The sequence below is a fragment of the Kitasatospora sp. NPDC085879 genome (assembly GCF_040686255.1).
GTDB lineage: Bacteria > Actinomycetota > Actinomycetes > Streptomycetales > Streptomycetaceae > Kitasatospora.
The window spans coordinates 1-54193 of record NZ_JBFBJZ010000028.1 but is presented as its reverse complement, the minus strand read 5'-3'; the positions used below and the strand labels follow the sequence as shown (position 1 = coordinate 54193).

The following is a 54193-nucleotide window of genomic DNA, read 5'->3' as shown; positions in this document are numbered from 1 at the left end:
CTCCTCGGGCACCGGCCCGCTTCCCGCTCCGTCGTGAGGCGGCGTCTTCCCGGCGGTGCCGGCGAGGCAGCCGGCCGTCAGCACCGGCGACGAGACAAGGCCGGCCAGCACGGCACGCCGCGACCACATAACCACCTGGCCACCACCGATCGGACAGGGAACCCGTTCGACGGACGCACTGTCCTGGCGCCGTCGGCAGGCGTCGGTCGAATCCGACGAGGAGTCCGAAGCTAACATCCGTCGACGCCGTAGGACGTGGTCGGACAGGGCGGTGGCGCAGCTTTCGCGGTAGACCACCCGTTCGTACGAGTGTGCGGCGGAGACCGCGGTGGAGAGAGGGCCGGGACCGGCGACGCCGGGCGCCGCGGTCGAGGTTCCGACAGCGGCGCCCGGCGTCCTGACCAGAGGTCAGGGGAGGTAGTACATCGGGTTCGGGATCTTGTACGTCTTGCCGGAGTGGCCGCCGGACAGGTCGCTGTACTGGTCGCCGAAGTTGGCCACGATCTGGTACCCGAGGCTCTCGATGTGCGCGCGGGTGCCGGACTTGTACTCGATCGTGGTGCAGGTCGAGCCGCAGGCCAGGTACGCCGGCGGGTTCTCCTTGTTCTTCAGGTACAGGTGCGTGGCGTCCGCGGTCGGGAAGCCCACGGCGGACAGGTTGGCCGCGGTGTACGAGCGCTGGGACTCCGGCCGGCCGGTGACGAAGAAGACGGTGTAGCCCTGCTGCTCGGCCCACTTCGCCAGGGTGTTCATGCCGAAGACGGCAGGCATGGTCTTGGTGGCGATGTACTGGGCGTTGCTCGCCGGGCTGTAGACGAACGTCGTCTCCAGCTCGTAGTTGTACGTCGACAGCGAGGTGTCGTCGACGTCGAGCACGATCGCCTTCTTCTTGCCCTTGTCGTGGCGGGCGCGGTTCTGCAGGTACTGCTTGGCGTCCTTCTGTATCCCGGCGACCTGCTTGGCGTAGTTGCCGGTCGCCGACGGCCAGTGCTCGCCCTGCGCGTCGACGGTGTCGCCGTAGTACGCCTTGATGTCGTTGACCTCGTCGGTCATGTTGGTGATCTGACGGTCGCTCCGCGGAGCCTTGGAGTCGGCGACCGCGAAGCCGCCGCCCGCGACCGCACCGCCGACGACCACGCCGACGGCGAGGGTGGCGAGGGTCTTCGAGCGGTTCCCGAGGGTCTTCCTGACCATGTGGTTCTGCCCTTTCTACCGCCGGGAGGGGCGAACGCGAGTCGTTCCACCTGCCCGGCGCGCACGATGCGGGGATGAACGTACGGGCGGGTAACCAGGCAGGTCAAGCAAACTCTACGCGCAATGTCTACGCGCGATGCGCGCGGGCCGTGCGCCACTGCCCGTGGGCCCCGCGCGCCGGCATCCGCATGCTTCCGCTTCGTCAACTCGCCACCGCTGCCATGACGCCTGACGGCGATTCGGCGACGCCCGCCGACCTGCCGCGCCGGCCGCGACCGAATGTGACGCACCACCAGGCCAGAGGGTTCAGCGGGTCGACGGCAGCCGACGCACGGGACCGTCCTGCCGCTCCGGCCCTGCCCTGAACGGCAGCCGGGCACTCCGCCGCCGCGACACAGCGAGGGAGGGCCGGGCTACCGCGTTCAGCCGTTGCGTGCCGCCTCCGGGCCGGTGATCCGCCGCAGCAGTGGCAGCGTGGAGGCGATGATTCCGAGCGAGGCCGCCAACCCCAGTGCCACCAGCGCGAAGTACACTGCGCCGGGCGACACCAGCGCATAGTGCATCTGGGACTTCAGGAACAGGTGCGCCGCCAGCAGACCCGTCCCCGTCGCCACCCCCGCCACCACCAGCAGCGGCAGCGCACTCTCCAGCGCCACCACCGAGCGCAGCACACCCAGCGGAGCCCCGCCGAGCCGCAGCAGCGCGAACGGCCGCCTGCGGTCCGACAGCCCCGCCACCACACTCACCGCCAGACTGCAGCCCGCGATCGGCAGGGTGGTCAGGATGACCACGTTCGCCAGCTGCCGGAAGCCGGCCAACTGCCGCTGCTGGTCACTGCCCCAGTCCTTCACCATCCGCGACTCGTGGTCCGGGAAGGCCCGGTCGAGCACCGTCCGCACCCGCTCCGTCGCCGCCGTCGAGCCGTCGGTCGTCACGTACACCATCTGCACGGGCAGCGCGGCCAGTTGCGCCGACGAGACGGGGGCAGCCGGCCACTTCCGGGTGGCCGCCGTCTGCAGGTCGACGAACTGGTACATCGGCACGGCCGCGACCTCTGCCGCCGGCGCGCAACCACCCACCACCGGGGCGCTCGCCAGCTCCGAGCAGAGCACCAGGCCCGGCGCCCACGGGCGCGGGTCCGTCGGATCGGCCGCCACCCGGGCCGGGTTGGCGTGCACCACCACTGCGCCGCGGTACCCGGGCACGGCCTTCAGCTGGGTGAGCACCGCCTCCGGCACCCGGTCCGTCATCGGCGGATCGTCCAGCAGCGCACCGTGCTGCACCGCCGCGCGCGTCTGCGGATCGCCGCTCAGCACACCGCGGTTGGCATTGATCGTGCCGATGATCCCGACCGTCGCACTGGTCACGAAGAGCGCCAGCACCAGGCCGCTCACCGACCGGAAGCCCGCCTTCGGATCGTCCGCCAGCCGCCGCACCGCGATCAGCGAGGCAGGACGCGAGGTGCGCCGCGCCACCAGCCGTGCCGCGGCCATCGTCAGCCACGGTCCGGCCACCACCAGGCCCAGCATCACCAGCACGAACCCGGAGAGGTACGCCCAGGTCTGGCCGTCCGTCGTATCCGGCCGCCGGTCCACGAACCAGGCCAGCTCGCCGATTCCCGCCGCCAGCGGCACGAGCCGCCACACCCTTGGCGGGCGCGGCGTCACCCGCCGGCTGACCCCCAGCGGCGACACCGACACCCGGCGAAGCGCCAGTCGCGCTGCCGCCGCCGCCGCGACCGGCACGCCCAGAGCCACCGTGAGCATCTGCACCGCATGCAGGGTCAGATCCCCTGCGAAATACCGGTCGCCGGTGAACGGCACCTGCGCCACCAGTGGTCTGAGCAGCGCGAACAGTCCGAAGCCGGCCGCCGTGCCCGCCACCGCCGCCAGCGTCGACTCAACCGCCGAGATCAGGGCCACCTGGCCGGGAGTGGCGCCCACCAGCCGCATCGCCGCGAACCGCTGCTCGCGGCGGGCCGCCGACAGCCGCGTCGCCGTCCCGATGAACACCAGCACCGGGAAGATCAGCGCACCGGCCACCACGGAGAGGATCAGCGTCATCGCGTCGCCGCGCACCCCCATGCCCGGGCAGTCGTTGTCGCACTTCGCCGGCAGGGCGTCCGCGATCGTCGTCACCGCCCGGGCACCCGGGGCGGTCCGGACCTGTTCCGCCGGGCGGCCCACCACCGCGATCAGCGAGTCCGGCGAGGGCAGCGCGGCATCGCCCAGCACCCCGGCGAGCCTGCCGGGGAAACGGTCGCCGAGCTCCGCCGCCGGGACGTCCGCGACGAGCTTCGCCAGGGCGGGCGAGGCGTAGTACTCCCCGGGCGCCGGTAGGGCGGCCATGCCCGGTGGCACCGGCGAGGTCGGACCGGTCGCGGCCACGTCCACCTCGAAGATCGGCTTGCCGTCGTAGTGGTCGTCGTGCGCCCGCCACCACAGTGGGTCGACCGGGGCGGTCGCCGTCCGGGCCGCCGCACCGGTGTTCCACCACAACTGCCGTTCGTTGGACGCGTCCACCGCGTTGATCCCGGCCAGCGTCGACAGCAGCAGCGCCACGCCGACCGCCACCGCCGCCGCGATCGAGACCAGCCTGGCCAGCGCCTCCCGTCCGCCGCTCACCGAGAGCCGCAGCGCCAGCGCGATCACGACGCGATCCGATCCACCGACAGCGAGGTCACCCGGCCGTCGCGGACGATCGCCTCCCGGTGCGCGTACGCCGCCACCCGCGGCTCGTGCGTCACCAGCACCACCGTGGTGCCCTGTTCGCGCGCCGCACCCACCATCAGCTCCATCACCTGCTCGCCGGTCAACGAGTCCAGCGCACCCGTCGGCTCGTCCGCGAACAGCACCCGCGGACGGGTCACCAGGCCGCGCGCCAGCGCCACCCGCTGTGCCTGGCCGCCGGACAGCTCTCCGGACCTGCGCCGCTCCAGCCCGTCCAGGCCGAGCCGGGCGAACCACGGCCGGGCCTCCGCGAGCGCTGCCGCACGGCGGGTGCCGCTCAGCAGCATCGGCAGCGCGACGTTCTCCTCGGCGGTCAACTCGGGGACGAGCTGGCCGAACTGGAAGACGAAGCCGAACCGGTCCCGGCGCAGCGCGCTGCGCTCGGACTCGCCGAGGCGATCGATCCGCCGGCCGTCGAAGAGGACCTCGCCGGAGTCCGGTGTGAGGATGCCGGCCAGGCAGTGCAGGAGCGTGGACTTGCCGGAGCCGCTCGGCCCCATCACGGCGAGCACCTCGCCCGCGCCGACCGTCAGGTCCGCGCCGCGCAGCGCCGGGGTCTCGCCGAAGGCGAGGGTCACCCCGCGTGCCTCGATCAGTGCGCCCGTCATGACCGCACCGCCTCGGCGATCGCGTCCAGCCGGGCCACCGTCAGGTCGATCCAGCGCAGGTCGGCCTCCAGCCGGAACAGGCCGTGGTCGGCCAGCAGGGTGTCCAGGAGGGCGCCGGTGCGGCGCAGTTCGGTGAGTTCGCGCATCCGCTGCATGTGTGCGGCCCGCTGTGTGTCGAGGTACCGCCCGGCATCGCGGCCGAGCATCAGCGCCAGTACGACCTTGGTGAACAGCACCGTCTGCAGGGTGGGTTCGGGAGCGACCGGCTCCGCCAGCCAGGTCTCGAACTCGGTCACCCCGGCCTCGGTGATGACATACCGCTTGCGCTCCGGCCCGCCACCCGGTTCGGCCTCGCCGGCCACCACCTTGCCGTCCCGCGCGAGCCGGCTGAGCGTCGCGTACACCTGGCCGTACGGCAGCGGCTTGTCCCGCCCGAACAGCGTGTCGTAGTCGCGCTTGAGGTCGTATCCATGGCTGGGCTCTCGCTCCAGCAGCCCGAGAAGGGTCAGAGGAACACTCATGAGCTGACCATACATCAGGCGTATACATCGAGTGTATACATCGAGAGGATTTTCGGGTCGGCCGGGCCTGGGAACGGTGGGCGGTCAGTTGCCGGGGGTGGTCGAGCCCGGGGTGTCCGGCGAGGTCCCGGTAGGTGCCGGGCGAGTTCGCAGCCGTGCGGGGGCGGCGCCGGCGTCCGGGCGTTGCCTCCGGCGATCCTCGAGGCTGCTGCGGATCATGTAGATGAGGACCAGCGGCCAGCCGACGGCTGCGGCGCAGGACAGGATCGTGCCGAGGATCATGCAGCCGCGGTCCGTCAATGGGTTGTCCGCGGCGGCGAGGCCCTTGGCCGTGCCGGCCGCGACGGCGGGACGAGCCGTCTGCGGGACGAGCAGCCGCCAGGTCACCAGCCCGATCCGCCATTCGTCGAGCTCCGGCGCGGCGGGCCGCGCGAGCGGGAGATCAGGAGGTCGTGTCGCCGTTCCCGGAGGCGAAGAGCGGCCCGCCGCGTCAGGCGACCACGTGGCCCGCTGCCCGGAGGGCGGCCTGCGCGGCGGACACGCATCCGCTGGGCACCAGGACGATGTCGGCGTGGAAGGTCGACGTGACGAAGACCGGGATATCGCCGGCGGCCAGCGGCGTGAGCAGGGCGGCGAGCATGCCCGGCACGTCGACCGCATGGGCGGTGTCGCCGCCGTAGAGCGCGGACCAGCGATCGGCTTCCTCGGGCCGAGCGGGGCGGATGACGGTCAGGCCCTCCGGGGCGCGGACCACGGCGAGCCACTGGCCGTCGGGCAGCGGGGCGCCGTCGCCCAGGTGCTCGATGACGTACTCGCCGGGCAGGAGGCGGAGGTGCTGGGAAACGGCGGAGACCATCCGGGCAGGATGCCACGTGTCCCCGTCCTGCGTGCCCCGGGGGTGAGACCGGCGAGAGGGGCGGCGGCGTCCGTTGGTCGGCGACCCTTGCGGCCTGTCCGATGCAGAGTAATGATGATTACATGATTACGTCAGAGCAGGAGGCCCTGCGCGGCTGGTTCACCGGCCGGCTGCCGGAAGGGCTGTTCAGTGAGCTGGTCGAGATCGCCGTGGACCGGGAGGAGATCACGGTGGTCGGGCGCATCCCGCCGCCCGAGTTGGCGGACGGGGTGTCGGAGGGCGAGCGGGAGGCGGCGGTGGAGGGGCGGATCGCCGAGTTCCGGGAGCGGACCCGGGAGGCGCGGATGACCGTCGCGCGCGAGGCCGAGCGGCGGTACGGGCGCAAAGTCTCGTGGGGGGCCGAGTGCGACGGCGTCCGCGGGATGTTCACCACGGTGTCGGCGCCGGTGATGACCCGGCTCCGGCAGCCCGAACGGCAGGTGCTGGACACCCTCGTCGAGGCCGGGGTGGCCCGCAGCCGCAGCGACGCGCTGGCCTGGTGCGTCCGACTCGTCCAGCGGCACTCCGAGACCTGGCTGGACGAACTCCGCGAGTCGCTGGAGAACGTCCGGCGGCTGCGGGCCCAGGGGCCCGACGCCTGAGCGGCGTTCAGCGCGCGGCCGGCGCGTCCGCCACCCCCGCCCCCGGCACGACCGGGCCCTCCCAGAACTTCGAGAGTGCCCCCTCCTTGAACGGGCTCGGGCTCACGCTCAACTCCCCGGCGAACGGCCGGTCCAGGACGAGCACCAGCAGCAGACTGAAGCCGATCAGCGCCGCCACCGAGCCCACGAACAGCAGCTGGATCCGCCGACTGCGGATGCCGTACAGGAAGGTCAGCGGCAGGATCACCACCGCACCCCCGTACACCAGCACCTGCAGCAGCACCGGCAGTTGCTGGCCGCTCTGGGTGATCCTGGCCCGGCGCTGGCCGGCCACCTGGCCGATGCTCTCCACCGCCTGGTCGTAGAAGGTCTGCTCGGAGTGCGTGTCCGGCTGGTAGGCCTGCAGCGCCTGGTAGACGGCCTCCAGCTTGGCGGCGGTGCGGTTGTAGTCGCCCTCGCCCGCCCGCATCAGCGGCCACTGCTGCTCGACCACGGCATGCACGTACCCGTCGACCGCCCGGTTCACCTGATCGCGCTGCCCCGGCGGGAAGGCCTGCGCGTCCCGGACGATCTGGGCGGCGGCGGTGGCCTCCGTGGCCACCACGGTCTCGGCGCTCTCCAGCTGCGTCCAGAGCGTGACGATGACGAAGGCGAGGATCACGCCGTAGATGGCGCCGAACATGCTGAGCACCACGCCCACCATGTCGTTGTGGTCACCGCTGGCGGTCTGCGGGTAGCGGCGCCGGGTCAGCGCGCTGCCGAGCAGCGCGACGACCACGACACCGCCGACCACGATCGCCGCCAGGGTGAAGGTCGACACATTGTTGAGCAGCCAGACCTCCACCGTCAGACTCCCGCGGCGGCGACCGGCCGGGAGATCACGGCGATCCGGTTGTAGGTGTTGACCACGCTGGCGGCCCAGGCGACCAGGGCCGCCTCCTGCTCGGTCAGGACGGCGCGGGCCGCCCGGTGTAGCGCCCGGCCGTTGATCTGTGAGCAGCGCAGCCGGACGAGTTCCAGCAGCACAGGCTCCAGCCCGGCCGCAGCGGCGGTCTCCTCGACGGCGCCGTGCAGCGCGTTCACGGCGGCGAAGGCCTGCGGTGCGAGGCCGATCAGCGGGAGCGGCGAGGGTGATTCGGTCACGGACCGAGCGTATGCGCCGGAAGGGGCGGAAAAGGTGCCGGACCGTCAGCGATCACTCGCGCGGGGCGCTTTCCCTGGACGTTGACCGTGTCCCCGATTCGGGGTTCGGAGGCGTGATTTCGGCTTCGGGCGAGGAGATGGAGCGTCAACGAAGTGTGTTCCCGGTCCGATCTGCCGTGTGTGTGCGATCGGTCGCTCACCGTGCGGGTGCTCTGACGTTCCGCGGCCGCGCCGATCTCGTGCCGGCAGCCCGTGCGAGACACCCCTTGGAGATCTCCGAGATGACCACTTCCGTGCAGCTCGACCGCACCCAGAAGCGCTTCGACCGCTGGGACGTGAACGGCGACGGCCGGATCGGCCGTGCCGACTGGGACGCCGAGGCCAAGCGCATCCTCAAGGCCTTCGGTGAGGCGCCCGCCTCCCCGGACCGCCTGCGCGACCGACACTGAGACGGCCGCGTGCGGTGCCCCCGGCCGGGCCCGCGCGCAGCGCCGCCAGAAGGCCGGTCGCGGCCAGCACCCCGGCGGCCACGGAGCCGAAGTCCACGCCCAGCGCCACGGGCCGGCCGTTCCGGCGGCCGTGCACCTGCATCAGGCCGCACGCCGCCCGGACGTCCGCCTCGCCGTGCAGCGGCAGTGCCACCGGCCCGGCCCAGGAGATCCGGCCCTCGATCCGGTGCGGCCCCGTGCCGAGCGCGAGGGCGCCCCCGGGCAGCCGCTCGGGGCGGTGGCCCAGGGCGCGCAGGTGGGTGGCTGCCACGTCGAGGACGACGGCCGGTGGAGCCGCCGTCTCCGGGGCGGCCGTCGTGCTGCTCACGGGCGCCGGCCGTGCACGGTGTGCACCAGGTTGGAGCAGGCCCGGAAGTCCGGGTGCGCCAGGACCTCGCGCAGCTCGGCGAGTTCGGCGTCGGTCAGGCCGGCGCGCAGCAGCGGCTCGCGCAGGTGGCGGGTGGTGTGGATCTGCAGCCGCAGCCCGGGGGAGCCGGGCGTCAGCGCGGTGACGTACGGCACCGCCTCGACGTCCGTGAAGCCGGCCCGGCGCAGGGCGGCCGCGCACTCGCGCCCCCAGCCCTGGTGTGAGCCGCGCTCCCGGAACGCCTGGAGCTTGGCCCGCTGGAAGCGCTCGAACAGCTCCTTGGCGCGCGCGTCGGGGGCTAGCAGCACCGGCGCGTACTCGGCGTCGAACTCCACCAGGTGCAGCACCCCGCCGGGCCGCAGCGCAGCCAGCAGACGGTGCAGCACCTCCTCCCGCTCCGGCAGGTGGGAGAGCACCAGCCGGACGTGGATCAGGTCGAACCCGGCCTCCGGCAGCGGGTCGTGGAGGATGTCGTGGCGCTGCACGACGAGGTTCGGCCGCTCCGGGACCGGCAGCGGCGCGAGGTCGGTGGCGAGCACCCGGCCGGCGGGGCCGACCCGGTCGGCCAGCCAGACGGCGATGCTGCCGGCGCCGGTACCGACGTCCAGGCAGTGCAGGCCGGGGCGGACACCGGCGCCGACCAGCCGCTCGATGCTGATCGGGTCGAGCCACTCCGCCAGGCAGCGGTGCTGCTCGGCGGCATGCTCGCTCCTGTTGTCGAACAGGTAGGCGGGGGCGAGGGTCATCGGTGGATCTCCGGTGGAGTCGCGAGCCGGTGGGGACTCAGAGCACGGTGGCCGGCCGGTCGCCCGCGTGGGCGAGCACTCGGTGGGCGGCCGGCCGCCCCGAGCGGACGGCGCCCTCACTGCTCGGGCGCAGCATCACCCAGTCCCCGGCATAGTCGACGGCCCGGGTGGGCCGGGCGAGGAAGGCGGCGCGCTCCCGGACGGCGGCACGCGCCGCCTGCGGCGGCGCGTGCCGGAAGCGGTCCACGAAGGTCCGTACGGTGGCGGCCCGCAGGCCGGGCAGGAACCGCTCGGCCTCGGCGCAGGCGATCTCCACCACCCGCTCGTCCGGCGTGTCCAGCAGCTCCGGGCTCGTCCACGGGGAGACGAACACGCCGGCCAGGCCGCAGCCTTCGGGGACCCGGCCGCGGGCCTTGAGGTGGTCGAGGATGACGCCGGTGCAGACCAGGCTCTCACCGGCCGGCACGGACATCGCGTAGCCGGCCAGTCCGGCGTACGCCCGCCAGGCGATCGGCGGTGACTTCGGTGCGGCCGGTGCGGCGGCGTGCTCCACGGGATCGCTGTCCTCTCAACGGCGGCCGGAGCCCGGGACGAATGGCCGCGGGAGACCGCAGAATCGGGCCGACCGCGCTGACGGTGCGCCAATCCGCAGCGGCGGACGAGAAGTCGGCGATCTCCATGATGACATATGGTGACCGTTCGGATGCATTTCTATGATGAGAGCAGAAAATGGGCCGGTGCCGCCCCGGCGGCGGCCAGGCGATCCGGAATGCTCGCACAATCATTCTTTCCTTCGATCCGGACCCGCAGGTGTCACGGGATCGGATCCATCGGCATCGTGCGTACGCAATGGCGTCCCGTGGCGGCATCGGATGATCACTCGACCGGCTCAGGGATCTCATATTCGGTCGACCGGCGCGACGACCCCTCCGGAGCTCCGCCACGGGGTGCGCCAGGATCTGATGGGTCGTCATATTGCTCACCGGGTAGGGGGAGTCGGCAGGATCCACATGGGCGCAAGCGAACTCTTTGCGTGGAGAGGGGCGATCATGGCGCAGGCCGTCCGCTTCGAGGACGTCGTCGAAGCGAAGCGTCATCTGCTGGACGATCCGGTCAGGCACCGGCAGGCCGTCGAGCGGGCCAATGAACGGGCCGTCCGGCAGGGCCTGGTCGCACCGCCCCCGGCACGGCTCCTCACCGGGGACGTGGTGTCGCTGGCCGGGTACCAGACCGGGTTCCGGAACCAGGGCGCGCGGGGGACGTGCTACGCGTTCGCCGCCTGCGCCGGGATGGAGGCCGCGTACAAGCGGAAGTACGGCGTCGACCTCGACCTCTCCGAGCAGTTCGCCTTCCACCTCAACAAGGCGGGGGAGCTGTACTCCGACTACGAGACCTCCACCGTGGCACACGAGAACAACAGCTCCTACTGGGGATTCCAGGGCTGTTCCGACCTGGTCGACAAGCTCGCCCGGTCGGCCGTCCCCGCCGAGTCCGCGGCCCCGTACCTCGACGGCCCGGCCATGGACGCGCTGCACACCGGCACCCCGGCGAGCGGCAGCCTCGACTGGGGTTCGACACAGGAGCAGCTGGACGCCTTCGAGTTCGCCGAGGGCCACGTGCCCACCGCCGCGCGGCACGCCGCCCGCTACCGGGTGACCGGCTTCGCCGCACTGCCCGGCTCGCCGACGCCCGCGCAGGTCGAAGCGGTGATCGCCGGCGGCCACGAGGTGGTCGCCGACGTCCCGGGGCACTGCCTGCTGCTGATCGGCTTCGACCGCACCCGCCGGGTGTACACCGCCAAGAACTCCTGGGGCGAGGGCCGGTTCATCGAGCTGTCCTACGACTCGGCGGACTGGCGGATCCTCGGCGGCCGCTACATCACCGACGTCGCCGCCGTCGACGCCGCCCCGCAGACCGAGGCCTTCTGGACGGGCCGCTGGCAGATGGACCACGACGGCTGGCGGGGCGAACTCGTCCTGCGCCGCACCACCGACTACCGCCGGCCGCCCGGCGAGCCCACCAAGCTGGGCAGCTACTACCGGGACGGCCGGCGCTTCGACGTCAACGGCGCCACCGTCCAGGGCGGCCAGGGCCTGCACTTCTGGATCGCCGACACCACGGCCAGGGTCCGGCCGGGCGCACAGCGGGGCCAGGAGTTCCAGGCCTATGTGTTCTCCCGGGACCAGCGGAACGCGGCCGGCACCACCACCTTGAGCGGCATGCCCTTCGGGGTGAGCCTCTCCCGCTCCGCCCTGCCCGGCACGCCCACCCGCGGATTCACCGCGGCGGACTGGATCGGCCGATGGGCGACGAACCACGACGGCTGGCACGGCACCCTGGCCATCACCTCCGTCGCACCGTTCTCCGCGCGCTACGCGGCACCGGACGGCCGGGTGCTCGACGTGGCCGGCGGGCCGGACGCCGCCCTGCCGCACGTCCTGCGCATCGGCATCCCGTTCGACGCCGGCAGCCCCCAGCAGTTCCAACTGTTCGCCCACACCTGGGAGAAGGACGTCTTCTCCGGCCTCACCCAGTGGGGCCCGTGGAACTTCGGCGCTCAGGGGCACCGCCTCTGACACCCTGCCCGGCGTCCCCGCCCGGTCCGGGCCGGTTCGGGCCCGGCTCGGTGCCGGCCGGGTTCGCTCGGGTTCGCCGGGGTCCGGCCGGGTGACACGCGGTCGTGAGCGATCGGCGGTCGGGGGCAACGGGCCCCCGGCCGCGTACGGTCGTTCCGGACGGACCCGCCCGGCGGCCTGCGGCGGCATCCCACGGGCGCGGACCGGACGGCACCGGCGGGACGAGCGCAGGAGGTACCCATGACACCGCCCACCCCACCCGGCACGTCCGAGCCGGGCCCGGATTCCGAGCCGCCCGGCCCGGAATCCGAGCGGCCGGCCCCGACGACCGCCGGGGCCACCGCCGGGCAGGTGCTGCGCAACCCGCGGATCTGGATCATTCCGTCGGTGCTGGTCACCGCGGTCTCGCTGCTGCTGGCCCTGCTCTACATGGGCGGCATCCTCAACCCCCGGATCGACCTGCACCGGGTGCCGGTCGGGCTGGTCAGTGCCGACAAGGGCGCCACCGTCGACGGCAAGCAGCAGAACCTCGGCGCGAGCATCACCGCCGCCGTCGCCGCGGCACCCGACCCGGACGACCGGGTGAACTGGCAGGTCCTCACCCCCGCCGAGGCCCAGCAGAAGCTCGCCTCCAACCAGCTGTACGGCGCACTGAAGATCCCCGAGGACTTCACCGCCGCCGTCGCCGGCCTCGGCCAGCCGCCGGCCGGCTCGCCCGCCCGCCCGATCGCCGTGGTGCTGACCAACCCGGGCTCGGGCAGCCTCGCCTCCTCCTTCGCCAGCTCCATCGCCACCGATGCGGCCCACCGTGCCTCGCTCGACCTCGGCAAGCAGCTCACCGCCGTCGCCGCGCAGCGCGCCACCCAGCAGGGCACCCAGGTGTCCAACGCCTCCGCGCTGCTGCTGGCCGACCCGATCACCGTCGAGACCCGGGTCGGCCACCCGATCGGCCCGCACAGCGGACTCGGCCTCAGCGCCTTCTACTACACGTTGCTGCTGGTGCTCGCCGGCTTCCTCGGCGGCAACGCCATCGGCAACGGCGTGGACGTCGCGCTCGGCTACACCGACAACGAGCTCGGACCCTGGCACACCCGGCGCCGCACCGTCCCGATCACCCGCCGCCGCACCTGGGTGGTCAAATCGGTGATGAGCACCGTCATCTCGCTGTTCACCTCGGCGGTCATCATGCTGGCCACCGTCGGCATCCTCGGCATGGACGCCTCGCACCTGCCGCTGCTGTTCCTCTTCTCCTTCTGCGCCAGCGCCGCCGTCGGCCTCGGCGTGCAGGCGATCAACGCCACCTTCGGCGGGATCGGACAGCTCGTCAGCATGTTCGTGTTCATCGTGCTGGCACTGCCCTCCTCGGGAGCCACCATCCCGCTGCAGGCACTGCCCGACTTCTACCGGTTCCTGGCCAGGTTCGAGCCGATGCGGCAGCTCAGCGACGGCATCCGGGCGATCCTCTACTTCGACGCCCGGGCCGACGCCGGACTCGCCCGCGCCTGGATCATGATCGCGGTCGGAACGGTGCTCGCCCTGCTGCTCGGCTGGGTCATGACGTCGTACTACGACCGGAAGGGACTGCGCCGGCTGGTCGCCGTGGACTCCGCCTGACCGGCCCACGCCCCGCGCCGCCCGCCGCGGCGTCGCCGGTGTCTGCCGCTACTGGACGTTCCAGGCGGAGATGACCGGCTGCCCGTGCTCAATGGCCAGGAAACCGAGCGAGCCCGGGTGCGGGTGGCCGAGCAGGCGGGCGGCGGACGCGTCGATCCCGAGCCAGCGCACGGCGATCACCCGCGCCAGATGGCCGTGAGCGACCACGGCGACATCGCCCTGGTCCAGCAGCGGCCGGATCCGGTCCAGCACCGCGTCCGTGCGCGCGGCCACCTGCTGGAGCTGCTCGCCTGGATGGGCGGCCTCACCGGGAACGACGCCGTCCCGCCACAGGTCCCAGCCGGGCCGCGTCCCCTGGATCTGCTCGGCGGTCAGCCCCTCATAGCCGCCGTAGTCCCACTCCACCAGGTCCGGATCAGGCTTGACACCGGTCAGGCCCGCAAGCTCGGCCGTCCGCATCGCACGGCTCAGCGGGCTGCTGAACACGGCGGCCAGCCGACGCTGGGCCAGCCTCGGAGCGAGCGCCCTGGCTGCGGCCTCACCCGCATCGGTCAGTGCAACGTCGGTGCGTCCGGCGTGCCGGCCCGACAGGCTCCATTCGGTCTGACCATGCCGGACGACTATCAGTGCTCCCATGGCCGTGCACGATATCTGATGGACCGTCGACCCGTCTTCGGTCAGTTCATGAAGAGCGCGATCCGGGACGGACAGCGCCTGAGATCCAGTGGAGCGTCACGCTCCACCCGCCGCGGTCGATCCGCCCGGGCCCGACACTCCGGTTCAGGGCGTGCCGCGGGCGGCCGGCCGGCGGATGGCGGACGGCAGTTCCGGGCGGCTGGTGCGGGCCGGGAGCAGGGCCGTCCGGTCGCGCAGGCCGTGCAGTTCGTGGCGGACCAGGGCGGGGAGGGCGGCGGCGCCGTCCAGGTCGGGGGAGAGCAGGTCGGGGGAGAGCAGCGCCAGAGCCGCGTCCGGGTCGCCCGCGCAGAGCAGGCAGTCGGCGATGCGCACGGTGAACAGCAGCCGTGAGGACGGGAGTTGATCCGGTCAAGGCGGCCTGGGGCGCGGTCAGCGTGCCTGTGCAGAGAGGCGACCCGACCTGCACGCCGTCCGGCGCAACGACTTCTCGCTCGCGCTCTCCCCGGCCGCCGGCACCGTCGAGCCCGGCGGCTCGACCACCGCGACCGTCGCCACCGGCGTCACCTCGGGCAGTGCGCAGACCGTGGCCCTGACCGCCTCCGGCGCCCCGAACGGGGTCACCGTCGGCTTCAACCCGTCCTCGGTGCAGGCAGGCTCCTCGGCGGTGATGACCGTCGCCGCGGCCAACCGCCGCCGCCGGCACCTACTCGATCACCGTCACCGGTACCGGGACGGCCGCCCACGGCACCACGTACTCCCCGGTCGTCGGCAGCGGGCCTGGCACCGGGACATGCGCGGCCGGCACCGTCTACCGGGCCGGCGACACCGTCACCCGACGGCCCGCGGCACGGCCGCCCGCGGGCACCGCCCGGCACCGGCCCTCCGGCGGGACACCGGGCCGGGTGGCACCGCCCGCGCGGCGGCCAAGGGGGGAGGACGGCAGGGGCACCCGGGGGTGCGGGGCCCCTGCCGCCCGACGCGCACGACCGCCGCACTCGCGAAACACTGGCAGGTATGAGGGGCCATGTCTCGCCCTGGCGCATCCGCGCCCTCGAGGACGGCGACCTCGACCAGGTGGCCCACATCTGGGAGGAGTCGCGGGACACACCGGCCGACCCGGTGGTCGGTCTCGCCGAGGTGCTCGCCGCCGTGCGCGCGGGCGCCCCGGCAGTCGTCGCGGTCGTCCGTGGGCAGGCCGTCGGAGCGGCCTTCTCCTCGACCGCCGCCGAACGCGGCTGGGTGCTCCGGCTCACCATCGCCCGCTCCTGGCGCCACCACGGCCTGGGGTCCGCCCTGCTGGCAGCCCTGGAGGAACGCCTCGTGGCGCAGGGCGTGCGCCGCATCGGCGCCCTGCTGCCGCGCGGCGAGGTCGGCGAGCGGGCCTACACCAACTCCGGCTACACCGGCCGGCCCGACCTCAGCTACTTCGAGAAGGTCCTCGCCGCGGACTCCGCCGAGGCGACCATCCTCGACCAACTCGGCGGCGCCGTGCCCGACATCGGGCTCTGGGGCCACATCGCCGGCATGGAGGACGAGAAGAGCCTCATCGAACGGCGGCTCGTCCTCCCGCTCGAACACCAGCAGGCGGCCGAAGAGTACCGGCTGGTGCCACCGCGCGCCGTCGTCCTGTTCGGCCCGCCCGGCACCGGCAAGACCACCTTCGCCCGGGCGGTCGCCTCCCGACTGCGCTGGGCCTTCATCGAGGTCATCCCGTACCAGCTCGCCGCCGACCAGCACGGCGTGGCGGCCGGCCTGCGTGAACTGTTCTCCCGCGTCGACCATCTCGAAAACGTCGTGCTCTTCTTCGACGAGGCCGAGGAGATCGCCTCCGAACGGCGCGACCCGACCACCCTCGCGCACCGGGTGACCAACGAACTGCTCAAACTCATCCCGCAGTTCAGGAGACGGGACCGCCGCCTGCTGATCTGCGCCACCAACACCGTGCGCAGCCTCGACCCGGCCTTCCTGCGCCCCGGACGGTTCGACTACCTCATCCCCGTCGGCCCGCCCGACGCCGAGGCCCGGCGGGCGATCTGGACCCGCTACATCGGCCCCGACCGCGTCCCCGGCATCGACCTCGACGCCCTCGTCGAGGCCAGCGCCCGCTTCACCCCCGCCGACATCGAGTACGCCGCCCGTACGGCCGCGCAGACCGCCTTCGAACGCCACCTCGCCGCCGGCCCCCCGCACCCGGAGGAACCGGGGCAACGCACCGACGACTACCTGCGCGCCATCGCCCGCACCCGCCCCACCCTGAGCGAGGACGACATCCGCGCCTTCGACCACGACCTCCGCGACTCGGCCCGGACGTGACGGCGGGCACCGCCACCGACCCGGGAACGCCCCACGGGCGGCGACCGTTGGTCGACCGGAGAGGGGTGCGGGTGAGGACACGTCAGAAGGACCGCGACGTCCCCGGGCCACAGGCGCCGTGGGACGAGATCGTGCCCGGCCTGTGGATGGGCGGACACTACTGGACCGATCCCGCCGGGGAATTGCAGCTCGCCGTGGCCGGCGGCGAGTTCGACCTGGTGGTCAGCCTGTACGCCGCACCGGGCCACGGGCCGGCGCCGGGCGTGGAGCACCTGGTGGCCGAGATCCCCGATGCCCCGCTGGCCGCGGGGCAGATCAAGGACGTCCAGCGCCTCGCCCGTGCCGCTGCGCAGGCCGTGTCCGCCCGCCGCGCCGTCCTCGTCCGGTGCCACTCCGGCTACAACCGATCAGGCCTGGTGGTCGCGCAGGCCCTCGTCGAGCTCGGTGCGGAGCCCGCGGCGGCCGTCGGCCTCGTCCGGCGGCGGCGCTCCCCGTGGGCCCTGCACAACCACGTCTTCGAGGACTACCTCGCCGTCGGCCTGGACGTCGCCGCCCTGCTCACCGGTCTGGACGCCATGACCTGAGCGGGCCGGTGCCCGGATCAGACCGGGGCGTGCAGGGCCAGGGTCCAGGTGTGCACGGTGTGGTGGGTGTGATCCGAGGGGTCGCGTTCGGCGAGGGTGACCGTGAGACGGTCGCCGGTGAGGCTCAGGGCGCCGGTGAAGCGGTGCTGCCCGTCGGCCGGGACGGGGAGCAGCTCGGCCAGTACATCGTGCTCCAGGCGCCGGCCGACGGCGCGCAGTACTCCGGCGTCGAGCACCAGGACGGTGCCGTCCTCCAGGACGAGCGGGTGCGGCACGGTGGAGTCGGTGAGCCGCGGGCCGCGTTCCACGACGCCGCCGGGCAGCAGCCGCACGACGCGGCTCCCGGTCGGCTGCCGGCGGTCCGACTCCACGACCCGGATGCCGCTGCCGGTGACGAAGTGGCCGTAGCTGCGCCAGGCGTCGACCTCGGTACCGTCCCGGTCGTACTCCCAGGTGTCGAAGTGGCCGTAGCCCTCCAGGCCGAGGAAGAAGCGGCCGCCGCGCAGCACCGCGCCGCAGTCCCCGCGGAGTTCGGCGACCAGGGTGCCGTCCGCGAGGTCGAGCAGCAGGGCCGGGCCGAGGAAGCCCCACGGCGTGTACTGCAGCGAGTCCGTGGTGACCAGCACCCGGCCGCGGGAGATGTACGCCGCGTTGGGCCGGGCCTCGCAGCGGTGCACCCAGCGGGTTCGGCCGGTGTCGTCCACGCAGCGCACCTCGCCGGTCGCGCCGTGGATCCGCAGCGCGTCCCGCCGCGCGAGCTCACCCTCCGGCCGGCGCGGGCGGTACGGCGGCGTGCCGGGCGCCGACCGGTGCTCCAGCACCGTGGCGTGCCATCCGGTGGACCCCGGTGGTGTGTCGGGGCCGCTCTGCTCGGGTCTCGGCATGGCGCCGATGCTAGCAACTGCCGTGTGCCGCACAGCCCGACGGCGTCAGCCCAGCTCGGCCGCGAGCGCGGCCAGGGTCTCGCCGAGGGGGGCGGCCACGGTCGCCGCGGCGAACTCGTCTCCTCGGGTGGCGCCCTGGTTCACGATGGCGACCGGCTTCCCGGTGCGGGCCGCGTGGCGGACGAACCGCAGGCCGGACATGACCGTCAGCGACGAGCCGAGGACGAGCAGTGCCCGGGCGGCGTCGACCAGGTCGAAGCAGCGCTGGACGCGGTCCTTGGGGACGCTCTCGCCGAAGAAGACCACGTCCGGCTTGAGCACGCCGCTGCATACCGCGCACGGCGCGACGCGGAATCCGTGCACCAGGGCGTCGGGCAGTTCGACGTCGCCGTCCGGGTTGATGCGCGAGCCGGTGTCGCGGAAGCCGGGGTTGAGCCCGGTGAGCCGCCGGTCCAGCGCCAGGCGGCTGCTGGTGCGGCCGCAGTCCAGGCAGACCACCCGGTCCAGGGCGCCGTGCAGTTCGACGGCGTCCGCGGTGCCTGCCGCCCGGTGCAGCCCGTCCACGTTCTGCGTGATCACGCTCGTGACGTGGCCGGAGCGGCGCAGCGCCTCGACGGCGCGGTGGCCCGCGTTGGGCGCGGCCCCGGCGATCGTCCGCCAGCCGACGTGGCTGCGCGCCCAGTACCGGCGCCTGCCGTCCTCGCTCGCGGTGAACTCCTGGAAGGTCATCGGCGTGCGGGGCCGGGCGCGGCCGGTGGCGCCGCGGTAGTCGGGGATGCCGGACTCGGTCGACAGCCCCGCCCCGCTGAGCACGGCGACGCCGCCCCCGGCGAGCAGGCGGCCGACCTCGTGCAGTCCGGCGGCGGGCGGCTCCGCCGTGCCGGCCGCCGTCTCCTCGGGACCCGGATGCATGCGCATGTACCCGAGGATAGGCCGCGCGCCCGCGGATCGCGGCAGGCCGCCCGGCCGGTCCCGTCCCGGGCGGGGGTGCCGAGCCGGGAGCCGGTGGGCGGGTGCGCGATGTCGCCCCTGGAGGCGCCGTCGGCCGTCACATGGTGGGTGGCGGCGCGGGTGGTGTCGTTGGGTGTTTGGGAGCGCTCCCTGGAATCCTTCTAAGTCATGCCTGTTCACCAGCCGTGTTGGGAGCGCTCCCAAGATTCTGTCGTCGAACGTCTTCCCGGGCCCGCCCGGTTCTCCTACGGTCGAGGGAGGCCAGCCGGCAGCCGACCACCCCACCCACCACTCGGAGGACACCCATGACCCCGTTACTCCGCCGCCTGCGCTCGGCGGTCACCGCCCTCGCACTGCTGGCAGCCGCCGCCGCCCTGCCCGTGGTTGCCGCGCCGCCCGCCGGGGCCGCGACCCAGCTCTGCGACACCTTCGGTTCCGTCCGGATCGCCGGCGGCCGCTACATCGTCCAGAACAACAACTGGGGCGACAGCACCCAGCAGTGCCTGTCCGTCACCGACACGGGCTTCAGCATCTCCTCGGAGAGCCACAACAGGCCGACCAACGGGGCCCCGGCCTCCTACCCGTCGGTCTACGCCGGCTGCCACTACACCAACTGCACCACCGGCAGCGGACTGCCGCTCCAGGTCAGCGCCTTCGGCAACCCGCAGACCTCGGTCGCCTACCGCACCATCGGCAGCGGCGAGTGGGACGCCGCGTACGACATCTGGTTCGACTCCTCGCCCAACCCGTCCGGCCAGAACAACGGTGCCGAGCTGATGATCTGGGGCAACCACCGCGGCGCCCCGCAGCCCGCCGGCCAGAAGATCGGCACCGCCGACCTGGCCGGCGCGACCTGGGACGTGTGGGAGGGCCGGCTGACCAACGGCGGCATCGGCTGGAACGTCGTCTCCTACGTCCGGCAGCAGGGCACCGGCTCGCTGACGGTCGACATCAAGGACTTCACCTCGGACTCGGCCAACCGCGGCTACCTCGACCGGGCCTGGTACATGACGAGCGTCCAGTTCGGCTTCGAGCCGTGGATCGGCGGCACCGGGCTCGCCGTGGACTCCTTCTCCTTCACCGCCAACGGCACCGGCGGCGGGGGTGGCGGCGGCACCGGCAGCACCCTCGTCGGCCGGGGCAGCGGCCGCTGCCTCGACGTCCAGGCCGCGGGAACGGCCGACGGCACTGCCGTCCAGCTGTACGACTGCAACGGCACCGGCGCCCAGGTCTGGCAGCGGGTCGGCAACACCTTCGTGAACCCGAACTCCGGCAAGTGCCTGGACGTGGCCGGGCAGGGCACCGCCAACGGCACCCAGGTCCGGCTCTGGAGCTGCCTCGGCAGCGGCGCCCAGCAGTGGCAGGTCAACGCCAACGGCACCGTCGTCAACCCGAACTCCGGCAAGTGCCTCGACGCGGTCGGGCAGGGCACCGCCAACGGCACCCGGATCCAGATCTGGGACTGCTACGCCGGCGGCACCCAGCCCAACCAGGTGTGGTCGCTGCGCTGACCGGCCCGCCGCCGAGGCCCCGGATCGCCCCGGTCCGGGGCCTCGGCGCGTCGACGTCGCGGTCCGTCCGTCCCCGCCGGACGCGCAAGGCATCCGGTCCAAGCTGAAACGCCTGGTCGCCCGCGGCATCCTCACCGAACCCGAAGCCGGCCTGTTCGCCCGGCCCCGCCCCTGACCATCAGTCCCCCCGCCGACCAGGGCCCCTCACTCAACCCCAACCCCGAAGCGGGCATCAACTCATCAACCGCACTCCCAAAGCCAAGGGTCGCCATACCCGCGGCAGACGCCACCGCCGCCTGTCACGGCACGCCGGAGTCCCCCACTAGAACCGGGGTGGTTCGAGTCGCAGCCCGACACGGGTGCATGATCACTCGATCGGCACTTGCTGTCAGCCGACGCTCGGGGACGCAGGTTCCCACGGCTGGACCCATGGGTCAGGCCACGCCTCGGCTGCGGCGAGCAGCGGGTCGAAGGTTGCGCCGTCAATGCCCTCGCGGATGACGTCGGCGTGACCGCCGTGCCGCGCCGTCTCCTCGATCAGGTGCAGCAGGACCCAGCGGACCGACCATTCCTTGACCTCTGCGGGAATCCACGGAGCCCCCTGCGGCACCGGAACGGCCTGCCCGAGGTCCGGAACACCGGCGATCGCCTCGTCCGTCCGCTCGGCCGCCTCGGCATACGCGGCCAGGACCGCGGCCAGGGTCTTGTCCGGGGCGAGTCGGAACTCGTCCTCGTCCGACTCGTCCGCTTTTCGCTGCGTCCCGCGCTGCTGCTGAAGGATGAGGTCGGTCCAGTAGCCCTCACACCGTGCGGCGTGCTTGATCAGACCGCCAATGCTCAGCTCGCTGGGGGAGGCCGCCATGCGGGCCTGTTCCTCGGTCAGACCGTAGGCGGTGACCCGCAGCGCGCGCCGCTGGTGGGCCAGGTAGGCGGTCAGCGCCGTGCGCTCATCGGCGACGGGCGGGACGACTCTCGGCATGGCGGGGACCCTCTCGCAGTGCAAGTCTTTGCAGCAAGTTTCAGGCGGACTCTACTGCCGTTCCCCACCCGACGTACATCGGGTCGATCGACCCGATCCTCGACCTCTGGCGCGGGCTCTGCCGGCCACGGCGTCGGCCCGCCGGTGTGCTCAGCGATCAACCGCATCGCTGGGGAAGCGTCCCGAGCCGGGCGAACTGCAGCAACGGCCAACCGCGTTGCTTCCCGTCGGTCCCGCAGCCTTCGGCTGTCCCGGAACGCCCAGTCGTCCTTCTGAACTGATCAGTTACTGAATCTGTAGCAGGTCTCGACCCACCCGGCTTCGACGGCGCAGGCCAGGCGTTCGAGGGGCGCCGAAAACGAGGGCATCACCTCCGGTGGCAGACATATGATCGGGCCGGTCGTCGGGGCGGAAGCCGAGCCGGGCTGTCGGATTCAATGCGAAGGCACTGCCGCTCGCGCCTGACGTTACGTCCGAGTCGAGGAGGAGACAGTTGGCTCTGCGGAAGAAAGGCACCCGCCTGATCACGGTCGATGGCATGGCGTACCGGTGGCGTGTGTCCGGCGGGGCCGGTTGCTGCACAGGGTGCGCGTCGGGGCGGTTCGAGTTCGTGGTCGAGCAGGCCGATCAGCAGGGCGCGGTGTTGATGGCGGCGACATCGGCCTTTCCCGTGGTTCCCTCCATCGTCGGGGCGGGAGTTCGCGCCGCGCTCGATCACGGGTGGCAGCCGGCGCAAAGGGGTTCGGCTTTCCGACTGACCGGGCTGGTGTAGACCATATCCCGGCCGCCCGGAGGTCCGCGATCGGCGGGCACGCGTGGCGTCAGCGATCCGGCAACCCGACCGGGGGCCGGGGTTGGGGCCATGGCCAAGGTCAGCGGGCTCTCGTTGGCTATGGGTTGAAGTCGCGGCGTCGGTGGCCGGGGCGTGGGCGGTGATCAGCCCAGGTCTCGGCCAGACAGCCGTCGATGAGGTGGGGCCGGTACTGGATCTTCCGTAAGCCTCGCCTGGCCGTCCGCACTAGGTGGTCGGGGTCGGCGAAGGCGACGTTGGACAGGAACCCTCGTCGCAGCAGTGACCAGAGGCCCTCGACCGGGTTGAGGTCAGGAGCGTACGGGGGCAGCTGGTAGACGGTCAGCCACTCCCGGGCCGCGATGAACAGTTGTCCCAGATCAGGACGATCGGGCCGCCGAGCTGGGCATGCGCCGCCACGATCAGGTCGCGCTAGTCGCTCCAGGCGAAGCTCTCGCGGCCCTTGGCCTCAGTCGTGGGCGCTCGTGCGGTTCGTGCCGGACCTGCCGGTCCGCGGTGCCAGTAGCGCGCTCAACGTGGTGCCCCTCATCCAGGACTCAAGCCGGTCGACGTCGATCAGGGTCAAGCCGCGGCGAGCGGCGGTCCTGCGTGCGTGCTTGTTGAGCGGCCCGAGGACGACAAGGATGGTCACCTCGGCACCGAGCTGTGCGCGAGCGGCGTCGTCGAACGTCCGCAGGCTGTGGGCGTCTACAGGGCGGTCGCCGCACTCTCGGTTGCGCTTCAAGGCAGCCTTCCGGCCGTCCGGCAGATAGCCGGTTATCTGGCCGCCCAGCGTGTCGCCCCTGACCCGCTGCACGTCGGTGCAGCCATCGCGGCGGCACAGGTCGGCTATGTACTCCTCGAACTCGGGGGCGGTCATCTCGAACACCGGCTCCGGTAGACGCTTGTACCGCTCGAGCCGCTTGATGCGCGCCTGTATGCGGACCGTGAGGTGAGGGTCCTCTTCACTCTCACCGGAAGCGAGGTAGCGGAACACGGCCACGATCAAGCCGAGGCCCAGCGCCAGCGACACCAACGTTTCCATGCGCAATCCTCCCTTTGTCGCCCCTGTCCTTCCCGCACCCCGGAATCACGCCCGGCTTGCACCATTCCGTGCAGATTGACATCCACCGGCACTCCGGGGGGCCGGGCAGTCGGAGCGAGATCGTCAGCGGTCTCCTCAGGCGGACACAGGGAAGTCCTTGCGCTTGATCTTGGCGCGGCGACCGTCCGGGTGGTGGAAGACGATGCCCTCGGCCAGGGTGCCGGGGGCGAAACCGCTCTCCAGTTCGGCGAGGAAGTCGCGAAGGCCGGCGTAGTCGCGCGGTACGTCCTGGTAGACCGGCACCTCCAGGTTGAACGGCACGCACCGATGGTCGTCCAGCCCCAGGGGGTTGCCCTGGATGCGGGGGCCGAGCGCTTCGCAGGAGTGTTCGCCGTCCGGCCACGACGTGACGTCAGTATTGCGGGCGGCGGCGAGGACCCACTTGTCCTCCGCGGCACCCTCGGCGGTGTCGACGTACCAGCCGTCCTTGATCCCCTGCATCTTCTGCAGCTTGCTCGGGTTGCGCCGCTTCTCCACCCGTACCAGCTGGCCGGCCCGGACGGTGAGGCGGATGTTGGTTCCGTCGAGCTTCTCCGTCGGGGCCCCCTCGCCGTCGAACACCCATGCACACTCCACCCGCGGCCGGTCGACGACCCGAAAGTCGCCGTCGCGCTCGAACAGCGTGGGGATCTTCTCCATGACCTGCATGCCCTTTCTGACGTGTCCGATGAGTTCCTCGTGAGTGATGGCACCAGCCGCCAGGCCGCCCGCCAGCGCGCGGACCAGGTCCGCGACCGAGACCTCAGCCTCGACGGCAACCCGCTTCAGCGCCTTCTTCTCCTCTGGCGAGATCCAGGCGACCAGTCGGGACCAGCCTTCGGGCGGTGTCCATCGCGCGAGCTGCTCCGGATTCTTCCGGGGCCGACCGCGTCCTCTGCGTTCCTCCATGTACAGGACCCTAGGCCGGCATTTAATGATGTGTCAATTGGCATAACAGAAAATGCCCGGCTGGGCCTTCGGGCGGCCTGGCGCGCCTGCCGGGCCGGACGGAACGACGCGACAGCCACCGCGAGGCCTTCGTCTGCATGGAGGTGGACCCGGCCGACGGCGAGGAGGTCAAGCTGATGCGCCTGCCCTGCGGCGCCCCGACGACCTCCGCGCCCTGCTCCAGGCCCTGGGCGGGCAGGGTCGACGACGTCGTAGACGGCGGCGAGGAACTCGACGTACCTGCTGTGCTGTTGCGGTCGGACGGCCATGTGGCGCGGGGCGGGGGCGATCGGCAGGAGCTGCTCGGCCGGCGGTCCCGATGGGTTGGCGCCGCCGCCTGAACCCGCAGGTGAGGGAGACGGACTGCGCGCGTACGCTGCGCTGAGGATGACGGACCTTCAGGTCGTGGGGCGCTCGCAGCCCGGCCCGCACTGGGTCGGTCCCGTGTCGCAGGGCGGCTGGCGGCGGGACGGGTGCGGGGCGGGCGTGGGGGCCTCGGTGGCGAACCGCTGCTCGGGGTCGATGAGTTGGTTGCCGAAGACGCGGTCGAGCAGCCGGATCCGGTGGCGGACGGTCTGCGGGTGGACGCCGAGCCTGGACGGGGCCTGGGCCCGCCTGCTGCTCTTCGTCGACCGGCGCAACACCTGGACGGCGGAGGGGAGTCCGGCCGGGGCGAGGTGTGCGACGGCCATTGATGGATCGAGTCCATGGCCACCTTCGGCCGCTGACCGGGCCCGTCTACATACTCTCGGGTCGCCGCCGGGAGTTCGCCGCTGGGAGTCCGCTGCCGGGAGTTCGCCGCCGGGAGTTCGACGGCGGGAGTTCGACGGCGGGAGTTCGATTGCGGAAGCTCGCGGCCGGAGTTCGTCGCCGCCTCAAGCCTGGGTCGGTCACCCGGAACGCGCGCTGCAGGTCGGCTGGGCGTGGTGCCGCCGGGTCATGCCGTCCCGGAGGCCTCGCGGGCGGCCTGCTCCACACGGTCGTGGTGGACCTTCCACCAGGCGGGGTCGGCGTCCGGCAGGTTGTCGTCCGTCTCGCGCAACCCGATGGAGCCGTCGGCGAGTTCGCGGACGATGTCGGCATGTCCGACGTGGCGGTCGGTCTCGGCGACGGCGTGCACCAGGATGCGGTGCAGCGTCACCTCGGCGCGGTGGCCCCAGCCGACCCGGCCGACCGCGTCGAGCGGCAGCGAGTTGATCGTCTCGTCGGAGTGCGCCCACACCCGGCGGTACAGCCCGAGGATCTCCTCGCGGGACTCCTCGGCGGTGGCCCACAGGTCCGCGTTCGGCTCGGCCCGGCCGGCGATCCACAGCGGGGCCGCCTCGAAGGGGCGCCCGAAGGTCTCGCCGAAGTACACCGCCTCGGCGGCGGTCGCATGCTTCACCAGCCCGAGCAGATTGGTGCCGGAGGGCGTCAGCGGGCGCCGGACGTCGTACTCCGAGAGCCCTTCGAGCTTCCACAGGAGTGCGTCGCGCGCATCCTGGAGGTAGAGGTGCAGGTCGGCCTTGGGATCGAAAGCAGTCATGGCGACCAGTCTGCTCACCGCGCCGCCCCCGTCCACGGATTTTCCGCCGTGGACGCATCGCCAGGGCGGGACACGGGTCGCGGCCCCCGGCGGCGGGCCGGGCTCCAAACTATTTCACTGGTGTAATACCTGTTAAACTGTTTGAGTGGGTTCTACAACTGTCACTCCCCGGCTCCGTCTCCGCAGCCTCCCCGTGCGGGACGCACTGCGCCTCGGCCGGCCCTCCGACCGGTGGTTCAAACCGGCCCTGAGCGTCGCCGCGGCCTCCGTGCTGCCCAACCTCGCGCTGTACGCGGCCGGCCGACTCGACCTGGCCGGCTACACCATGGCCGGGTCGCTGTGCGCGCTCTACGGCCACGACATGCCGTACGCGCGCCGCGCCGCCACCCTCGCCCGGGTGGTCCTCGGCATGCTCGCCGGAGTCGCCGTCGCCCTGGTGACCGCCTCGCTCACCCACTCCGCCGTCGTGCTGATCGCCGTCGGAGCCGTGCTCGCCGCCGTCCAGAAGGCGGTGACCGACGCCGCCAGGATCGGACCGCCCGGCAACGTGATCTTCACCTTCGTCGCCGCCGGCGCGCTCTTCGCCCCGCAGCGGCTCGGCCAGGTCCCCGGCCACCTCGCCCTCGGCCTCGCCGCCGGCGCCTTCGCCTGGCTGGTCGCCATGGCACCCGCGGTGCTCCGCGCCGACGGCCCGGAGCGCCGCGCCGCCGCCCGCGCCCTCACCGCCGTCGCCGCCCACACGGCGGCACCGGGACCGCGGACCCGCCACACCGCCACCACCGCCCTCCGGGCCGCCTGGCACTCCCTCCGCGACTCCGGCGCCCCCACCCCGAACCGCCACGCCCTGCACCGGCTGCTCCGCCGGGCCGAGGCCGCACTCGCCGGCCACGGCCCCGACGAGGAGCAGCTCCGCAGCTGGGCCGCCGCCACCCGCGCCCGTGGCCCCGTCCCCACATCAGGCGCCCCCGACCTCCCAGGCCGGGCCGAGGCGGCGCTCCCGGCCGGCCCGGCGCGGCACCGCCTGCTGCGCAGCCTGGCCCCCGGAGCGGCCCACACCCCCGCCGCGCTGCGCACCCTCCTCGGCTGCGCCCTGGCCGGCTACGCCACCCTCGCTCTCGGCGTCGACCGCCCCTACTGGGCGATCGTCACCGCCGCCTCCATTTACCAGGTCAACACCGTGCTGACGTGGCACCGGACACTGCAGCGCACCGTCGGCAACCTCCTCGGCGTGGCCGTGTTCGCCGCCGCCGTACCGCTCATCCGGACCGGACCGCTCGCGCTCGTCCTGTGCCTGCTCGTCCTCAACTTCGCCGCCGAGGCCCTGGTCTCCCGCAACTACTGGCTCGGCTCGGTCGCCGTCACCCCGATGGCACTGCTGCTCGTCGAGTTCACCGGCGACCACCCCGCCGGGCGGCTCATCGGCGACCGCGTCCTCGACACCCTGATCGGCGCCGCCGTCGGCTTCGCCGCCGCCCTCGCCGTCACCAACCACCGCACCGCCGACCGGGTCCGGCACGCCCTCGACGCCGCCGGCCACGCCCGCGCGCACGCCGAACAGACCCTCGCCGACCCGGCGGCCGAACCCGCCGACCTGGACCGTGCCGCTCGACGGCTCGCCCACTCGCTCCACGAACTGCACGAGGCCGAGACCACCGCCGCCGGCGAATGGCGCCGCCGCGCCCTGCCCGAGCAGGCACTGCGCGCCGCCGAGGAAGCCGGACACCGTACGCTCGCGGGGACAGCCAAGCGGCGGGGCTTGCACACCCCCGCCCCGGAGAGCGGAGCGATGTGAACGACGACGTCGTCGCCTCGGTGAGACGGCAGTGGAAAGCCGTCCACCCGGAACTCGACACCGAACCGATGGAGCTCGTCGGCCGGATCAACCGCTGCGCCGCCCTGCTCCAGCAGGCCGAGGACGCGCCGCTGCGCGCCGCCGGCCTCACCCGCGGCGAGTTCGACCTGCTCGGCGCCGTCCGCCGCACCGGCCGCGAACTCACCCCGGGCGAACTCGCCCGCGAGACCTTCTCCTCCGGCGCCGCCGTCACCAAGCGCCTGCGCGCCCTCCAGGGCCGAGGCCTGATCGCCCGCCGGACCGACGGCCGCGACCGGCGGATCGGCTACATCGGGCTCACCGACGAGGGCCGCACACTCGTCGACCGCCTGATGCCGACACAACTCGCCTACGAGCGGACCCTGCTCGCCGGCCTGGACGACGGCACCCGCCAGGTCCTCGGCTCCGGCCTCGCCGAGCTGCTCCTCCAACTCGAAGGCCGCCTGGGCGGGTTGCGCGGCTGACAGCACCGCACACCCGGAGCCCGCAGCCGCTGCACCCCCGGCCCGGACCGGCGCACACCGGCGCCCCGCGGCGGCCGCAGTGCACCCGGAGCCCGCCGGAACACCCCCCGCTGTCGGTGTACTCGGCCATGCTGGACGGCAGCAGCACGCGGGACGACACACCGGGGGGACACATGCCACTGATCGAACACCAGGAACCGAGCCGCGTCGGCCAGGCCTGGCTGGCCGTCGCCGCGGCGGCGCTCACCCTCATCGGCCTCTACCTCTGGCCCTGGTGGTCCGGCGGCACCACCTTCCTCGACTTCCGGGACGACCTCTCCACCCCGCGCGGCGGCCAGTGGTGGAACGCCGTCTGGGTGAGCTGGTTCCGGTTCGGTTTCGCGGTGCAGACCGTCGCGGTGCTCGTCCTGCCCTTCGCCGCCGTCCGGCGGGACCGCTGGCACTGGCTTGCCGCAGCCGCCGTCCTCGGCGCCGCCTGGCAACTCGTCGGCGTCCTCGGCAGCACGGTCTTCCACACCACCCCCGCCCCGTTCCTCGGCCCCCTCGCCGGCCTCCTCGCGGCCCTCGCCTGGCTCACCGGCCGCGCCCGGCGCCGAACCACCGCCCGGGCCTGACGCCCGACCGGGCACCGTTCAGCTCAGCGCGCCGTCCACTCCCAGCGGATCTCGCCGTCCTGCCGGTGCTCGGTCGGGGTGAGGCCCACGGCCGCGGCGATCGCGGCCGAGGCCCGGTGGTCGGGGTGGACGTGGGCGAGGAGGTGCCGCACGCCGCGGGCCGCGAGCCAGGCGGCCAGACCCCGGGCCGCCTCGGTGGCGATGCCGTGCCCCTGCCAGGCCGTCCCGACCACCCAGGCGAGTTCCGCTGTGGCCGTGTCGCCTTCGCCGGTCACCGTCGCCTGGACCGTCCCGGTCAGGCACCGCTCGGCATCGAGCCGGACGACCCAGTTGCCCCAGAGCACACCCGGATCGGGCGACCCCGCGACCAGTCGCTCGTACCGGGCCCGCAGCCGGTCGACGCCCAGGGGCTCGCCGCCGATGAAGACGTGCAGCTCCGGATCGCCCAGCACCACCGCCATCTCCTCGGCATGCCCGACCTCGAGCGGCAGCAGCGTCAGCCGCGGCGTCCGGACGGCCTCGGGTTCGATCAACAGCACCATGCCTCCGGACGCTACAGCCCCCACTCGGCCCACCGTGAACCGGCGGCCCGGCCGACGGCGCCCCGAGCGCAACGGCGCGTCGCCAGCTCAGAGCGGGGTCAGGTCCCCGGGGGCGGCTTCCCATTCGATGCCGCCGCCCTGGGGGCGGACGAAGATCCGGCGGCGGAGGAGCCGGCCGGTCTCGGTGTCGCGTTCGACGAGCTGGCCGGAGATGGTGCCGCAGCGGCCGTCCCGTCGGTCGCGGACGGCCCGGCCCAGATGCGGATGGGGCGGGCTGCTCACCGAGACACCCATCGCCACGCGCACACCCCTCCGTCCCCGCCGCCGCAACGCTGCGCCGACGTCCGCCGCCGATCATCCCCGCCGTCCGGCGGTCCGGCCCGGGCCTTCACCCGATGTCCGCAAGCCCTGCAGATCGCCACCTCGTGACGGAGCGTCACTCTCGGAGGCGCCCCCGGGAATTCGGGTCGCGCCGGGCGGCCCTAGAGTCGGTGGGATGGAGATCAGGATGCTGGGACGGACGGGGCGGCGCGTCGGGGTGATCGGGCTCGGCGCCTGGCAACTCGGCGGTGACTGGGGGCGGGTGGACGGGGTGGACGCCCTCGGCACGCTGCGCGCCGCGCTCGAGTCGGGCGTCGACTTCATCGACACTGCCGACGAGTACGGGGACGGGCGGAGCGAGCAGGTCATCGGCAGCCTGCTGCGCGCCTGTGACGCGGACGGCGTCGCCAGGCCGATCGTGGCGACCAAGATGGGCCGCCGGGCACCCCAGGTGCCGCAGAACTACAACGCGGCGAACTTCCGGACCTGGATCGACCGTTCGCGCCGCAACCTGGGCGTCGAGCGGCTCGACCTGGTGCAGCTGCACTGCCCGCCGGAGGCGGTGTACGCCGACGACGAGGTGTTCGACGCGCTGGACGCGCTGGTCGAGGACGGCGCGATCGCGGCGTACGGGGTCAGCGTCCGCAGCTGCGAGCAGGCACTGGCCGCGATCCGCCGCCCGAACCTCGCCACCGTCCAGCTCGTGCTGAACGCCTTCCGCATCAAGCCGTTGGAGCGGGTGCTGCCTGCCGCCGCCGCGTCCGGGGTCGGCATCATCGCCCGGGTGCCGCTGGCCAGCGGGCTGCTCTCGGGGAAGTACACGGCCGCGACGGTCTTCGGCGCGGACGACCACCGCACGTACAACCGGCACGGCGAGTCCTTCGACGTCGGCGAGACGTTCTCGGGCGTGGACTTCGCGACCGGACTGGAAGCGGTGGAGCGGCTGCGTCCGCTGGTGCCCGAGGGTGCGACACTCGCCCAGTTCGCCCTGCGCTGGATCGCCGACCAGGCGGTGAGTGTGGTCATCCCGGGCGCGCGGAACGCCGCGCAGGCCCACGCGAACGCGGCCGCGGCCGCGCTGCCACCGCTGGACCAGGAGACCCACAAGGCCGTGCTGGAGGTGTACGACGACCTGATCCGCCCGCTGGTCCACCGCCATTGGTGACTCATGGAGCCGGAGTGCGTGCCATGCTGGGGCGGCTGATCGTACGGACACGGGGGAGGACGGCGGGAATGGTGCGGGAATCGTCGCACGACGGGCTGGCCGGCCTGGCCGGTCGGCCCTGGTTCGCGGCCAACGAGCTGCTGGCGTTCGTGCTGGAGCTGGCGGCCCTGGTGCTGCTGGCCTGGTGGGGAGTGGCGGCCGGTGACGGCGCGGTCGCCAAGGTGCTGCTGGGCGTCGGGCTGCCCGCGGCCGCGATCGTGCTGTGGGGCCTGTTCGCCGCTCCCCGCGCCCGGTTCCGCCCGCCGCTGCCCGGGGTGCTGCTGGTGAAGGCGGTCGTCCTCGGCGGGGGAGCGGCCGCGTTGTACGGGCTGGGCCACCATGCGGCGGCGTACGTCCTCGCGGCCGTGATCGTCGTCAACACCGCGCTCGCCGAGACCTTCCGCCGCCGCCCGCCGGCCTCCTGACCGACCGTCCTCAACTCCCGTTCTGTGCAGGTGCGTCGGCGGCGATCCGGAAACCGGTGTTGCCGGTGGAGCTGTCCGGGGTGTTGGAGCTGCGGGCCGCGACCCGGTAGCGGTTGCAGTACGAGTCGTGGCACATGTGGGAGCCGCCGCGGATCACCCGGGACGCGCCGCTCGGCGGCCCGGCCGGGTCGACCCGCGGTCCGGTCAGGTGGAAGTCGGTGCTGAACCGGTCGGCGCACCACTCCCAGACGTCGCCGACCGTGTTGTACAGCCCGAAGCCGTTCGGCCGGTACGTACGGACGGGGGCGGTGCCGCGGTGCCGGCCGGTGTTGAAGGTCGGGAAGACGCCCTGCCAGATGTTGAGCATCTCCTTTCCGCCTGGGGCGAGTTCGTCGCCCCAGGGGTAGCGCTGCCGTGCGAGGCCACCGCGGGCGGCGTACTCCCACTCGGCCTCGGTGGGCAGCCGGGTGCCGGACCAGGCGCAGTAGGCGGCCGCGTCGTGCCAGGAGACGTGCACCACCGGGTGGTTCTGGCGGGCGGCGTAGTCGGAGCCCGGTCCCTCGGGGTGCCGCCAGTCGGCGCCCTCGACCGCGTGCCACCAGGGCGCGCCCGGGACGGTGCGGGTGGCGGCCCGCAGCGCGGACGGCAGGAATCCGCCGAACACGTAGGAGAAGCCGAAGCGTTCGGCATCGGTGGTGTGGCCGGTCTCCTTGACGAAGGAAGCGAACTCGGCGTTGGTGACGGCGGTCGCCGAGATCCGGAACGGCGAGATCCTGACCTCGCGCACCGGGCCCTCGCCGTCCGCAGGGAAGCCCACCGGATCGTCGGTGCCCATGAGGAAGCTGCCGCCGGGTAGTTCGAGCAGGCGCCCGGCGACGCGCTGCGCGGCGGGCGAGGGCGGTGCCGCGGCCGGAGCCGGCGGCTGTGGAGCGGACGGGCGGGTGGTCAGGGTCAGCGGCACCGTCCCCTGCGGCGCGGTCTCGTGCGCGGGGTGGTCCGGGGTGCAGCAGGAACGCATCGGCCAGTCCTGGGGTGGGGGGAGAACGGTCAAGGCCGCCCCCGCCGTCGGGCGGACGGCGAGGGCGGATGGAACAGACGGATCAGGCGGATCAGGCGGTGCGGTCGGCCGCCAGCGCCGAGGCCAGTGCGGGGATGCCGAGCCGCTGCTCGTCCTGTGGGGTCGCCCCGTACAGCAGATTGGTCAGCTGGTGCGGGTCGGCTTCGAGGTCGTAGTACTCGCGGAAGAGCACCTCGCCGGTGCCGACCGGCTTGCCCCCGGCGTCGGTGTGGATCCGGTAGTACTCGGTGTACTGCTCGGTGGTGCTGACGTACGAGGACCAGGTGTGCGGGCCGCCCGCCGCGGTGCCGTGCTTCCACCATTCGACGAGCAGGTGGTCGCGGCTCTCCGTGCCGAGCAGCGAGTGCCCGTCCTGCGGGGTGTCGGGGGTGACGCCGGCGGCGTCCAGGATCGTCGGGGCGATGTCGATGTTGGCGACGATCCGGTGGTCGACGGTGCCGGAGCCGAGGCCGCCGGCCGGCCAGGAGACGTAGAACGGCACCTCGATGGCGGGCCGGTAGGGCACCGACTTCTTCAGCCAGCCGTGGTCGGCCCAGGTGTAGCCGTTGTCGCCCAGGTAGAACACCAGGGTGTTCTCCAACTGCCCGAGCGCGGCCAGCTTGTCGTGGAAGGCCTGCACGGCGTCGTCCACCGACAGCAGGGTGCGCAGCTGGCGGCGGCGCAGCGCCCGGGCGTCGGCCAGGGTCGCGGTGGCGTCCTGGATGAAGTCGGGCTTGTCGCTGCGGTCGGCCTCGGTCACCGACGGCCGTCCGTCCCAGGCGGGGACGGCGGTCTCCGCGTACGTCGGCTCCGGCGTGTTCGGCTCGTGGGAGGCCTTGGGCGCGACGAAGGCGAACCACGGCCGCCGGTCGGTGGCGGCCTTGTCGAGGAAGGCGAGTGTGCGGTCCCGGATGACGGTCGTGCTGTACCCGGGGACGGCGCGCACCGTGCCGTTGTCGTTGTAGGTGCCGTCGTTGTACGCGACGGGGCTCTCCAGCAGCCACTCGTCGAAGTGCGGCGGGTTGTCGGCGGCGCGCCAGGCGTTCAGGTACTTGCCGAACAGGCCGGTGCGGTAGCCGGCCTGGTGCAGGTACCGCTGCACGGTGGTGTGCTGGTCCAGGTTGTACGGGCTGCTGTTGTCCAGCACCCCGTGGTTGTGCGCCTGCCGGCCCGAGAAGATCGACGAACGGGACGGCGCGCACAGCGGCGTGGCGACGTGCCCGGCGGTGAACCGGACGCCGTGGTCGGCGAGCCATCCGACGGTCTTCGGGGTGGCCCACTCGGTCTGCTTGGGCTGGTCGTCGGTGAGGATCACCAGAATGTTCGGGCGGGCGGCGGCAGCTGCCGGAGCGGCGGGTGCCGTCGCGGCGGCTGTCGCGGGCGTGGCGACGGTGGCCGCGACGGCCGCGGCTCCGGTGAGGAAGCCGCGGCGTCCCAGCCGGCTCGGCTCGGTTCGGCTCATGACAGGTCCCTTTCGTGGCAGGCGGAGTACCGGAGGGCGGTGCGGGAGCGGGGCGGTGCCGGGGAGCGCGTCGACGGCCTCGGGCGGGGGCGACGGAGATCGTCCGCGCGGCGCCCGGCAGTGACCGTACGGGTGCGGAGCGACGGCGGGCAACGGATGCCCACCCGGCATCACGCGGATTTCACGCGGCGTTGCGGGGCGTCATGGCGCGTTCTCCGGAGTCGGTCCCCGGGGTGCCTCCTGAGGTTGTCCCCACCCCGCGCTCGGGGGCATACGGGATGTCATGCGGATGGTCGGCAGGAGAGGCTGAGGGAGCGGCAGGTGTACGAACCTGTCCGCGCAGCCGCCACCGCACGCCACGATCCGCCCCACGGGAGCCGACCGCCATGCCGCCTTTCACCGCCGCCGCCCGTACCGTCACTGTCACCGCCGGTACCGCCGCCGCCCGTACCGCCACGCAAACCACCGCTCTCCGGGCCGCGGCGCTCGCCGTCCTGATCGCCACCGCCGGGGTGACGGTCCTCGCCCCGGCCGCCGCGGCCGCGGAGATGCCCCCGCCCAGGGCGCGGGTGGTGCTGCCCTCACCGACCGGCCCGTACCCGGTCGGCACCGTGTCGCTGCACCTGGTCGACAGCGCCAGGACCGACCCCTGGACCGGCGAGGGCCCGCGCGAGCTGATGGCGACCGTCCGCTACCCCGCGCGGGACACCGCGCACCGTCCGGCAGCCCCGCAGATGACCGCCGCGGCCGCCGCCGTCTTCGAGACGATGTACCGCAACGGGGGAGACCTCCCGATGGACCGGGTGGCCTGGGCACAGACCCTCACCCACGCGCACGAGGACGCCCCCGCGGACCTCCGCGGAGGGCCGCGCCCGGTGGTGCTCTACTCGCCCGGTGCCGGCGACCCCGCGGCGTTCGGCACGACCCTCGCCGACGACCTCGCCTCGCGCGGGTACGTCGTCGTGTCGTTCGACCACACCTACGAGGCGCCGGCCGTCGAGTTCCCCCGCGGCCGGGTCGCGGCCAGCCGGATGGACGCCGAGATCGCCGCGATCCAGGACCCGGACCCGGAGAAGGCCAGGGCGAAGCTCACCGCGCTGCTGCGCAAGCTCGTCGACGTCCGGGTGTCCGACACCCGCTTCGTCCTGGACCAGGTCGGCGCGCTCGCCGCCGGCCGCAACCCCGACGCGGAGCACCGGCGCCTGCCCCAGGGCCTCGGCGCGGCCCTCGACCCGGGCCGGATCGGCATGTTCGGCCAGTCGGCCGGCGGCTTCACCGCCCTGCAGACCATGCACGACGACCCCCGGATCAAGGCCGGTGAGAACCTGGACGGCGTCCTCGGCTACGTCGGCGACGACCACGACCCGGCCAACCCCGCCACCGTCTCCACGGACGGCCTGGACCGTCCCTTCCTGCTGATGGGCAGCGAGGGCGACGACCACCACGGCAACCCGTCCTGGGGCGGTCTCTGGGAGCACAGCATCGGCTGGCACCGCGACCTCACCCTGACCGGCTCCGCCCACGCGAGCTACACCGACATGGAGTCGATGCTGCCCCAGATCTCCCGCCAACTGGACCTGCCGCCCGCGACCGTCACCGCCACCATCGGCACCGTCGTCCCCGAGCGCGCGGTCGCCGCCGAACGGGCCTGCACGGCGGCCTTCTTCGACCGCACCCTCCGCCACCGCGAACAACCACCTGCTCGACCGCGCCTCCGACCGCGTCCCCGACATCCGCTTCGTCGACTGACCGCACCCGTCACGCACGCCGACCCCGCGACCCGGCACCGTCCGCGCAGCCGTCGACCGCCACCGCGGCGTCGACGTGGGCGGTGCGCCGGGACGCCGCGTGTTCCGTCATGGTCTGTTCCCTGCCGGGCACTTGCGCACAGGGCCGGTGCGCGAAAAGGCTCCCAGGCCCTGATCCTGGATGTGCTAGCTTAAAACCTAGAGGTCCTAGGAAAGGTGGGGGGCGCCCATGGCCCGCGCAGGTCTCACCGCGGCCAAGCTCAGCGAGGCGGCCGCCGAGATGGCGGACGAGGTCGGGCTCGACCGGGTCACCGTCTCAGCGCTGGCCCGGCGCTTCGGCGTCAAGGACGCCAGCCTCTACTCCCACATCAGGAACCTGCGTGATCTGCAGGTCAGGATCGCCCTGCTCTGCGGCGAGGAGATGACCGGGCGCATCGCCGTCGCCGTGGCCGGACGGGCCGGCAAGGACGCGCTGGTGGCCTTCGCCGACGCCTACCGGCAGTACGCCCTCGACCATCCCGGCCGCTACGCCGCGACCCAACTGCAGCTCGCGCCCGAGGAGATGGCCGACTCGGTGGCCCTGCGCCGCAGCATCGAGCTCACCTACGGCATGCTCCGCGCCTACGGCCTCACCGATCCCGACCTGACCGACGCCGCCCGACTGCTGCGCGCCGCCTTCCACGGCTACGTCCACCTCGAACTCGGCGGCGGCTTCGGCCATCCCCGCGCCGTCCAGGACTCCTGGGACCGCAGCCTGGACGCACTCCACGTCCTCCTCGAGAACTGGCCCGCCCGGCCCGATCGGAGCACTCCGTGACCACGACCGTCCGCACCGCCGCCACCGGCACCCTCGCCGTCCCCGGCGCCACCCTGTACTACGAAGTCCGCGGCAGCGGCCCGGTCCTGCTGCTCCTGCCCGGCGGGGCCGGCGACGCCGGCATGTACGCCGGTATGTACGGCGAACTCGCCGCCCGGTACACCGTCGTCTCCTACGACCCGCGCGGCCTCTCCCGGAGCCCCCTCGACGGTCCGCTCACCGACCAGCGGGTGGACGTGTGGGCCGACGACGCCCGCCGCCTGCTCGACCACCTCGCACCCGACGCCGAGGCCACGGTGCTCGGCTGCAGCTCGGGCGCCGTCGTCGCGGTCGACCTGCTGGCCCGCCACCCCGAACGGCTCTGCCGTGTGGTCGCCCACGAGCCGCCGCTGCTGGAGCTGTTGGACGACCCGGCGCCGCACAAGGCCCTCTTCGCCGAGGTCCGGCAGACCTTCCGGGCGGAGGGTGTCGCGGCCGCGATGACGCGTTTCGCCGAGGGCATGGGGGAGCGGCCCGCCGGCGAACGGGCCGAACCGGCCGCCGATCAGGACCCCACCGAACTCCCGCCCGAGATCCGGGAGATGGCGCCGCGAATGCACGCCAATCTGCCCGTCTTCCTCGACCGGATGCTCTGCCCGTTCTCCGCGACAGCGCCCGACCTGGCGGCCCTCCGCCCGGTCGCGCACAAGCTGGTCCCCGCCGCCGGCCGTGACTCCCGCCACCAACTCCCGCTGTACGGGCCGGCCGTCCGCCTCGCCGAGGTCCTCGGCCGCGACGTCGTCGAGTTCCCGGGTGGCCATCTCGGCGCGGTCGAGCGGCCGAAGGAATTCGCCCGGCAGTTGCTCGCCGTCCTCGACCGGGCAGAGTGAGAACCTCGCGGTGACCGGGCCGACCCACCTGGAGCCGGTGCGCCACATCGACCGTCAGTGGAACGGAGACGTAGGGAACATGACCAGTCAACTGTTCGCGATCTGCTTCAATGCGACCCGGCCTGCGGGTCTGGCGCGGTTCTGGTCCGGGGTCCTGGGCTGGGAGGTGGCCGGCGGTCCGGACGACGACGTTGCGATCCTGCCGCCTCCTGATACCGCGGGGTTCCGCATCCGTTTCCTGCCGAGCCGGGAGCCGAAGATCGGCCAGAACCGGGCGCACTTCGACCTGACGAGCGCCTCCCCGGAGAATCAGCGGCAGACGGTGGCCAGGGCGCTGGAACTCGGCGGCGAGCACATCGACGTGGGCCAGCTCCCGGAAGAGGGGCATGTGGTGCTCGCCGATCCGGACGGCAACGAGTTCTGCGTCATCGAGGCGGGCAACACGTTCCTCGCCGACACCGGTGTCATCGGGGCACTGGCCTGCGACGGTACCCAGGAGGTCGGCTACTTCTGGAGCAAGGCGCTGCAGTGGCCGCTGGTCTGGGACCAGGACCAGGAGACCGCGATCCAATCGCCTAACGGCGGTACGAAGATCACGTGGGGTGGTCCTCCGGTGGCGCCGAAGACGGGCACGAACAGGCTGCACTTCGAGCTTGCGCTCCCCGCCGCCGCCGACTGGGAGGCGGAGGTCGATCGCCTGATCTCACTCGGCGCGACGCGCACCGACACCGGCGAGGGCGACGACGGCCGGGCACTGATGCTCGACCCCGACGGCAACGAGTTCTCCGTACGAAGGCCCCGGTAGCAGGGCTGTCGAAGGACGGTGCCATCAGCCCCGCCGGGGCTCTGACTGCCGACCCGTGCGAGCCCACCCCTCAGGAGCGGTGCTGCTCCTGAGACTCCGTCATGGCGAGCGCGGCCGCTCCGACGAGGCCGGCGTCGGTGCCGAGGCGGGCCGGGAGGACGGCGACGTCCGCGGCGAACGGCAGTGCGGCGTAGGTGCGGAGGTGGCGGCGGAGCGGCGCGAAGAGCACGTCGCCGGCCCGGGCGACACCGCCGCCGATCACGGCCGCGTCGATCTCCACCAGGGTGGCGGTGGCGGCGATGCCCGCGGCCAGTGCCTGTGCGGCGCGGTCGAAGGCGGCGAGCGCGACCGGGTCGCCGCGGCGGGCGGCCTCGGCGACGGCCGAGGCGGAGGCGTCCCGCCCCTCGGGCCGCCAGCCGTCCCGGGCCGCCCGGGCGGCGATCGCGGTACCGCTGGCGAGCCCTTCGAGGCAGCCGCGCGAGCCGCAGGGGCAGGGGTCGCCGTCCAGGTCGACGGTGATGTGCCCGAGGTGGCCGGCGTTCCCGGTGCGGCCGTGGTGGACACTGCCGCCCAGGACGAGGCCGGCGCCGACGCCGGTGGAGACGACCAGGCAGAGCGCGTCCGCGTACGGGCGGGCCGCGCCGTACCGGTGCTCGGCGGCCGCCATCGCCACCGCGTCGCCGCCGAGCACCACCGGCAGCCCGCGGACGGCCGGGTGGGCACCGGCCTCGGCGAGGAGCGGAAAGCCGCGCCAGGCAGGGATGTTGACCGGGCTGACGGTGCCCGCCGCGGTGTCGACGGGGCCGGCGCTGCCGATGCCGAGCGATCCGGCCCGCTCCCACAGCGGGTGGGCGGCGAGCTCGTCGAGGACGCGGCGGACGGCGGCGAGGACGGTGCCCGCGTCCTCCCGGGCCGGTGTCGGCTGCTGGACCTGGTGCAGCAGCCGGCCGGCGGAGTCCACCAGGCCGCCGGCGATCTTCGTCCCGCCGATGTCGAGCGCCGCGACGAGGGCCTGGGCGCCGTCCGCAACCGAGGCGGTCCTGTCGGGCAGCGCGGCAGGGGCGGGGGCAGCGGGGTCGGGCGCGGCGGCGGTGCTGCTGGCGGTCGTGCTCACGGGCGGTGCTCCGGGATGGTGCGGCGGTCGGGCCGGTCGATTGTGGACGACGGCTGACAACGTTGTCCAGCCTATGTGTCGGCAGGTCCGCCGCGCCCCACCGCCCCGCGAGCCCCACGGACCGCCCCCGGTCCGTATGCTGCGGGGTCATGAACAGCCGATCCGGCGCCAGGCCCACCATGAAGGACGTCGCGGCAACGGCCGGCGTCGGCCTGAAGACCGTCTCCCGGGTCGTCAACGATGAGCCCGGGGTCAGCCCCGCGATGGCGGCCAGGGTGCAGGCGGCCATCGACGAACTCGGCTTCCGCCGCAACGACAGCGCCCGGCTGCTGCGCACCGGCTCCACCGCAAGTGTCGGCCTGGTGCTGGAGGACATCGGCGACCCGTTCTCCTCCGCGCTCTCCCGCGGCGTGGAGGCCGTCGCCCGCGACCACGGCTGCCTGCTGTTCACCGGATCCAGCGCCGAGGACGCCGACCGCGAACGGGAACTCGCGCTCGCCCTGTGCGCCCGCCGGGTCGACGGGCTGGTCGTGGTCCCCGCCGGCGGCGACCACGGCTACCTGCTGCCCGAACTCGAGTCCGGCCTGGCGGCGGTCTTCGTGGACCGCCCGGCCACCGGCATCGAGGCCGACGCGGTCCTCAGCGACAACGCCGGAGGCGCCCGTGCCGGCGTCGCCCACCTGATCGCGCACGGACACCGCAGGATCGGCTTCGTCGGCGACCTGCCGCACATCCACACCTGCGCCGAGCGGCTGCGCGGCTACCGTGCCGCGATGCGGGCCGCCGGCCTGCCCGTCGACGAGCGGTGGATCGCCACCGGCCCCACCGCCCCCGCGACCGTCGGCGCGGCGGTGCGTCGCCTGCTCTCCGGCGCCGCACCGGTCACCGCCCTGTTCACCGCGAACAACCGGGTCACCCTCGCCGCGCTGCAGGCCCTCGCCGGACTGCCCCGCCGCCCGGCCCTGGTGGGCTTCGACGACCTGGAACTCGCCGCCCTGCTCACCCCCGGCCTCACCGTCGTCGCCCAGGACCCGGAGGCGCTCGGCCGCGCGGCCGCCGACCTGCTCTTCGAGCGGCTCGACGGCGACGACGGGACACCGCCCCGGCGCGTCGAACTCCCGACCCGGCTGATCGTGCGCGGCTCGGGAGAGGTCCCGCCGGCCACCGCGTGACGGGCAGGTCGTGAGACCGGCCGACCGCGTGACCGGCGGGACGGGGCAGGCTCAGCCCAGCCGGTCGGCGTACGCCTCGATCACGTCCCGCTGGTACGCCGCCAGCCCCGGCGCGATCGCCTCGTACGCGGCCCGCCACTGCTCGTTCTCGACGCACGCGCGGCCGATCGCCCGGTACTCCTCGGCCGCGACCGGCCGGATCCCGGCCAGCGCCCGGTACTGGGCGTCGGCCTCGGCCTGCGCCGCCGCGCCGTCGGCCGGCTCGCCCGCGGCCAGCAGCTCGGCCAGCCGGATCATCAGCGCGGTACGCTCCCGCTGGCCGGCCGCCACCGCCTCCGCGGTCATCCCGGCGGTGCGCTGCTCCACCTCCCGCGCCAGCTCGGGGAAGTCGCGCAGGCTCTCCAGGTACTGCTCGGGCCGGATGCCCTCGAAGAGGTTCTCCGGCCGGTTGATCGAGGTCATGGGGGTACCGTCCTTCCGGGACTGCTCCAGTTCGGCGATCGTGCGGGAGACGGTGCCGGCCAGGGCGTCGAGCCGGTCGCGCTCGGTGAGCAGCCGCCGGTGGTGGCCGCGCAGCGCCTCCAGCTCGTCCACCTGCTCGGTCAGCACGCGGCGGATGTCCGCCAGCCCGAGGCCGAGCGCCCGAAGCACCAGGATCTGCTGCAGCCGCAGCAGTTCCCGCTCGCCGTAGTGGCGGTGCCCGTTGGACCCGATCCGGGCCGGCGGAAGCAGGCCGGTCTCGTCGTAGTGCCGCAGCGTCCGGGCCGTCACCCCCGACATCCGGGCCACCTCCGCGATCGGCCAGTCCACCGCCGCCACCTCCCGACGCAGTCGCCGGGCCGGTCCGTCCGGCCCTGGCAAGGACGCTAGATGCTGCCGCTACGGCAACTTCAAGCCCGACTGCCATGATCCCGCCCGCCTGCCGCGGACCACCCGACGCAGGCCACCTGCCGCGGACCGCGCCCTCGGCCGCGAACGGATACTCGCTGGCCCGCGGGGCCGGTGGCCTGCTTGGATGCGGCCATGAGCGCTGATCTTCCCGCCGGTTACGAGCTGTCCACCGATCCCGCCCGCCTCGACCGGGCACTGATCCACCGGTGGTTGTCGCAGGACGCCTACTGGGCCCTGGGCCGCCCGCGCGAGAAGCAGGAGCAGTCGATCGACAGCTCGCTCAACTTCGGTGTGTACGAGGGTGCTTCGGGCGCGCAGGTGGGCTACGCCCGGGTGGTGACCGACCGGGCCACCTTCGCATGGCTGTGCGATGTCTACATCGCGCCCGAGGCGCGGGGCAGGGGTCTCGGCACGGCGCTGGCCGCCGCCGTCCGCGACCAGCTGGCGCCTTTCGGGCTGCGCCGCATCCTGCTGGCCACGGCCGATGCCCACGAGGTGTACGCCAAGGCCGGTTTCGCGCCGCTGGAGAAGCCGGACAAGTGGATGGCGCTCGGCGAACAGTGAGCCCGTGGACGAAACAGCGAATCCGTTGACGGAACGGTGAACCCGCGGACGGGTGCGGCCGGCCCCGGTTTCCGTACCGGTCGCCGGGGCAGCATCGCCCCGTGAGCGAATCCCCGGCGGTGTCATGGGACTTCATGGAGCAGGCGGCCGCCGAACAGGACGCGTGGTGCTGCGTGCCGGGGCAGACCTGGGTGCCGCCGACGCTGAGCGCCCTGGTGTCCGCGGCGCGGGCGAGCCCGCTCGCGCGGTTCCATCCCTTCACCGGCCACGCGAGGCTCCGGTTCAGCACCGGGCCGCGGTTCCGGCCGGGGGAGGGGACGATCCTGCCGGTGTCCGTCGCCCTCGGCACCGACGGTCGCTTCCTCGTCCGCGCCCAGGAGGCGGACGGCCGGCAGCCGCCTGGCCTGGTCCCGGCCGCGGACACGCCCGCGGCCGCGGGCGCCGCCGTCGTGCGGCTCCTCGAAGGGCTCTGAACCCGCGCAGCGGCTTCCGTACGCGCCGGGCGGCCGGTGGTCAGGCCTGTCGGGTGGGGAGGACCACCAGGTGGCGGAGGTTCACGTGGCGCGGGCGGCTGACGGTGAAGCCGATCACGTCGGCGATCTCCTCGGAGGAGAGCGGGCCGATCGTGTCGAACATGGCGCCGAGCTGGCCGTCCAGGCCGAGTGCGGCGTTGTCGATGTGCGAGCCGAGCTCGGTGTCGGTCAGGCCGGGCTCGACGGTGGAGACCCGGACGTCGCGCGGGCCGAACTCGCTGCGCAGGGCGGCGGCGAGCTGGGTGAGCGCGGCCTTGGTGGCGCTGTAGACCGCGTAGTTGGGGAAGACGACGTGGGAGGCGATCGAGGATACGGCCACCAGGTCCGCCGTCCGGCCCTCGGCGGCGGCCGCCACCAGGTCGCCGGTGAAGGCGCGGACCATCCGCAGGACACCGGTCACATTGGTGTCCAGCATCCGGTTCCACTCGTCGATCCGGCCGTCGTCCACCGGGTTCGGCAGCATGACGCCCGCGGCGGCGACCAGCAGGTCGACCCGGCCGAGTTCGGCCGCGACGCGCTCCGCGGCGGCGTCCACCGACTGCTGGTCGGTGACGTCGGCCGGCACGGCGACCGCCAGGCCGCCGGCGGCCCCGATCTCGGCGGCCAGCTCCTTGAGCCGGTCCTCGCGGCGGGAGAGCAGCGCCACGGCCGCACCGTTCGCGGCGAGCAGCCTGGCGCTGGCGGCGCCCATGCCGCTGGCGGCGCCGGTGACGACGGCGATCCGGCCGGAGAGGGAGGGGTAGGACATGGTGTGCTCCTGAGTGGGGCTCAGCGGTGATTCGCACCGCGTCGTTCGTTGACGTCCACGAGTCTTCCGGGACCGGGACGCCCCACCCAGGGCTGTGGTGGTCCTGGGTCTCCCAGGACCACCCTCACCGGGGACGAGCAAGGGCGCCCCGCCGTGCTCGGGGGTTCACGGCGGGGCGCTGGACCACCAGCATCGCTCCACCCGCCTCCCCCGGCCACCGAACGCGGCCGAACAGGCGTCGTCCCGGAGCGGACGCACCCGGTCAGGGGCCTGCGGGGGGCGACCGGGCGACTCACGGCCGGTCGGGATGCGGCGGCAGCGTCGCCGTGCCCGGCGGCGGACCGGGCCACACCAGCAGGACGGGGCAGGGGGCGTGGTCGACCACGAAGCGGGTGGCCGGGCCGAGGCTCCGCGGGCCGAGCCTGGTCCGGTCCCCGTCGCGGGCGAGCACCAGCAGGTCCGCGCCCTCCGCCGCGGCGACCACCTCCCGCTCGACCCGGCCGGACCGTTCGACCCGGCGGCAGGGGCGGCCCAGGCGTTCCGCGGCGGCGTCCAGCAGCCCGCGGCCGGCAGCGTCGGCGAGTTCCTCGACGCGGCTGCCGGGGTCGCTGCCCCAGCCGTCGGCGGGGTTGCCGCGCGGGTGCCGCCGCCCCATCAGCCCGGCGAAGGCACCGTGCGCGGCGCCCGGCACGTCCCGGTCGCCGATGTGCAGCAGCACGATCGGCGCGTCCGCGGGTGCGAGGGCGCGTGCCGCGTCGACGCAGGCACGCCACGTGCCCTCGGTCACCCACACCACGACCGCCACGGCCTCATCCTCCGACGACCTGCAGGGAGCCCCACAGTGCCACGACCGACAGGACCAGGGAAGCAGGCACGGTGAGCAGTCCGAGCCGGGTGAACTCGCCGAGCGAGACCTCCCCGTCGTGCGCGTGCACGATCCGCCGCCACAGCAGGGTCGCGAGCGAGCCCGCATAGGTCAGGTTGGGGCCGATGTTGACGCAGAGCAGGACGGCGAGCACCGCGCCCGGCCCGGACGGCGCGGTCAGCGGCAGCAGCACCAGGACCGCCGGCAGATTGTTGATGACGTTCGCCAGGACGGCCGCGAGCGCGGCGGTCCCGAGCAGGGCGGCGAGGCCCTCGCCGCTCGGCACCACGTGCCCCAGCGCGTCGGCGAGGCCGTTGTCCACCACGGCGCGCACCACCAGGCCCAGCGCCAGCACGAAGGCGAGGAACGGCACGCTGGTCGCCCGGACCACGGTGAGCACGGTGGTGCGCCGCCCGGCCAGGGCGTGGCCTGCGAGCACCAGCGCCCCCGCGCACGCCACCCAGGCCGGATCGATCCCGAGCGCGGAGGCGGGCACGAAGCCGACCAGCGTGCAGGCGACCGCTGCCAGCGCGAACCGGGGCATCCGCGGCACCTCGGCGGGCGGTTCGGCGTCGGCCCCGGCGTCGAGGTCGGCAGCGAAGAAGCGCCGCAGGACGACGTACTCGACGCCGATCGCCACCAGCCACGGCAGCAGCATCAGCGCGGCGAAGCGGACGAAGCCGAGGCCGCTCGCCGCGAAGGCGAGCAGATTCGTCAGGTTGGAGACCGGCAGCAGCAGCGAGGCGGTGTTCGACAGGTGGGTGCAGGCGTAGACGTGCGGCTTCGGGCGGGCGCCCAGACGGGCCGCGGTGGCGAAGACGCCCGGCGTCAGCAGCACCACGGTCGCGTCCAGGCTCAGCACCGCGGTGATCGCCGAGGCGACCGCGAACACCTGGACCAGCAGGCGGCGCGGACGGCCGGCGGCCGTCCGCGCCATCCAGGCCCCGCAGGCCCGGAACAGCCCTTCGTCCGCGCACAGCCGGGCGAGCACCAGGACGGCGGCGAGGAAGCCGATCACCGGGCCGAGGCGCTCCGCCTCCTCCCGTGCGTGGTCCAGTGAGAGCGCGCCGGTGCCTACGGCCACCGCGGCGGCGGGAACGGCCACCACCGCCTCCGGCCAGCCGAACGGCCGCACCACCGCGCCGACCAGCACCACCACCAGCAGGCCGACCGACAACACCTCGGACGACGACATGTTCCGCTTCCGCTCCTCACCGACACCGCGTCACCTCCCGGAGGCGGCCCGGTTCACCGGGCGCCGCCGCGGTCGACCACCGACAGCTGACCTCGCTGATCGAACCAGAGCCGCCCACCGGTCCGCGCACCGACCTGCGGCGCCGGCCCGGTGGCAGGGTGCGTCGGTGAGGCGCCGGTCCGCGAGATGTCCGGCTCCGTCGGGCGGTCAGCCGAGCGACTTGCCCTGTTCCTCCAGGGCCGCCTGGAGCCGCTCCAGGGCCTTGGGGCCCATGCCGTGCAGTCTCCGCAGGTCGGCGACGGGCACCCCGGCGAGCTCGTCGAGACGGGTGTACCCGGCGCCCAACAGGGCACGGGTCGCGGGAGCGCCGATGGTGCGCGGGAAATCCCCCTGCGGCTGTGTCGTCATGCCGCCGATCCTGCCCGATCCGGACACCGGGGCGGCGGCGGCCGCCGAGCGGACGGACGGCGTGTCGCCGGTTCGGTATCACCCTGCTGACGGGTACCACCGGTAGGAGGGGCGGCCGGCGGGGCCGCCGGGTACGGAGGGAGAGGGCATGGACAGCGCCCTGGAGAAGATCGTCGACGCCGTCAGGTCGGTCGAGAAGCAGGCCCGCGACACCGCGTTCGCCCGGGCCGGCGCCCACCACGACCCGGTGCCCCGGGCCGACGAGCAGCACCTGCTGGGCGCCCTGGCCGGAGTCGTCGAGGTACTCCGGGACGTGGCCGGCGTCTACCCGGGCCGCATGCACACCCCGACCGCCAGAACCGCCCTGCACGACGCGACGGCCCGGCTGCGCGACGCCGCGCTCGCCCTGCGCGCCGCCGAGCGCAACGCCGCCGAGGGCCACGCCTGACACCGGTGGCCCGTCAGGTCCGTCCGACCGCCGCCAGGACGGCGGCCACCGCCTCCTCGGGGGTGGCCGCCGGGACGGGCGCCGCACCGGGCGGCGCGTCCGGCACGGACCAGCCCGCGAGGGACACCACCGGCCGGCCGAGCCGCATCGCCAGGGCCACCTCGCTGAGCGTGCCCCAGCTGCCGCCGACCGCGATCAGGGCGTCACTCGCCCGGACGATCAGCCCGTTGCGCAGCTCCCCGAGACCGGTGGCCAGCGCCACCGTCAGGTGCGGGTCCGCGTCCGCGCGGTCGGTGCCCGGCAGCAGGCCGACCGCGAGGCCGCCGCGGTCGCGCACCCCCGTGGCGGCCGCCGCCATCACCCCGCCCAGCCCGCCGCAGAGCACCACCGCCCCGCGCTCGGCCAGCAGCTCGCCGACCCGGCGGGCCAGCGCGGTCTCCTGCCGGTTCGCGTCGGCCGGGCCGACCACCCCCACGTACGGGGCGGCGATCGGGTGCGGGACGTCCGACGGCATGGCGACCTCCGGGCCGGGCTGCTGCGCCCCGGCCGTGCGCCGGGACAGCCGAAGTATCCGGCGCCGGACGTCGCTGCTGCTGCCCAGGCCCTCCTTCGGGTGAGTGCCCGGTGCGCCGCCGAGGGGGAGGTCCACTCCGTTTCCTACGCTCGCCGGGATGGTCGACGGTGTGCGAACCGGGAGGGGTTCGGTGGAGCCGCAGGCGTTGGAACTGCCGTCCGAGGTGGCGAGCGTGCACCTGGCCGCCTCCTGGGCGGGCGGTGTCGCCGCGGCCTGCGGGCTCGGCGAGGACGGGAGCGACCGGCTCGCCCTCGCCGTCCACGAAGCGGTCGCCAACGCGGTGCTGCACGGCAACCGGCAGGACGCCGCCAAGCGGGTCCGGCTCGCCTGGCAGGTCCGGGGCGGCCGACTGCGGATCACCGTCGGCGACGACGGATCCGGCTTCGTCCCGCCGCCGCCCGCCGACCGGCCCAACCTCACCCCGTCCGGCCGCGGCCTGGTGATGATCGGTCACCTCACCGACGGCTACCGCATCGTGCACCGCGACGATCCGCCCGGGACCGACGTGGTCCTGGAACTCGATCTCACGTCCGCGTGATGTGACCGACAGAGAGGCAGCCCCATGCCCGCCACCAGCACCAAGGTCGTCGACGGCGTCACCGTCCTCGCGCCCTCCGGCCGGATCGTCATCGACAACAGCTTCCAGCTCCGCGAGGACGTCCGGAGCGCACTGGAGGACGGTGCCAAGAAGATCCTGCTCAACCTGGGCGAGGTCACCACGGTCGATAGCAGCGGCATCGGTGAACTGGTCTCCGCCTACACCGCCGTCAACAACCAGGGCGGACAGCTGAAGCTCGCCGAGCTCCCGCGCAAGCTGTACGACCTCCTGTCGATCACCAAGCTGCTCGTCATCTTCGAGGTGTTCGACACCGAGGAGGATGCGGTCGCGAGCTTCTCGTGACGCCCTGATGCCCGACGCCCCGACGCCCCGACGTCTTGACGCCCTGACGCCCTGACGGGTGCGGCCCGCCCCCGGCGAGGGGGCGGGCCGCACCCGTTCTTCGGTCAGTCCTCCAGCGCGATGTACAGGCGCCGGCCCTGCGGGCGGAAGCCGATCCGCTCGTAGACCCGGCGGGAACCGTCGCCGGAGTACTCCAGCCAGACGGACGCGGCGCCGCGCCCGAAGAGGGTCGCGGTCAGGTCGGCGGTGACCGCCGCCGCGATGCCGCGGCCGCGGAACTCGGGCCGGGTGCCGACCCCGGCCAGCTCCGCGGTACCCACCGCCGGAGCCGAGCAGGCCGCCCCGCCGGCGCAGCCGCCGTCGGGGGAGCGGACGAAGCGGACCGCGCCGCCCTGCTCGTCGGTCCGGCGCAGCCGGGCGGTGCCCTCCGGAGAGGAGGCGAACTCGCCGGAGAACGCCTCGGACAGGGCGGCGTCGACCGCCGCGTAGTCGGCGTCACCGGTGGGCGCCTCCACGACCGGCCCCGGCGCGTCGCCGTGGCGGGGCGGGGTCAGCGTGGCCGGGGTGCAGACCAGGTACTGGTGCTCGGCCTCCACGGTGAAACCGGCCGCGCGCAGGGCCGCCTCCACGGCGGGTGCGGCGTCGGGCGCGAACTCAAGCCGCGGCTTGAGTCCGCGCTCGCGGAAGGCCGTGACCAGGCCGGCCACGTCCGCGGCGGTCGGCACGGCGCCGGGCAGCGGGGTGGCGTAGTTGATGAACGGGCTGGTGGTGTCGGGGTCGAAGCCCGCCACGAAGCCCCCGGTCTCGACGACCACGGGACGGCGGCGGAGGTTGGCGACGGCAAAGCTCTGGACAGGGGTGTCCACGGTGATGGTGACCTCACGTCATGACAAGGGTGGGCGCGGGCCCGTGCCGCCGAAGGGCGGAGCGACGGGTCGCGCAGGATGTCGGGCCGACCGGGGTCGGCACCGTCGCCGGAGAGGGCGACGGCGATGCGGCGCAGTGCACCGTGCGTGGGGCCACCGTGAGACGGGCGTGGTACCGGAGGGGCTGCGCAGGACGCAGACGCTCAGTACCGACGGCGGCCGCTGAGGGACGCCGAGACCATGGACTTCATTCCCTTGGAGTGAGTGCGGCGCTCCCGTGCGGAGCGCGGACCACACCTTGCCACGTCGGCCCGCCGGGCGGCAACCGGTTTTGTCGGGAACGCGTCCGCTGGTTCGGCTGGGATCATGTCGACATGCCCGAGGAATCGAACGTGCTGTCCGGCCGATGGCCGCTCGCACCGTCCGGCGCGACCGACTGGTTGCTGGAGCTGTGCGGTGACGGTGTGACGGGGTTCATGCCGCCCGCCATGCCGGACGCCGTCTGGGTGCTCAACGCCATGTACGAGCACGAGCAGGGGCCGGCCGTGGTGTCGTACCACGAACACCGCCGGGCATGCCTGGCGGAAGGGAGTGCCCGGCCCGACACCTTCCGGGGCATCGACCTTGAAGTGGGAATCGCCACGGGCGGCGGTCTGGGCCGTGCAGAGCACCCCGGCGCTGGCTGGCGGCGCCTCCGTTGGGCGGAACTCTCCCGGCGCACCGGTGATCCCGTCGTGCCCGACGGGCTGTTGCCGTCCCACCGCTGCTTTCCCTCGGCCAGGAAGGGAGGCAGCTGGCCGCTCGGTATCGTCCCGCCCACCGAGGGGAGCCTGGACCGCGAGACCTGGAACCGGCTGACCGCCGTCCTTGCCGAGCACAGTCCGTCAGGTCCGGATACCCCGTGCCTGGCCTACTACAACCCGCTGATGCTCGCGGCCGCGGACTTCGACAACCTCCACGTGCGGGCGGGTCGCCTCGGCGACACCGCGATGCTGTACGACAATCCGGAGGCCGACTTCAGCCCGTCCAACCTCTGGGCCGAGGACCGTTCGTGGGTCCTGTGCACCGACTACGACCTGTGGGCCACCAAGGTCACCGGAGCTCCGGCACTCATCGAGGCGCTCCTGAACGACAGCGAGATCGAGGCGGTGCGCCTGCCCTGGGCAGTCTGACGACGAGCCGCTCGGCGTCAGCCATGAGCCCCGAGACTCCAGGGTTCGGCGCGGCCGCACTGCGCGGCACCTTCACGCCGCAGGACCGTCATCGGTTTGCGGAAGTCCCGCGGACTCAGTCCGGTGAAGGGCGCTGTCCAGGACGGACCCGACCCCGTGATCATGGCATCTCGGCGTGGGGCCGACCGCGGGTCGCTTCACCCCCACTCCGACCTGTCAGCCAGGCGGCGGTACCACCAGAACTCCGTGCGCCACTGGCGCCGGTGCGCGAACGGGTCAGGGAGGGTGCGGCGCAAGAACACCGCATCCAGGGGCTTCACGAGCCGGGCGAGCTCGGAACGTGCCTGTGCCGGCAGTCTCTCCTGGACTTCCTCCAGCACGTCGCGTGCGTGCCTGACGTCGTCGAAGGAGCACCAGGTGCACGAGCAGTGCGACTCCTGCGGGTACAGCGGACGTCTGCCCGGCGGGTGCAGGAACTCGCGGTATCGCCGCAATGCCCGGTCAGTGGCACCCAGGTGGATGTAGACGCTGTCGCTCAGGTACTCCACCCGCCGCACAGCCAGGCTCGCCCCGACGGAGAGTCCGTGAAGCCGGAGCGGCGGCGTTGGCCCCCAGACGCAGGAGACCGGTCGTTCAGCGCGCAGTGCGCGTGGCCGCCTACGCGGCATCGGCCTTTCGACACATGATCACGGGAGACATGGTGCCAGGAGGGCTGCCTTTGCCGCACCCCGTTTCCGACCTCCTCACTGCCGATGCAGACCTGCGAGGGCAGTGACGAGACACGACAGCCATCCCGAGTGGATGCGGATCGGATCGCTCACGATCCGGAAGGGCCTCGGTGACGCCGTCCTCAGGTTGTGCGATCGACAGGAGGTAACAGTCGTGCCGGGCCTGGAGGCCAGGATCTCCATGTCAGGGCCACGGAGAAGGTGTCGGGGCCGGCCTCCGGCGGTTCGGCGGGGGCGGTGAGGGGTGCGTCAGCCCGCGGGCGGGGTGCGGCCGCGGCGTCGGCGGCGCCAGAGGAGGGCGGCGCCGCCGACCAGCAGGACCAGGCCGATGGCCGCGAGGACGCCGAGCCAGGTCTGCTCGAAGAGTGCGCCGCCGAGGGCACCGATCAGGGTGTAGGCGGCGGCCCAGAGCAGGGCGGCCGGCGCCTCTGCGACGGCGAAGCGGCGGAACGGCCAGCCGGAGAGCAGGCAGGCGGCGATCATGAAGATCCGTCCGCCGGGGACGAGCCGGGACGGCACGAGGACGACCCGGCCGTGCTCGTCCAGCCGCCGTTCGGCGTCCTGGACCCGCGGGTGGTCGAACCGCGGGCGGATGCGCTCCTCCAGCCGTCCGCCCGCGTGGCCGGCGAGCCGGTACAGCGTGATGTCCCCGCACCACGCGCCGAGGCCGGCGCAGACCACCACCAGCGCCACGTCCCGCGGCACCGCCGTGGAGTGCACGGCGGCCGCCGCGGTCGCGCTGACCAGGATGCTGGTCGGGAACACCGGCACCAGCGAGCCGAGCGCCACCAGCAGGAAGAGCGCCGGGAAGCCGACCGACTCGGTGGTGCCCTCGTCCAGCGCGAGCGCCGCCAGCTCCACCGCCGGGCTCATCGGGCGCACCCCGATCCCGGCCGGGCGGCCGCGGCCGCCGGCTCCCCGGCACGGAAGGTGTCAGCAGGCACGGCTTCGGATGTCCTCGCGAATGGCACAGCGGCCGGACGGTACGGCGGGCGGACGGTTCAGCGGGTGGACGGTACGGGCGGGCGCGGCGGGTCGGCGGTACGGCGGGTCGGCCCGGACACTACACGCGAATCGGTGCCGCGCCCGGCAGGTGCGGCCGGTCGGCCGGGCGAAGCCGCCTGGTCAGGCGCGCCGGTAGGCCGCGAAGGCGACGCCGCCGGGCAGCACGGTGTGGTCGGTGAGGGTGAACCGGCGCGGGTCCGTTCCGGTCTTCGCGGCGAAGAGCGGGATCCCGGTGCCGATCGCGACCGGGCTGATCTTGAGGATCAGCTCGTCGATCTCCTCGTACAGCGCCCCGGCCAGCTCGGCGCCGCCGACCAGCCATATGCCGCCACCGTCGAGAGCCTTCAGCTCCCGCACCTTCGCGACCGGGTCGCCGGCGACGAGTTCGACGGCCGGGTCCGGGCTCGTGGTGAGGGTGCGGGAGAAGACGTAGTGCCGGAGGTGCGGATAGGCGTCGGTCACGCCCGCGTCCAGCCCGACCTGGTAGGAGCGGCGCCCCTCCAGGACCGTGTCGAACCGGGTGCCGGGCGCGGTGACCCCGAGGGCCTGCCGGGCGCCGCCCGGCAGGGTCTCCGGGAAGTGGGCCACGATGTGGTCCAGGTAGTCGGGGCTCACCGTGAAGAACCCGTCGGGACCGGTCGGGTCGCCGCCCTCCGGGCCGGCGATGAACCCGTCCAGGGTGGTGGCGACGTAGTAGGTCAGGCTGCGCACGGGACTGCCTCTCGCTGTGGTGGCATCGCTCGCCCGGCGGAGACCTCATCACGGTGACGTCACGTCATCATCGCGACGAGGAGGTCCGTCTGACGGTTCGTATCGGTCCGAACAGCAGCGACCTTAGCGGTCCGGGTGCCAGCCCCCGGTTTGCCCCTGGGAGTGGTCATGCACCGGTAAAGCTTTCCCGCCCTCCCTTGAGATCCGAGTGATCATCGGAATAGATAGCTAACGGCAGTTAACTCCCAAGTCAGGCCGAGGTTTTCCACCGTCGGCCTGCTCTGCCGCGCCTTCGCCGAGCGCCTCTTCGGCGCTCCGTCAAATTCCCGAAGTGGGGGACACCCGTGCCCATCGCACGCAACCGGATCTCAAGGATCGCCGTACCGGCCACCGCCGCGCTGATCCTGGGAACCCTCGGGGCGGCCGCCCCGGCCGGCGCTGCCACGCCGACCGGCGAGCAGACCGCCAAGCCGCTGCCCGGCACCCACCCGGAGTGGGCCACCGCGCAGGCCGACGCCGGAGCCGTACCCGACTCCGCCCCGGCCTCCGCCCGGATCTACCTGGCCGGCCAGGACCAGGCCGGCCTCGCCGCCCTCGCCAAGGCCGTCTCCGACCCGAACTCGCCGGCCTACGGGCAGTTCCTCGCCGACGACCGGGCCAAGGCCCGGTTCGGCGCCTCCGCCGCCCAGGTCAAGGCCGTCACCTACTGGGTGACCGGCGCCGGCCTCACCGTGGACGCGACCACGCCGCACTACGTGCAGGTCTCAGGCTCGACCGGTGCACTCGCCAAGGCCTTCGGCACCGGCTTCCGTACCTACCGCACCGAGGACGGCCTGCACCGCGCCGCCGCCCGGGACGCCGTCGTCCCGGCCTCCGCCTCCGCCGCGGTCCTGGCGGTCAGCGGCCTCAGCGACACCCTGCACAAGAACACCTCGCACGCCGTCTCGGTGCGCGAGGCCGAGGCCCGTGCCGAGGCCGGCGCCCACGCCCGGCTGGCCGGCCCGGACAAGAAGGCCCCGGCGACCCTGCCGACCGTGGCCACCTGCTCCGAGGACGGCTACGGCTCCAAGACCGCCAAGGGCGCGCCGCAGGGCTACGAGAAGAACGAGCCCTTCGCCCCCTGCGCCTACGTCCCCAGCCAGCTGCGCAAGGCCTACGGCGTGACCGAGGCGAAGGCGACCGGCAAGGGCGCCCGGATCGCGATCATCGACGCCTACGGCCTCGCCACGATGGAGCAGGACGCCAACCACTTCTCCACCCTGCACGGCGACAAGCCGTTCGCGGCCGGGCAGTACCGCGAGTTCGTCACCCCGGACAAGTGGACCCACCAGGACGAGTGCGGTGGCCCGGCCGGCTGGGCCGGCGAGGAGGCGCTGGACGTCGAGATGGCGCACGGCCTCGCCCCCGACGCCCAGGTGGTCTACGTCGGCGGCAACTCCTGCTACGACCAGGACCTCTACGACGCCATGGCCAAGGTGGTCGACGGTCACCTCGCCGACGTGGTCTCCAACTCCTGGGGCGAGATCATGCACGGCACCGGCGGGGACATCGACCCCGCGGTCGTCGCCGCCGACAACCAGATATTCCAGCTCGGCGCGGTGACCGGCATCGGCTTCACCTTCTCCTCCGGCGACTGCGGCGACAGCTCGCCCGGCGCGGCGGCCACCGGCGTCAACTGCCAGGCCGACACCAACCAGGCGCAGGCCGACTGGCCGTCCGCCTCGCCGTGGGTCACCTCGGTCGGCGGTACGGCCCTGGAGCTCGACGACAAGGCCGGCCACTACGGCCGCGAGGTGTCGATGGGCGACCAGCGGTCGGTGCTCTCCGACGACCAGAAGTCCTGGACCCCCTTCCCCGGGAAGTTCTACTTCGGCGGTGGCGGCGGCGTCTCCAAGGACTTCGCCCAGCCGTGGTACCAGCAGGGCGTCGTCCCGGACCGGATCGCGAAGACCGCGGCCGACGGCACCGCGTCCCCGACCCCGCTGCGCGCCACCCCGGACGTCGCGATGAGCGGTGACCTGGTCGCCTCCACCCTGGTCGGCTACACCGACGGCGGCACCTACAGCGAAGGCGGCTACGGCGGCACCTCGGTCTCCGCGCCGGAGTACGCGGCCATGCTCGCCGACGCCGTCCAGGCCCGCGGCGGCCGCGCCATCGGCTTCGCCAACCCGGCCATCTACGACCGGGCCGGCAGCGGCGCCTTCCACGACGTCAACGACTCCGCCGTGCACAACAAGTTCGGCAACGTCGTCGACCTCGGCCTCGTCGGCGGCGCGCTGAAGGTCCGCCTGTACAAGATCGCGGCCGACTACGGCCTGTCGGCCGCCAAGGGCTACGACACGGCCACCGGCGTCGGCACCCCCGGCAAGGACTTCTTCAACTCCTTCCGCCTGCCGCGCCGCCGGTGACCGACGGCCGGGACGGCTCGGCCCCGGCCGAGCCGTCCCGGCC

60 protein-coding genes and 4 pseudogenes (1 of these 64 cut by a window edge) are annotated in these 54193 nt (G+C 73.4%); 26 read left to right on the top strand and 38 right to left on the bottom strand.

The genetic code is table 11. The features are described from left to right. The 7 genes from AB0P35_RS21820 to AB0P35_RS21790 all read right to left on the bottom strand — a co-directional run. Positions 1 to 12, bottom strand: the 5' end (the start) of a protein-coding gene (locus AB0P35_RS21820; protein ID WP_363512936.1) for a multicopper oxidase domain-containing protein. 1359 nt of this gene lie to the left of the window's left edge; only the first 12 of its 1371 coding nucleotides appear in the window; its start codon is at positions 10 to 12; the stop codon falls past the left edge of the window. Between the two features lie 396 nt (positions 13 to 408). Further along, positions 409 to 1194 carry an HAD family acid phosphatase gene (locus tag AB0P35_RS21815; protein ID WP_363512933.1) on the bottom strand — a complete coding sequence of 262 codons (786 nt, stop codon included), beginning with the start codon at positions 1192 to 1194 and terminating at the stop codon, positions 409 to 411. A gap of 422 nt (positions 1195 to 1616) precedes the next feature. Further along, complete coding sequence (locus AB0P35_RS21810; protein WP_363512930.1) at positions 1617 to 3845, bottom strand: FtsX-like permease family protein; 2229 nt, start codon at positions 3843 to 3845, stop codon at positions 1617 to 1619. Beyond that, on the bottom strand, positions 3842 to 4531 hold the full coding sequence (locus AB0P35_RS21805; protein ID WP_363512927.1) for an ABC transporter ATP-binding protein: 690 nt from the start codon (positions 4529 to 4531) through the stop codon (positions 3842 to 3844). The genes AB0P35_RS21810 and AB0P35_RS21805 overlap by 4 nt, the downstream gene beginning before the upstream one ends. Then, complete coding sequence (locus tag AB0P35_RS21800; protein WP_095875832.1) at positions 4528 to 5052, bottom strand: PadR family transcriptional regulator; 525 nt, start codon at positions 5050 to 5052, stop codon at positions 4528 to 4530. The genes AB0P35_RS21805 and AB0P35_RS21800 overlap by 4 nt, the downstream gene beginning before the upstream one ends. An 84-nt stretch (positions 5053 to 5136) precedes the next feature. Then, the gene (locus AB0P35_RS21795) at positions 5137 to 5439 is read right to left on the bottom strand and encodes a hypothetical protein (RefSeq protein WP_363512924.1); all 303 of its coding nucleotides are present in this window, start codon (positions 5437 to 5439) and stop codon (positions 5137 to 5139) included. Between the two features lie 103 nt (positions 5440 to 5542). After that, complete coding sequence (locus AB0P35_RS21790; protein ID WP_363512921.1) at positions 5543 to 5908, bottom strand: ACT domain-containing protein; 366 nt, start codon at positions 5906 to 5908, stop codon at positions 5543 to 5545. A 122-nt stretch (positions 5909 to 6030) separates the two neighbouring features. Between AB0P35_RS21790 and AB0P35_RS21785 the strand changes: the two genes are divergently transcribed. Then, positions 6031 to 6549 (top strand): hypothetical protein, encoded by a 519-nt coding sequence (locus AB0P35_RS21785; protein WP_095875829.1) that lies wholly within the window; start codon positions 6031 to 6033, stop codon positions 6547 to 6549. Between the two features lie 7 nt (positions 6550 to 6556). On the opposite strand, the gene AB0P35_RS21780 is transcribed toward AB0P35_RS21785, so the two are convergent. Continuing rightward, positions 6557 to 7393 (bottom strand): DUF4239 domain-containing protein, encoded by an 837-nt coding sequence (locus tag AB0P35_RS21780; protein WP_363512918.1) that lies wholly within the window; start codon positions 7391 to 7393, stop codon positions 6557 to 6559. Positions 7394 to 7395: 2 nt separating this feature from the next. After that, entirely contained in the window at positions 7396 to 7692 is a 297-nt protein-coding gene (locus AB0P35_RS21775; RefSeq protein WP_363512915.1) for a hypothetical protein, read from the bottom strand. Positions 7693 to 7973: 281 nt separating this feature from the next. Here AB0P35_RS21775 and AB0P35_RS21770 point away from each other — a divergent pair, with 281 nt between their 5' ends. Then, entirely contained in the window at positions 7974 to 8141 is a 168-nt protein-coding gene (locus AB0P35_RS21770; RefSeq protein ID WP_363512912.1) for a hypothetical protein, read from the top strand. On the opposite strand, the gene AB0P35_RS21765 is transcribed toward AB0P35_RS21770, so the two are convergent. The 3 genes from AB0P35_RS21765 to AB0P35_RS21755 are packed head-to-tail and all read right to left on the bottom strand — an operon-like array spanning position 8086 to position 9846. After that, complete coding sequence (locus AB0P35_RS21765) at positions 8086 to 8508, bottom strand: hypothetical protein (RefSeq protein WP_363512909.1); 423 nt, start codon at positions 8506 to 8508, stop codon at positions 8086 to 8088. The two genes, AB0P35_RS21770 and AB0P35_RS21765, sit on opposite strands and share 56 nt — an antisense overlap. Further along, the gene (locus tag AB0P35_RS21760) at positions 8505 to 9293 is read right to left on the bottom strand and encodes a methyltransferase domain-containing protein (protein WP_363512906.1); all 789 of its coding nucleotides are present in this window, start codon (positions 9291 to 9293) and stop codon (positions 8505 to 8507) included. Before AB0P35_RS21760 ends, AB0P35_RS21765 begins: the two co-directional genes overlap by 4 nt. Positions 9294 to 9330: 37 nt before the next feature. Beyond that, positions 9331 to 9846, bottom strand: coding sequence for a hypothetical protein (locus AB0P35_RS21755; protein ID WP_363512903.1), 516 nt, complete (start codon positions 9844 to 9846; stop codon positions 9331 to 9333). 496 nt (positions 9847 to 10342) lie between these two features. On the opposite strand from AB0P35_RS21755, the gene AB0P35_RS21750 reads away from it, so the two are divergent. Continuing rightward, the gene (locus tag AB0P35_RS21750; protein ID WP_363512900.1) at positions 10343 to 11869 is read left to right on the top strand and encodes a hypothetical protein; all 1527 of its coding nucleotides are present in this window, start codon (positions 10343 to 10345) and stop codon (positions 11867 to 11869) included. A gap of 240 nt (positions 11870 to 12109) precedes the next feature. Further along, entirely contained in the window at positions 12110 to 13483 is a 1374-nt protein-coding gene (locus tag AB0P35_RS21745; protein ID WP_363512897.1) for a DUF3533 domain-containing protein, read from the top strand. A 48-nt stretch (positions 13484 to 13531) separates the two neighbouring features. Here AB0P35_RS21745 and AB0P35_RS21740 read toward each other — a convergent pair whose 3' ends face one another. Together AB0P35_RS21740 and AB0P35_RS21735 are read right to left on the bottom strand one after the other, a co-directional pair. After that, positions 13532 to 14119, bottom strand: a complete 588-nt coding sequence (locus tag AB0P35_RS21740) for a histidine phosphatase family protein (protein ID WP_363512894.1) — start codon at positions 14117 to 14119, stop codon at positions 13532 to 13534. A gap of 144 nt (positions 14120 to 14263) precedes the next feature. Next, complete coding sequence (locus AB0P35_RS21735) at positions 14264 to 14491, bottom strand: hypothetical protein (RefSeq protein ID WP_363512891.1); 228 nt, start codon at positions 14489 to 14491, stop codon at positions 14264 to 14266. 642 nt (positions 14492 to 15133) lie between these two features. On the opposite strand from AB0P35_RS21735, the gene AB0P35_RS21730 reads away from it, so the two are divergent. Both AB0P35_RS21730 and AB0P35_RS21725 read left to right on the top strand, forming a co-directional pair. Further along, positions 15134 to 16432 (top strand): bifunctional GNAT family N-acetyltransferase/ATP-binding protein, encoded by a 1299-nt coding sequence (locus tag AB0P35_RS21730; protein WP_363512888.1) that lies wholly within the window; start codon positions 15134 to 15136, stop codon positions 16430 to 16432. A 71-nt stretch (positions 16433 to 16503) separates the two neighbouring features. After that, positions 16504 to 17016 (top strand): protein phosphatase, encoded by a 513-nt coding sequence (locus tag AB0P35_RS21725; RefSeq protein ID WP_363512885.1) that lies wholly within the window; start codon positions 16504 to 16506, stop codon positions 17014 to 17016. 17 nt (positions 17017 to 17033) lie between these two features. On the opposite strand, the gene AB0P35_RS21720 is transcribed toward AB0P35_RS21725, so the two are convergent. Both AB0P35_RS21720 and AB0P35_RS21715 read right to left on the bottom strand, forming a co-directional pair. Continuing rightward, positions 17034 to 17900 (bottom strand): hypothetical protein, encoded by an 867-nt coding sequence (locus AB0P35_RS21720; RefSeq protein WP_363512882.1) that lies wholly within the window; start codon positions 17898 to 17900, stop codon positions 17034 to 17036. A gap of 45 nt (positions 17901 to 17945) precedes the next feature. Beyond that, a complete protein-coding gene (locus AB0P35_RS21715) occupies positions 17946 to 18818 on the bottom strand; it encodes an NAD-dependent protein deacetylase (RefSeq protein WP_363512879.1) in 873 nt (290 codons plus the stop codon). Between the two features lie 338 nt (positions 18819 to 19156). Here AB0P35_RS21715 and AB0P35_RS21710 point away from each other — a divergent pair, with 338 nt between their 5' ends. Beyond that, positions 19157 to 20362 (top strand): RICIN domain-containing protein, encoded by a 1206-nt coding sequence (locus AB0P35_RS21710; protein WP_363512876.1) that lies wholly within the window; start codon positions 19157 to 19159, stop codon positions 20360 to 20362. Positions 20363 to 20750: 388 nt separating this feature from the next. On the opposite strand, the gene AB0P35_RS21705 is transcribed toward AB0P35_RS21710, so the two are convergent. Beyond that, positions 20751 to 21341, bottom strand: a complete 591-nt coding sequence (locus tag AB0P35_RS21705; RefSeq protein ID WP_363512873.1) for a DinB family protein — start codon at positions 21339 to 21341, stop codon at positions 20751 to 20753. Positions 21342 to 21834: 493 nt separating this feature from the next. Between AB0P35_RS21705 and AB0P35_RS21700 the strand changes: the two genes are divergently transcribed. Continuing rightward, the gene (locus tag AB0P35_RS21700) at positions 21835 to 22113 is read left to right on the top strand and encodes a hypothetical protein (RefSeq protein ID WP_363512870.1); all 279 of its coding nucleotides are present in this window, start codon (positions 21835 to 21837) and stop codon (positions 22111 to 22113) included. Between the two features lie 118 nt (positions 22114 to 22231). On the opposite strand, the pseudogene AB0P35_RS21695 reads toward AB0P35_RS21700, so the two are convergent. The 3 genes and pseudogenes from AB0P35_RS21695 to AB0P35_RS21685 form a co-directional block, all read right to left on the bottom strand. Next, positions 22232 to 22593 (bottom strand): annotated as a pseudogene (locus AB0P35_RS21695) (transposase); the annotation flags it as partial. Positions 22594 to 22600: 7 nt separating this feature from the next. Then, the gene (locus AB0P35_RS21690) at positions 22601 to 23176 is read right to left on the bottom strand and encodes a restriction endonuclease (RefSeq protein ID WP_363512867.1); all 576 of its coding nucleotides are present in this window, start codon (positions 23174 to 23176) and stop codon (positions 22601 to 22603) included. A gap of 135 nt (positions 23177 to 23311) precedes the next feature. After that, positions 23312 to 24124, bottom strand: coding sequence for a hypothetical protein (locus AB0P35_RS21685; RefSeq protein ID WP_363512864.1), 813 nt, complete (start codon positions 24122 to 24124; stop codon positions 23312 to 23314). Positions 24125 to 24351: 227 nt separating this feature from the next. On the opposite strand from AB0P35_RS21685, the pseudogene AB0P35_RS21680 reads away from it, so the two are divergent. Next, a pseudogene (locus AB0P35_RS21680) lies at positions 24352 to 24504 on the top strand (FAD-dependent oxidoreductase); the annotation flags it as partial. A gap of 57 nt (positions 24505 to 24561) precedes the next feature. Here AB0P35_RS21680 and AB0P35_RS21675 read toward each other — a convergent pair. After that, a pseudogene (locus AB0P35_RS21675) lies at positions 24562 to 24792 on the bottom strand (helix-turn-helix domain-containing protein); the annotation flags it as partial. A 308-nt stretch (positions 24793 to 25100) separates the two neighbouring features. After that, on the bottom strand, positions 25101 to 25688 hold the full coding sequence (locus AB0P35_RS21670) for a DinB family protein (protein ID WP_363512861.1): 588 nt from the start codon (positions 25686 to 25688) through the stop codon (positions 25101 to 25103). 145 nt (positions 25689 to 25833) lie between these two features. Here AB0P35_RS21670 and AB0P35_RS21665 point away from each other — a divergent pair, with 145 nt between their 5' ends. From AB0P35_RS21665 to AB0P35_RS21655, 3 genes are all read left to right on the top strand, one after another. Continuing rightward, on the top strand, positions 25834 to 27480 hold the full coding sequence (locus tag AB0P35_RS21665; RefSeq protein ID WP_363512858.1) for an FUSC family protein: 1647 nt from the start codon (positions 25834 to 25836) through the stop codon (positions 27478 to 27480). After that, a complete protein-coding gene (locus tag AB0P35_RS21660; RefSeq protein WP_363512855.1) occupies positions 27477 to 27983 on the top strand; it encodes a MarR family transcriptional regulator in 507 nt (168 codons plus the stop codon). The genes AB0P35_RS21665 and AB0P35_RS21660 overlap by 4 nt, the downstream gene beginning before the upstream one ends. 173 nt (positions 27984 to 28156) lie before the next feature. After that, complete coding sequence (locus AB0P35_RS21655; RefSeq protein ID WP_363512852.1) at positions 28157 to 28597, top strand: hypothetical protein; 441 nt, start codon at positions 28157 to 28159, stop codon at positions 28595 to 28597. A 23-nt stretch (positions 28598 to 28620) separates the two neighbouring features. Here the strand turns inward: AB0P35_RS21655 and AB0P35_RS21650 are convergent, their stop codons facing one another. Both AB0P35_RS21650 and AB0P35_RS21645 read right to left on the bottom strand, forming a co-directional pair. Then, positions 28621 to 29139 (bottom strand): GNAT family N-acetyltransferase, encoded by a 519-nt coding sequence (locus tag AB0P35_RS21650; protein ID WP_363512849.1) that lies wholly within the window; start codon positions 29137 to 29139, stop codon positions 28621 to 28623. A gap of 87 nt (positions 29140 to 29226) precedes the next feature. After that, complete coding sequence (locus tag AB0P35_RS21645; RefSeq protein WP_363512846.1) at positions 29227 to 29439, bottom strand: hypothetical protein; 213 nt, start codon at positions 29437 to 29439, stop codon at positions 29227 to 29229. A gap of 196 nt (positions 29440 to 29635) precedes the next feature. On the opposite strand from AB0P35_RS21645, the gene AB0P35_RS21640 reads away from it, so the two are divergent. Together AB0P35_RS21640 and AB0P35_RS21635 are read left to right on the top strand one after the other, a co-directional pair. Next, positions 29636 to 30625 (top strand): aldo/keto reductase, encoded by a 990-nt coding sequence (locus tag AB0P35_RS21640; RefSeq protein WP_363512843.1) that lies wholly within the window; start codon positions 29636 to 29638, stop codon positions 30623 to 30625. A gap of 68 nt (positions 30626 to 30693) precedes the next feature. Continuing rightward, positions 30694 to 31089, top strand: coding sequence for a YrdB family protein (locus tag AB0P35_RS21635; protein WP_363512840.1), 396 nt, complete (start codon positions 30694 to 30696; stop codon positions 31087 to 31089). Positions 31090 to 31099: 10 nt separating this feature from the next. Here the strand turns inward: AB0P35_RS21635 and AB0P35_RS21630 are convergent, their stop codons facing one another. Both AB0P35_RS21630 and AB0P35_RS21625 read right to left on the bottom strand, forming a co-directional pair. Further along, positions 31100 to 32107 carry a formylglycine-generating enzyme family protein gene (locus AB0P35_RS21630; protein ID WP_363512837.1) on the bottom strand — a complete coding sequence of 336 codons (1008 nt, stop codon included), beginning with the start codon at positions 32105 to 32107 and terminating at the stop codon, positions 31100 to 31102. 91 nt (positions 32108 to 32198) lie between these two features. Next, entirely contained in the window at positions 32199 to 33608 is a 1410-nt protein-coding gene (locus AB0P35_RS21625; RefSeq protein ID WP_363512834.1) for a sulfatase, read from the bottom strand. A gap of 386 nt (positions 33609 to 33994) precedes the next feature. On the opposite strand from AB0P35_RS21625, the gene AB0P35_RS21620 reads away from it, so the two are divergent. The 4 genes from AB0P35_RS21620 to AB0P35_RS21605 all read left to right on the top strand — a co-directional run bounded on the left by AB0P35_RS21620 (position 33995) and on the right by AB0P35_RS21605 (position 37847). Continuing rightward, positions 33995 to 35551: a hydrolase gene (locus AB0P35_RS21620; RefSeq protein WP_363512831.1), complete on the top strand. Its 1557-nt coding sequence runs from the start codon at positions 33995 to 33997 to the stop codon at positions 35549 to 35551. A gap of 34 nt (positions 35552 to 35585) precedes the next feature. Continuing rightward, a complete protein-coding gene (locus AB0P35_RS21615) occupies positions 35586 to 36173 on the top strand; it encodes a WHG domain-containing protein (RefSeq protein WP_363512828.1) in 588 nt (195 codons plus the stop codon). Then, the gene (locus AB0P35_RS21610; protein ID WP_363512825.1) at positions 36170 to 37042 is read left to right on the top strand and encodes an alpha/beta hydrolase; all 873 of its coding nucleotides are present in this window, start codon (positions 36170 to 36172) and stop codon (positions 37040 to 37042) included. The genes AB0P35_RS21615 and AB0P35_RS21610 overlap by 4 nt, the downstream gene beginning before the upstream one ends. Positions 37043 to 37121: 79 nt before the next feature. After that, the gene (locus AB0P35_RS21605; protein ID WP_363513072.1) at positions 37122 to 37847 is read left to right on the top strand and encodes a VOC family protein; all 726 of its coding nucleotides are present in this window, start codon (positions 37122 to 37124) and stop codon (positions 37845 to 37847) included. A gap of 70 nt (positions 37848 to 37917) precedes the next feature. On the opposite strand, the gene AB0P35_RS21600 is transcribed toward AB0P35_RS21605, so the two are convergent. Further along, positions 37918 to 38898: an ROK family protein gene (locus AB0P35_RS21600; protein WP_363513069.1), complete on the bottom strand. Its 981-nt coding sequence runs from the start codon at positions 38896 to 38898 to the stop codon at positions 37918 to 37920. Positions 38899 to 39110: 212 nt separating this feature from the next. Between AB0P35_RS21600 and AB0P35_RS21595 the strand changes: the two genes are divergently transcribed. After that, positions 39111 to 40133, top strand: a complete 1023-nt coding sequence (locus AB0P35_RS21595) for a LacI family DNA-binding transcriptional regulator (protein ID WP_363512822.1) — start codon at positions 39111 to 39113, stop codon at positions 40131 to 40133. 51 nt (positions 40134 to 40184) lie between these two features. Here the strand turns inward: AB0P35_RS21595 and AB0P35_RS21590 are convergent, their stop codons facing one another. Further along, positions 40185 to 40943: a MerR family transcriptional regulator gene (locus AB0P35_RS21590; RefSeq protein ID WP_095875808.1), complete on the bottom strand. Its 759-nt coding sequence runs from the start codon at positions 40941 to 40943 to the stop codon at positions 40185 to 40187. 213 nt (positions 40944 to 41156) lie between these two features. On the opposite strand from AB0P35_RS21590, the gene AB0P35_RS21585 reads away from it, so the two are divergent. Further along, on the top strand, positions 41157 to 41588 hold the full coding sequence (locus tag AB0P35_RS21585; RefSeq protein WP_363512818.1) for a GNAT family N-acetyltransferase: 432 nt from the start codon (positions 41157 to 41159) through the stop codon (positions 41586 to 41588). Positions 41589 to 41689: 101 nt separating this feature from the next. Further along, positions 41690 to 42061 carry a DUF6193 family natural product biosynthesis protein gene (locus tag AB0P35_RS21580; RefSeq protein ID WP_363512815.1) on the top strand — a complete coding sequence of 124 codons (372 nt, stop codon included), beginning with the start codon at positions 41690 to 41692 and terminating at the stop codon, positions 42059 to 42061. A 40-nt stretch (positions 42062 to 42101) separates the two neighbouring features. Here AB0P35_RS21580 and AB0P35_RS21575 read toward each other — a convergent pair whose 3' ends face one another. From AB0P35_RS21575 to AB0P35_RS21560, 4 genes are all read right to left on the bottom strand, one after another. Beyond that, positions 42102 to 42869, bottom strand: coding sequence for an SDR family oxidoreductase (locus AB0P35_RS21575; protein WP_363512812.1), 768 nt, complete (start codon positions 42867 to 42869; stop codon positions 42102 to 42104). A gap of 292 nt (positions 42870 to 43161) precedes the next feature. Further along, a complete protein-coding gene (locus tag AB0P35_RS21570) occupies positions 43162 to 43674 on the bottom strand; it encodes a universal stress protein (RefSeq protein ID WP_363512809.1) in 513 nt (170 codons plus the stop codon). Positions 43675 to 43678: 4 nt separating this feature from the next. Continuing rightward, positions 43679 to 44929: an SLC13 family permease gene (locus tag AB0P35_RS21565; RefSeq protein WP_363512806.1), complete on the bottom strand. Its 1251-nt coding sequence runs from the start codon at positions 44927 to 44929 to the stop codon at positions 43679 to 43681. A 207-nt stretch (positions 44930 to 45136) separates the two neighbouring features. After that, positions 45137 to 45337 (bottom strand): helix-hairpin-helix domain-containing protein, encoded by a 201-nt coding sequence (locus AB0P35_RS21560; RefSeq protein WP_363512803.1) that lies wholly within the window; start codon positions 45335 to 45337, stop codon positions 45137 to 45139. Positions 45338 to 45485: 148 nt separating this feature from the next. Between AB0P35_RS21560 and AB0P35_RS21555 the strand changes: the two genes are divergently transcribed. Then, the gene (locus AB0P35_RS21555; RefSeq protein WP_095875801.1) at positions 45486 to 45785 is read left to right on the top strand and encodes a hypothetical protein; all 300 of its coding nucleotides are present in this window, start codon (positions 45486 to 45488) and stop codon (positions 45783 to 45785) included. A 13-nt stretch (positions 45786 to 45798) separates the two neighbouring features. Here the strand turns inward: AB0P35_RS21555 and AB0P35_RS21550 are convergent, their stop codons facing one another. Continuing rightward, on the bottom strand, positions 45799 to 46434 hold the full coding sequence (locus tag AB0P35_RS21550; protein WP_363512800.1) for a TIGR00725 family protein: 636 nt from the start codon (positions 46432 to 46434) through the stop codon (positions 45799 to 45801). Between the two features lie 55 nt (positions 46435 to 46489). Between AB0P35_RS21550 and AB0P35_RS21545 the strand changes: the two genes are divergently transcribed. Further along, on the top strand, positions 46490 to 46897 hold the full coding sequence (locus AB0P35_RS21545) for an ATP-binding protein (protein WP_363512797.1): 408 nt from the start codon (positions 46490 to 46492) through the stop codon (positions 46895 to 46897). Positions 46898 to 46921: 24 nt separating this feature from the next. Next, positions 46922 to 47260 (top strand): STAS domain-containing protein, encoded by a 339-nt coding sequence (locus tag AB0P35_RS21540; protein WP_363512794.1) that lies wholly within the window; start codon positions 46922 to 46924, stop codon positions 47258 to 47260. Between the two features lie 104 nt (positions 47261 to 47364). On the opposite strand, the gene AB0P35_RS21535 is transcribed toward AB0P35_RS21540, so the two are convergent. Next, positions 47365 to 48126, bottom strand: a complete 762-nt coding sequence (locus AB0P35_RS21535) for a GNAT family N-acetyltransferase (protein WP_363512791.1) — start codon at positions 48124 to 48126, stop codon at positions 47365 to 47367. Between the two features lie 374 nt (positions 48127 to 48500). On the opposite strand from AB0P35_RS21535, the gene AB0P35_RS21530 reads away from it, so the two are divergent. Beyond that, the gene (locus AB0P35_RS21530; protein ID WP_363512788.1) at positions 48501 to 49298 is read left to right on the top strand and encodes a hypothetical protein; all 798 of its coding nucleotides are present in this window, start codon (positions 48501 to 48503) and stop codon (positions 49296 to 49298) included. Positions 49299 to 49363: 65 nt separating this feature from the next. Here the strand turns inward: AB0P35_RS21530 and AB0P35_RS21525 are convergent. The 4 genes and pseudogenes from AB0P35_RS21525 to AB0P35_RS21510 all read right to left on the bottom strand — a co-directional run. Then, positions 49364 to 49462: pseudogene (locus AB0P35_RS21525) on the bottom strand (IS5/IS1182 family transposase); the annotation flags it as partial. Positions 49463 to 49495: 33 nt separating this feature from the next. Beyond that, a complete protein-coding gene (locus AB0P35_RS21520) occupies positions 49496 to 49846 on the bottom strand; it encodes a hypothetical protein (protein ID WP_363512785.1) in 351 nt (116 codons plus the stop codon). Between the two features lie 429 nt (positions 49847 to 50275). Further along, entirely contained in the window at positions 50276 to 50899 is a 624-nt protein-coding gene (locus tag AB0P35_RS21515) for a VTT domain-containing protein (protein WP_363512782.1), read from the bottom strand. A 252-nt stretch (positions 50900 to 51151) separates the two neighbouring features. Then, complete coding sequence (locus tag AB0P35_RS21510) at positions 51152 to 51742, bottom strand: dihydrofolate reductase family protein (protein WP_363512779.1); 591 nt, start codon at positions 51740 to 51742, stop codon at positions 51152 to 51154. 344 nt (positions 51743 to 52086) lie between these two features. On the opposite strand from AB0P35_RS21510, the gene AB0P35_RS21505 reads away from it, so the two are divergent. Beyond that, positions 52087 to 54150 carry a S53 family peptidase gene (locus AB0P35_RS21505; protein ID WP_363512776.1) on the top strand — a complete coding sequence of 688 codons (2064 nt, stop codon included), beginning with the start codon at positions 52087 to 52089 and terminating at the stop codon, positions 54148 to 54150. Positions 54151 to 54193 lie beyond the last annotated feature (43 nt).

Excerpts from the sequence above, each read along its gene's own strand:
- AB0P35_RS21815 (WP_363512933.1), bottom strand. The coding sequence starts at position 1,194 with ATGGTCAGGAAGACCCTCGGGAACCGCTCGAAGACCCTCGCCACCCTC.
- AB0P35_RS21805 (WP_363512927.1), bottom strand. The coding sequence starts at position 4,531 with ATGACGGGCGCACTGATCGAGGCACGCGGGGTGACCCTCGCCTTCGGC.
- AB0P35_RS21800 (WP_095875832.1), bottom strand. The coding sequence starts at position 5,052 with ATGAGTGTTCCTCTGACCCTTCTCGGGCTGCTGGAGCGAGAGCCCAGC.
- AB0P35_RS21790 (WP_363512921.1), bottom strand. The coding sequence starts at position 5,908 with ATGGTCTCCGCCGTTTCCCAGCACCTCCGCCTCCTGCCCGGCGAGTAC.
- AB0P35_RS21785 (WP_095875829.1), top strand. The coding sequence starts at position 6,031 with ATGATTACGTCAGAGCAGGAGGCCCTGCGCGGCTGGTTCACCGGCCGG.
- AB0P35_RS21770 (WP_363512912.1), top strand. The coding sequence starts at position 7,974 with ATGACCACTTCCGTGCAGCTCGACCGCACCCAGAAGCGCTTCGACCGC.
- AB0P35_RS21760 (WP_363512906.1), bottom strand. The coding sequence starts at position 9,293 with ATGACCCTCGCCCCCGCCTACCTGTTCGACAACAGGAGCGAGCATGCC.
- AB0P35_RS21750 (WP_363512900.1), top strand. The coding sequence starts at position 10,343 with ATGGCGCAGGCCGTCCGCTTCGAGGACGTCGTCGAAGCGAAGCGTCAT.
- AB0P35_RS21745 (WP_363512897.1), top strand. The coding sequence starts at position 12,110 with ATGACACCGCCCACCCCACCCGGCACGTCCGAGCCGGGCCCGGATTCC.
- AB0P35_RS21740 (WP_363512894.1), bottom strand. The coding sequence starts at position 14,119 with ATGGGAGCACTGATAGTCGTCCGGCATGGTCAGACCGAATGGAGCCTG.
- AB0P35_RS21730 (WP_363512888.1), top strand. The coding sequence starts at position 15,134 with ATGAGGGGCCATGTCTCGCCCTGGCGCATCCGCGCCCTCGAGGACGGC.
- AB0P35_RS21720 (WP_363512882.1), bottom strand. The coding sequence starts at position 17,900 with ATGCCGAGACCCGAGCAGAGCGGCCCCGACACACCACCGGGGTCCACC.
- AB0P35_RS21715 (WP_363512879.1), bottom strand. The coding sequence starts at position 18,818 with ATGCGCATGCATCCGGGTCCCGAGGAGACGGCGGCCGGCACGGCGGAG.
- AB0P35_RS21710 (WP_363512876.1), top strand. The coding sequence starts at position 19,157 with ATGACCCCGTTACTCCGCCGCCTGCGCTCGGCGGTCACCGCCCTCGCA.
- AB0P35_RS21705 (WP_363512873.1), bottom strand. The coding sequence starts at position 21,341 with ATGCCGAGAGTCGTCCCGCCCGTCGCCGATGAGCGCACGGCGCTGACC.
- AB0P35_RS21690 (WP_363512867.1), bottom strand. The coding sequence starts at position 23,176 with ATGGAAACGTTGGTGTCGCTGGCGCTGGGCCTCGGCTTGATCGTGGCC.
- AB0P35_RS21685 (WP_363512864.1), bottom strand. The coding sequence starts at position 24,124 with ATGGAGGAACGCAGAGGACGCGGTCGGCCCCGGAAGAATCCGGAGCAG.
- AB0P35_RS21670 (WP_363512861.1), bottom strand. The coding sequence starts at position 25,688 with ATGACTGCTTTCGATCCCAAGGCCGACCTGCACCTCTACCTCCAGGAT.
- AB0P35_RS21655 (WP_363512852.1), top strand. The coding sequence starts at position 28,157 with ATGCCACTGATCGAACACCAGGAACCGAGCCGCGTCGGCCAGGCCTGG.
- AB0P35_RS21650 (WP_363512849.1), bottom strand. The coding sequence starts at position 29,139 with ATGGTGCTGTTGATCGAACCCGAGGCCGTCCGGACGCCGCGGCTGACG.
- AB0P35_RS21640 (WP_363512843.1), top strand. The coding sequence starts at position 29,636 with ATGGAGATCAGGATGCTGGGACGGACGGGGCGGCGCGTCGGGGTGATC.
- AB0P35_RS21635 (WP_363512840.1), top strand. The coding sequence starts at position 30,694 with ATGGTGCGGGAATCGTCGCACGACGGGCTGGCCGGCCTGGCCGGTCGG.
- AB0P35_RS21630 (WP_363512837.1), bottom strand. The coding sequence starts at position 32,107 with ATGCGTTCCTGCTGCACCCCGGACCACCCCGCGCACGAGACCGCGCCG.
- AB0P35_RS21625 (WP_363512834.1), bottom strand. The coding sequence starts at position 33,608 with ATGAGCCGAACCGAGCCGAGCCGGCTGGGACGCCGCGGCTTCCTCACC.
- AB0P35_RS21620 (WP_363512831.1), top strand. The coding sequence starts at position 33,995 with ATGCCGCCTTTCACCGCCGCCGCCCGTACCGTCACTGTCACCGCCGGT.
- AB0P35_RS21615 (WP_363512828.1), top strand. The coding sequence starts at position 35,586 with ATGGCCCGCGCAGGTCTCACCGCGGCCAAGCTCAGCGAGGCGGCCGCC.
- AB0P35_RS21605 (WP_363513072.1), top strand. The coding sequence starts at position 37,122 with ATGACCAGTCAACTGTTCGCGATCTGCTTCAATGCGACCCGGCCTGCG.
- AB0P35_RS21595 (WP_363512822.1), top strand. The coding sequence starts at position 39,111 with ATGAACAGCCGATCCGGCGCCAGGCCCACCATGAAGGACGTCGCGGCA.
- AB0P35_RS21585 (WP_363512818.1), top strand. The coding sequence starts at position 41,157 with ATGAGCGCTGATCTTCCCGCCGGTTACGAGCTGTCCACCGATCCCGCC.
- AB0P35_RS21575 (WP_363512812.1), bottom strand. The coding sequence starts at position 42,869 with ATGTCCTACCCCTCCCTCTCCGGCCGGATCGCCGTCGTCACCGGCGCC.
- AB0P35_RS21565 (WP_363512806.1), bottom strand. The coding sequence starts at position 44,929 with ATGTCGTCGTCCGAGGTGTTGTCGGTCGGCCTGCTGGTGGTGGTGCTG.
- AB0P35_RS21560 (WP_363512803.1), bottom strand. The coding sequence starts at position 45,337 with ATGACGACACAGCCGCAGGGGGATTTCCCGCGCACCATCGGCGCTCCC.
- AB0P35_RS21555 (WP_095875801.1), top strand. The coding sequence starts at position 45,486 with ATGGACAGCGCCCTGGAGAAGATCGTCGACGCCGTCAGGTCGGTCGAG.
- AB0P35_RS21540 (WP_363512794.1), top strand. The coding sequence starts at position 46,922 with ATGCCCGCCACCAGCACCAAGGTCGTCGACGGCGTCACCGTCCTCGCG.
- AB0P35_RS21530 (WP_363512788.1), top strand. The coding sequence starts at position 48,501 with ATGCCCGAGGAATCGAACGTGCTGTCCGGCCGATGGCCGCTCGCACCG.
- AB0P35_RS21515 (WP_363512782.1), bottom strand. The coding sequence starts at position 50,899 with ATGAGCCCGGCGGTGGAGCTGGCGGCGCTCGCGCTGGACGAGGGCACC.